At 64.9% G+C, this 55,840-nt stretch carries 46 protein-coding genes and 3 riboswitches; of the genes, 16 read left to right on the top strand and 30 right to left on the bottom strand.

Annotated elements, in window-relative coordinates; translation table 11 throughout:
- Window positions 1-138: 138 nt before the first annotated feature.
- Genes selD through AC1D34_RS03615 form a run of 3 tightly spaced genes read right to left on the bottom strand, consistent with a single transcriptional unit; the run spans window position 139 to window position 2,966 of the window.
- Window positions 139-1,206: a selenide, water dikinase SelD gene (selD, locus tag AC1D34_RS03625; protein WP_476823508.1), complete on the bottom strand. Its 1,068-nt coding sequence runs from the start codon at window positions 1,204-1,206 to the stop codon at window positions 139-141.
- Between the two features lie 42 nt (window positions 1,207-1,248).
- A complete protein-coding gene (locus AC1D34_RS03620) occupies window positions 1,249-2,349 on the bottom strand; it encodes a transglutaminase-like domain-containing protein (protein ID WP_476823507.1) in 1,101 nt (366 codons plus the stop codon).
- On the bottom strand, window positions 2,346-2,966 hold the full coding sequence (locus AC1D34_RS03615; RefSeq protein WP_441507794.1) for a TlpA family protein disulfide reductase: 621 nt from the start codon (window positions 2,964-2,966) through the stop codon (window positions 2,346-2,348). The genes AC1D34_RS03620 and AC1D34_RS03615 overlap by 4 nt, the downstream gene beginning before the upstream one ends.
- A gap of 304 nt (window positions 2,967-3,270) precedes the next feature.
- Between AC1D34_RS03615 and fdhD the strand changes: the two genes are divergently transcribed.
- On the top strand, window positions 3,271-4,068 hold the full coding sequence (gene fdhD / locus AC1D34_RS03610) for a formate dehydrogenase accessory sulfurtransferase FdhD (RefSeq protein ID WP_476823506.1): 798 nt from the start codon (window positions 3,271-3,273) through the stop codon (window positions 4,066-4,068).
- 164 nt (window positions 4,069-4,232) lie between these two features.
- Here the strand turns inward: fdhD and AC1D34_RS03605 are convergent, their stop codons facing one another.
- From AC1D34_RS03605 to metE, 5 genes are all read right to left on the bottom strand, one after another.
- Entirely contained in the window at window positions 4,233-5,033 is an 801-nt protein-coding gene (locus tag AC1D34_RS03605) for a DJ-1/PfpI family protein (protein WP_476823505.1), read from the bottom strand.
- Window positions 5,030-6,619, bottom strand: a complete 1,590-nt coding sequence (locus tag AC1D34_RS03600; protein ID WP_476823504.1) for a copper resistance CopC/CopD family protein — start codon at window positions 6,617-6,619, stop codon at window positions 5,030-5,032. Before AC1D34_RS03600 ends, AC1D34_RS03605 begins: the two co-directional genes overlap by 4 nt.
- A gap of 45 nt (window positions 6,620-6,664) precedes the next feature.
- Complete coding sequence (locus tag AC1D34_RS03595) at window positions 6,665-7,183, bottom strand: YcnI family copper-binding membrane protein (protein ID WP_441479111.1); 519 nt, start codon at window positions 7,181-7,183, stop codon at window positions 6,665-6,667.
- Between the two features lie 351 nt (window positions 7,184-7,534).
- Window positions 7,535-7,927 (bottom strand): hypothetical protein, encoded by a 393-nt coding sequence (locus tag AC1D34_RS03590; protein ID WP_476823503.1) that lies wholly within the window; start codon window positions 7,925-7,927, stop codon window positions 7,535-7,537.
- 40 nt (window positions 7,928-7,967) lie between these two features.
- Complete coding sequence (gene metE / locus AC1D34_RS03585) at window positions 7,968-10,316, bottom strand: 5-methyltetrahydropteroyltriglutamate--homocysteine S-methyltransferase (protein ID WP_476823502.1); 2,349 nt, start codon at window positions 10,314-10,316, stop codon at window positions 7,968-7,970.
- Window positions 10,317-10,425: 109 nt separating this feature from the next.
- Window positions 10,426-10,650: riboswitch (cobalamin riboswitch) on the bottom strand.
- Between the two features lie 280 nt (window positions 10,651-10,930).
- On the opposite strand from metE, the gene AC1D34_RS03580 reads away from it, so the two are divergent.
- The 5 genes from AC1D34_RS03580 to AC1D34_RS03560 all read left to right on the top strand — a co-directional run bounded on the left by AC1D34_RS03580 (window position 10,931) and on the right by AC1D34_RS03560 (window position 18,604).
- On the top strand, window positions 10,931-13,201 hold the full coding sequence (locus AC1D34_RS03580) for a TonB-dependent hemoglobin/transferrin/lactoferrin family receptor (protein WP_476823501.1): 2,271 nt from the start codon (window positions 10,931-10,933) through the stop codon (window positions 13,199-13,201).
- Between the two features lie 117 nt (window positions 13,202-13,318).
- Entirely contained in the window at window positions 13,319-14,068 is a 750-nt protein-coding gene (locus tag AC1D34_RS03575) for a hypothetical protein (protein ID WP_441507802.1), read from the top strand.
- The gene (locus tag AC1D34_RS03570) at window positions 14,061-14,954 is read left to right on the top strand and encodes a ChaN family lipoprotein (protein ID WP_476823500.1); all 894 of its coding nucleotides are present in this window, start codon (window positions 14,061-14,063) and stop codon (window positions 14,952-14,954) included. Before AC1D34_RS03575 ends, AC1D34_RS03570 begins: the two co-directional genes overlap by 8 nt.
- On the top strand, window positions 14,951-16,687 hold the full coding sequence (locus tag AC1D34_RS03565; protein ID WP_476823499.1) for an ABC transporter ATP-binding protein/permease: 1,737 nt from the start codon (window positions 14,951-14,953) through the stop codon (window positions 16,685-16,687). The genes AC1D34_RS03570 and AC1D34_RS03565 overlap by 4 nt, the downstream gene beginning before the upstream one ends.
- 66 nt (window positions 16,688-16,753) lie before the next feature.
- On the top strand, window positions 16,754-18,604 hold the full coding sequence (locus AC1D34_RS03560) for an ABC transporter ATP-binding protein (RefSeq protein WP_476823498.1): 1,851 nt from the start codon (window positions 16,754-16,756) through the stop codon (window positions 18,602-18,604).
- Window positions 18,605-18,609: 5 nt separating this feature from the next.
- Here the strand turns inward: AC1D34_RS03560 and AC1D34_RS03555 are convergent, their stop codons facing one another.
- The 4 genes from AC1D34_RS03555 to cobF form a co-directional block, all read right to left on the bottom strand.
- Window positions 18,610-20,565, bottom strand: a complete 1,956-nt coding sequence (locus AC1D34_RS03555) for a MacB family efflux pump subunit (RefSeq protein ID WP_476823497.1) — start codon at window positions 20,563-20,565, stop codon at window positions 18,610-18,612.
- Window positions 20,566-20,569: 4 nt separating this feature from the next.
- Window positions 20,570-21,766 (bottom strand): efflux RND transporter periplasmic adaptor subunit, encoded by a 1,197-nt coding sequence (locus AC1D34_RS03550; RefSeq protein WP_476823496.1) that lies wholly within the window; start codon window positions 21,764-21,766, stop codon window positions 20,570-20,572.
- Entirely contained in the window at window positions 21,763-23,262 is a 1,500-nt protein-coding gene (locus AC1D34_RS03545; RefSeq protein ID WP_476823495.1) for an efflux transporter outer membrane subunit, read from the bottom strand. Before AC1D34_RS03545 ends, AC1D34_RS03550 begins: the two co-directional genes overlap by 4 nt.
- Window positions 23,263-23,691: 429 nt before the next feature.
- Window positions 23,692-24,453, bottom strand: coding sequence for a precorrin-6A synthase (deacetylating) (gene cobF, locus AC1D34_RS03540; RefSeq protein ID WP_476823494.1), 762 nt, complete (start codon window positions 24,451-24,453; stop codon window positions 23,692-23,694).
- 183 nt (window positions 24,454-24,636) lie between these two features.
- A riboswitch (cobalamin riboswitch) is annotated at window positions 24,637-24,838 on the top strand.
- A 118-nt stretch (window positions 24,839-24,956) separates the two neighbouring features.
- Between cobF and AC1D34_RS03535 the strand changes: the two genes are divergently transcribed.
- From AC1D34_RS03535 to AC1D34_RS03510, 6 genes are all read left to right on the top strand, one after another.
- Window positions 24,957-27,863 carry a ribonucleoside-diphosphate reductase subunit alpha gene (locus AC1D34_RS03535; protein WP_476823493.1) on the top strand — a complete coding sequence of 969 codons (2,907 nt, stop codon included), beginning with the start codon at window positions 24,957-24,959 and terminating at the stop codon, window positions 27,861-27,863.
- Window positions 27,864-27,988: 125 nt separating this feature from the next.
- The gene (locus AC1D34_RS03530; protein ID WP_441491619.1) at window positions 27,989-29,116 is read left to right on the top strand and encodes a ribonucleotide-diphosphate reductase subunit beta; all 1,128 of its coding nucleotides are present in this window, start codon (window positions 27,989-27,991) and stop codon (window positions 29,114-29,116) included.
- Between the two features lie 90 nt (window positions 29,117-29,206).
- Window positions 29,207-29,416, top strand: a riboswitch (cobalamin riboswitch).
- Window positions 29,417-29,692: 276 nt separating this feature from the next.
- Window positions 29,693-30,721, top strand: a complete 1,029-nt coding sequence (locus tag AC1D34_RS03525) for an ABC transporter substrate-binding protein (protein ID WP_476823492.1) — start codon at window positions 29,693-29,695, stop codon at window positions 30,719-30,721.
- Window positions 30,722-30,786: 65 nt separating this feature from the next.
- The gene (locus AC1D34_RS03520) at window positions 30,787-31,755 is read left to right on the top strand and encodes a FecCD family ABC transporter permease (RefSeq protein WP_476823511.1); all 969 of its coding nucleotides are present in this window, start codon (window positions 30,787-30,789) and stop codon (window positions 31,753-31,755) included.
- Entirely contained in the window at window positions 31,752-32,519 is a 768-nt protein-coding gene (locus AC1D34_RS03515; protein WP_476823491.1) for an ABC transporter ATP-binding protein, read from the top strand. The genes AC1D34_RS03520 and AC1D34_RS03515 overlap by 4 nt, the downstream gene beginning before the upstream one ends.
- A 12-nt stretch (window positions 32,520-32,531) precedes the next feature.
- Window positions 32,532-33,197 (top strand): class I SAM-dependent methyltransferase, encoded by a 666-nt coding sequence (locus tag AC1D34_RS03510; RefSeq protein WP_476823490.1) that lies wholly within the window; start codon window positions 32,532-32,534, stop codon window positions 33,195-33,197.
- A gap of 11 nt (window positions 33,198-33,208) precedes the next feature.
- On the opposite strand, the gene AC1D34_RS03505 is transcribed toward AC1D34_RS03510, so the two are convergent.
- The 4 genes from AC1D34_RS03505 to AC1D34_RS03490 all read right to left on the bottom strand — a co-directional run bounded on the left by AC1D34_RS03505 (window position 33,209) and on the right by AC1D34_RS03490 (window position 39,022).
- Window positions 33,209-35,014 carry an aminodeoxychorismate synthase component I gene (locus tag AC1D34_RS03505; protein WP_476823489.1) on the bottom strand — a complete coding sequence of 602 codons (1,806 nt, stop codon included), beginning with the start codon at window positions 35,012-35,014 and terminating at the stop codon, window positions 33,209-33,211.
- 179 nt (window positions 35,015-35,193) lie between these two features.
- Window positions 35,194-36,816: an ABC-F family ATP-binding cassette domain-containing protein gene (locus AC1D34_RS03500; protein ID WP_476823488.1), complete on the bottom strand. Its 1,623-nt coding sequence runs from the start codon at window positions 36,814-36,816 to the stop codon at window positions 35,194-35,196.
- Between the two features lie 103 nt (window positions 36,817-36,919).
- Window positions 36,920-38,464: a VOC family protein gene (locus AC1D34_RS03495; protein ID WP_476823487.1), complete on the bottom strand. Its 1,545-nt coding sequence runs from the start codon at window positions 38,462-38,464 to the stop codon at window positions 36,920-36,922.
- Window positions 38,465-38,527: 63 nt separating this feature from the next.
- On the bottom strand, window positions 38,528-39,022 hold the full coding sequence (locus AC1D34_RS03490; RefSeq protein ID WP_476823486.1) for a class I SAM-dependent methyltransferase: 495 nt from the start codon (window positions 39,020-39,022) through the stop codon (window positions 38,528-38,530).
- A 182-nt stretch (window positions 39,023-39,204) separates the two neighbouring features.
- Between AC1D34_RS03490 and AC1D34_RS03485 the strand changes: the two genes are divergently transcribed.
- Entirely contained in the window at window positions 39,205-40,185 is a 981-nt protein-coding gene (locus AC1D34_RS03485; protein WP_476823485.1) for a Bug family tripartite tricarboxylate transporter substrate binding protein, read from the top strand.
- 23 nt (window positions 40,186-40,208) lie between these two features.
- Here AC1D34_RS03485 and AC1D34_RS03480 read toward each other — a convergent pair whose 3' ends face one another.
- The gene (locus AC1D34_RS03480) at window positions 40,209-40,766 is read right to left on the bottom strand and encodes a regulatory protein RecX (RefSeq protein WP_441491626.1); all 558 of its coding nucleotides are present in this window, start codon (window positions 40,764-40,766) and stop codon (window positions 40,209-40,211) included.
- A 1-nt stretch (window position 40,767) separates the two neighbouring features.
- Window positions 40,768-41,187, bottom strand: coding sequence for an alternative ribosome rescue aminoacyl-tRNA hydrolase ArfB (arfB, locus tag AC1D34_RS03475; protein WP_476823484.1), 420 nt, complete (start codon window positions 41,185-41,187; stop codon window positions 40,768-40,770).
- A gap of 37 nt (window positions 41,188-41,224) precedes the next feature.
- Here arfB and mazG point away from each other — a divergent pair, with 37 nt between their 5' ends.
- Window positions 41,225-42,070: a nucleoside triphosphate pyrophosphohydrolase gene (mazG, locus tag AC1D34_RS03470; RefSeq protein WP_476823483.1), complete on the top strand. Its 846-nt coding sequence runs from the start codon at window positions 41,225-41,227 to the stop codon at window positions 42,068-42,070.
- A gap of 97 nt (window positions 42,071-42,167) precedes the next feature.
- On the opposite strand, the gene hflX is transcribed toward mazG, so the two are convergent.
- From hflX to dusB, 7 genes are all read right to left on the bottom strand, one after another.
- Entirely contained in the window at window positions 42,168-43,514 is a 1,347-nt protein-coding gene (gene hflX / locus AC1D34_RS03465) for a GTPase HflX (protein WP_476823510.1), read from the bottom strand.
- A 43-nt stretch (window positions 43,515-43,557) separates the two neighbouring features.
- Window positions 43,558-43,806 carry an RNA chaperone Hfq gene (gene hfq / locus AC1D34_RS03460; RefSeq protein ID WP_069880868.1) on the bottom strand — a complete coding sequence of 83 codons (249 nt, stop codon included), beginning with the start codon at window positions 43,804-43,806 and terminating at the stop codon, window positions 43,558-43,560.
- Window positions 43,807-44,019: 213 nt separating this feature from the next.
- Window positions 44,020-45,387 carry a nitrogen assimilation response regulator NtrX gene (gene ntrX, locus AC1D34_RS03455; protein ID WP_476823482.1) on the bottom strand — a complete coding sequence of 456 codons (1,368 nt, stop codon included), beginning with the start codon at window positions 45,385-45,387 and terminating at the stop codon, window positions 44,020-44,022.
- Window positions 45,384-47,666, bottom strand: a complete 2,283-nt coding sequence (locus AC1D34_RS03450; RefSeq protein WP_441491629.1) for a sensor histidine kinase NtrY-like — start codon at window positions 47,664-47,666, stop codon at window positions 45,384-45,386. The genes ntrX and AC1D34_RS03450 overlap by 4 nt, the downstream gene beginning before the upstream one ends.
- A 130-nt stretch (window positions 47,667-47,796) precedes the next feature.
- The gene (gene ntrC, locus AC1D34_RS03445; protein ID WP_441491630.1) at window positions 47,797-49,248 is read right to left on the bottom strand and encodes a nitrogen regulation protein NR(I); all 1,452 of its coding nucleotides are present in this window, start codon (window positions 49,246-49,248) and stop codon (window positions 47,797-47,799) included.
- Window positions 49,249-49,266: 18 nt separating this feature from the next.
- On the bottom strand, window positions 49,267-50,352 hold the full coding sequence (locus tag AC1D34_RS03440) for a two-component system sensor histidine kinase NtrB (RefSeq protein ID WP_069882745.1): 1,086 nt from the start codon (window positions 50,350-50,352) through the stop codon (window positions 49,267-49,269).
- 73 nt (window positions 50,353-50,425) lie between these two features.
- Window positions 50,426-51,448: a tRNA dihydrouridine synthase DusB gene (gene dusB, locus AC1D34_RS03435; RefSeq protein WP_441491631.1), complete on the bottom strand. Its 1,023-nt coding sequence runs from the start codon at window positions 51,446-51,448 to the stop codon at window positions 50,426-50,428.
- A 163-nt stretch (window positions 51,449-51,611) separates the two neighbouring features.
- Here dusB and AC1D34_RS03430 point away from each other — a divergent pair, with 163 nt between their 5' ends.
- Together AC1D34_RS03430 and AC1D34_RS03425 are read left to right on the top strand one after the other, a co-directional pair.
- A complete protein-coding gene (locus AC1D34_RS03430) occupies window positions 51,612-52,817 on the top strand; it encodes a bifunctional 2-C-methyl-D-erythritol 4-phosphate cytidylyltransferase/2-C-methyl-D-erythritol 2,4-cyclodiphosphate synthase (RefSeq protein WP_476823481.1) in 1,206 nt (401 codons plus the stop codon).
- An 11-nt stretch (window positions 52,818-52,828) separates the two neighbouring features.
- A complete protein-coding gene (locus AC1D34_RS03425) occupies window positions 52,829-53,326 on the top strand; it encodes a CinA family protein (protein ID WP_441491633.1) in 498 nt (165 codons plus the stop codon).
- Here AC1D34_RS03425 and AC1D34_RS03420 read toward each other — a convergent pair.
- The 5 genes from AC1D34_RS03420 to AC1D34_RS03400 all read right to left on the bottom strand — a co-directional run bounded on the left by AC1D34_RS03420 (window position 53,298) and on the right by AC1D34_RS03400 (window position 55,836).
- The gene (locus AC1D34_RS03420) at window positions 53,298-53,786 is read right to left on the bottom strand and encodes a type II toxin-antitoxin system RatA family toxin (RefSeq protein WP_441491634.1); all 489 of its coding nucleotides are present in this window, start codon (window positions 53,784-53,786) and stop codon (window positions 53,298-53,300) included. The two genes, AC1D34_RS03425 and AC1D34_RS03420, sit on opposite strands and share 29 nt — an antisense overlap.
- A 14-nt stretch (window positions 53,787-53,800) precedes the next feature.
- Window positions 53,801-54,805 (bottom strand): lipoyl synthase, encoded by a 1,005-nt coding sequence (gene lipA / locus AC1D34_RS03415; protein WP_441491635.1) that lies wholly within the window; start codon window positions 54,803-54,805, stop codon window positions 53,801-53,803.
- Window positions 54,806-54,896: 91 nt separating this feature from the next.
- On the bottom strand, window positions 54,897-55,181 hold the full coding sequence (locus AC1D34_RS03410) for a GlsB/YeaQ/YmgE family stress response membrane protein (protein WP_069880860.1): 285 nt from the start codon (window positions 55,179-55,181) through the stop codon (window positions 54,897-54,899).
- Between the two features lie 71 nt (window positions 55,182-55,252).
- Window positions 55,253-55,597 (bottom strand): GlsB/YeaQ/YmgE family stress response membrane protein, encoded by a 345-nt coding sequence (locus AC1D34_RS03405; RefSeq protein WP_441491636.1) that lies wholly within the window; start codon window positions 55,595-55,597, stop codon window positions 55,253-55,255.
- 47 nt (window positions 55,598-55,644) lie between these two features.
- On the bottom strand, window positions 55,645-55,836 hold the full coding sequence (locus tag AC1D34_RS03400) for a GlsB/YeaQ/YmgE family stress response membrane protein (protein WP_476823509.1): 192 nt from the start codon (window positions 55,834-55,836) through the stop codon (window positions 55,645-55,647).
- Between the last annotated feature and the right edge of the window lie 4 nt (window positions 55,837-55,840).

The following is a 55,840-nucleotide window of genomic DNA, read 5'->3' as shown; positions in this document are numbered from 1 at the left end:
GCTTGGCTTCGGTCATCGGGAGCTCCTGCTGGGCTGGGTGGCTTCAACACCCAAACCCTCCCAGCAGGAGCCTCCCGTCACAAACCCCGCAGCTTTCCCGCGTCAGCGGGTTCGTTCAATCGTGAATGTCGATCCGCCCTAGCTGACGATCACCCGCGCAGGGCCGGCCTCGACTGTTCCGACGATGCGGGCGGAGGGATATCCAGCCGCCTTCACCATGGACAGAATCTCGTCTGCCCTCCCTGCTGCACAGGAGACCAGGAGGCCGCCCGAGGTCTGCGGATCGGTGAGCAAATGGCGCTGCCAGTCCGGCAGTCCGGCCGGTAGCGCGACGCCCTCGCCATAGCTCGCCCAGTTGCGGTGCGAAGCACCGGTCACGCGCCCGTCGCGTGCCAGTTGCTCGGCCTGCGAGAGGAAGGGCAATTCAGCCAAGCGGAGCCGCAAGGTCGCGCCCGAGCCGCGCGCCATCTCCAGCCCGTGCCCGAGAATGCCGAAGCCGGTGACGTCGGTGATCGCATGGACGTCGCCATCCCCTGCCAGTTCGGCGCCGACGCGGTTGAGCAGGGTGGTCGAGGCGATCATCTCGTCATAGGCGGCCTTTGGCAGCAACTCCTTCTTGAAGGCCGCCGAATAGATCCCCACGCCCAATGCCTTGGTCAGGATCAGCGCATCGCCCGGCCGCGCACCGCTGTTCCTGCGCAGGTTCGGCAGCTTCAACAGGCCGATCACTGCAAGTCCGTAGATCGGCTCGGGTGCATCGATGGAGTGCCCGCCCGCGACCGGAATGCCGGCCTGGGCGCAGATCGAGGCGCCGCCCTTCAGGATCTCGCGCGTCGTCTCGATCGGCAGCTTGTCGAGGGGCATGCCGAGGATTGCCAAGGCCATGATCGGCTTGCCGCCCATGGCATAGACATCCGAGATCGCATTGGTCGCCGCGATCCGGCCGAAATCATGCGGATCGTCGACCATCGGCATGAAGAAATCCGTCGTCGCGACGACGCAGGTCTCATCGTCGATCTGCCAGACCGCCGCATCGTCGCCGGTCTCCGTGCCGACGAGAAGCTGACGGTAAGGCCCTGCCGCAGGGTGGTCCGCAAGCAGTTGCTGCAGGACCGACGGCGCCAGCTTGCAGCCACAGCCGCCGCCATGTGCCAGGCTGGTCAGGCGGGGGGGAGTGGGAGTGTCAAGGTCGATCGTGTCGCTCATGGTCCAGTCTCCAGAAGAGCAGCGCCCCATCCGCCTCGCCGACTAAGCCGTGATCTCGGCCGACTTGATCGTGTACTTGAACGTGTCGGCATCGAGACAGTCGAGCAACGCGCCAGCGATTTCAGCCTGCGGATACATCAGGAATGCCACCTTGTGGCGCGAGCCCGGCAATTCCAGGTCATGAGCCATGTTGTAGCCGAGCCAGTTGCCCTCCCAGGCGCCGAACAGCGTCTTTCGCGCGGCCACCACCTTGGGCGTGTCGATTGCATTGTTCCCTGGCGGCTCCTCCAGGACGACCTTGCGCACATCGGCGGGATCGGTTGCGACCCAACCATAGCCATCGAGCCAGACCTCGGCTCGGCAATGCTGCGCCTTGGTGATGGTCGCGGAACCGGCACCGAGGCTAGCATAGCCGAACTTCGAAGGCGCGACGCGAATACCGTAGATGTCGCGGGCCGGGATGCCCGCGGCACGTACCAGCGCGACATAGAGTGCGTTCAGATCGGCGCATTTGCCGCCAAGATTGCCGGTGCGCAGCATCGAGGCGACGTCGCCGGTACCGCAGCCGCGTGTCTTCGCGTCACGGAACGTGTTCACGACAACCCATTCGTAGATCGCCCGGGCCTTGTCGAGGTCGCTCGCCTTGCCGGCAATCGCCTTCTCGGCAGTCTCCTTGACGATGCCGTCGGTGGGCATCAACTCGGTCGCCTCGAGATAAAGCCTGCGCTCGGCCGCGCTCAGCATTGGCGCCTGGGATCTTGCGCCGAGATCTGCGGCCCGGTCGCGCAGCGAAAAGCTGCTGCGAATCTCGATAATGGGCGCTGCCTCCCCATCCTTGAAGACAACATGCAGCAACTGCGCGCCATATTTGGGATCACTGACGACCTCCGCCGAGGCAGCGTTACTCTGCCAGGCGTTTTTACCCAACCTGATCCATTCGCCCTCCTGCACTGACGGCAGCGGAATCCAGGCCTGTGCCCTGCCCTTCGCCGGCAATTCGAGCCGGGTCAGCACCTCGAAATTGCGCCAGGCACCGGGCGTAGGCGCAAAGACGGCGTCCTGGGCAAGGACGTGGTGCGGAGCCACAAACCCCGCAGCTGCGACCACGGCACCGGTTTTCAGCATGTCACGACGCGTAATCATCGGATCTCCTCCCTGCTCTGGCTTCCATCGATCGTCTGTTCCGCCGGCGTCCCGTTCTTGCGCTGCGACAGTCGCGTCAGCACGGGGATGACGGCCGGGCCCGTCCAATCGAGCGGCTCTTCGGCCTTGAAGGCCGGGCTCAGGTCGCGATCGAGCACGAAGCTCGTCGGCAATCCCTCAACATGCCAAGCCTTCATCGCGCTGCGGTCGCGGTCCAGCAGGATGGGGAATGAAACCGGGCGCTCGCGGAAGAAGGTCCTGACCCGGGCGTCGACCTCGCCGACATCGACGGCGAGGATCGTGAGCTGGACCGGCTGCTGAGCCGCGAGTGCGTTCAGCGAGGCCATCTCCTCGATGCAGGGGGCGCACCATGTCGCGAAGAAATGGACGATCACGGGACCGCCGGGCAGCTCCGCCAGATCGATACGAGCGCCGTCGAGGCGGTCGAGAACGAGTGTTGGGGTGGTTTCGGCAAACCAAGGCTTGAGCTCTTCGGCCAAGCTCGACGTGCTGGCGAGCACCAGCGACGAGGCGATCAACAGCACCCGCCAGGAGCGCCCTTGTCCGGCATTCAGTCGATGAGCGCCCCGAAACTCGGGAGCCGTGACCGTAACCACGCCTCATCTTGTCCCAGATGCTCCAGCAAGGTCAATTTCGACCTTCGCCGCGGCACATGATGAGTGCGCACCCAGGGTCTGTCCGGATTGGAAGGCGCCCGTGCCACGAGAGCTCCGGCTTCGCTGTCACATACAGACCAGCGCTCGCTGCGCTTCATTGGGGCGCCGAGCCCACCCGCGCTTCTCCGTCTTGTTCGGACGAAGCGCGCCATGCCTCCTCAGCGGCGCTCGCAACGGCAGTGGGTCTGTGCCATTTTTCGCAGGCGACGGTCCGATCTCCGGTCGGCGCAGCAGGACGATCGATATGGAGAGCCACCTCCGGGTAGAATCGACGGTCTGGCGAAATGGCGGCCTTGCTCCGAGCAGCCGCGCCGTGCCGGAAGAATCTGCGATCGCGATCACCTATAACGGATCATCTTACGCCGTGATGATGGCGAGTCCCGATGATCTCGAGGATTTCGCGATCGGGTTCAGCCTGACCGAAGGTATCATCACCTCGCTGGATGAAATCCACTCGCTTGCGATCATCGAGCAGGAGATCGGCATCGAGTTGCAAATCTGGCTCGCTGATGCGCCTGCGGAGAAGCTCCAGCATCGCCGTCGCTATCTGGCAGGACCGACCGGCTGCGGCTTGTGCGGCATCGAGCAGCTCTCCGAGGCGATACGGCCTCTGGATTCGGTTCCGCTCGGCCTGAATTTCTCTCCTGAGGAGATCATGATGGCGGTTCAATCGATCTCGGGCCAGCAAACGCTGAATCGTCAGACGCACGCAGTGCATGCTGCCGCTCTCTGGGAGCGCCACCAAGGCCTTGCTGTCCTGCGCGAAGACGTGGGCAGGCACAATGCCCTCGACAAGCTGGTCGGGGCACTCGCCCGCCAGAAGCGCGAGGCCGAGACCGGCATCGGTGTCCTCACCAGCCGCATCTCGGTCGAGATGGTTCAGAAAGCTGCCATCGCTCGACTACCAATTCTCGCTGCCGTCTCCGCTCCCTCGGCGCTGGCCATACGGACGGCAGCCGATGCCGGAATGACGCTGATCGGGATCGCACGCGGCGACGGCTTCGAGATATTCACCCATCCCGCTCGCATATCGCGGACCTAAAGCATGGGCCCGAAATGTAGATTGCGGCTTTCGGGAAAGGCGATGCAAACACAAGGTTAGATCATCGGACCAGACACGATGTCCGGTCCGATGATGTGGTGCGCTTGTTGCCGGGGACGTTACGCAAGCGGTTCGTCCTCGATCATGGAATTCGCGCCGGTGCTTCAGAGCGCGAGGCGTGACCTCGCCTGTTCGGCCTGTGCCTTCGCCATTGCAATCAGCGGTGACCGGCGCGCGAGGACATCTTGGATATTCGTCTTGTCCGCACGCTCAGGCGCGCCTGAATCGAAGGGCGGTTGCGGGTCGTATTCAAGGACGAGCTGGATGCGGCGTGCGGTTTCCTCACCCACGAGCGCAGCAGCGAGCGTCAATCCGAAATCCAGTCCGGCCGTCACACCTCCGCCAGTCATCCGGTTGCGATCAATCACGACGCGATCAGTCTGGAGCTTTGCGCCCATCACAGGCAGCAGATCCCGGACATACCAGTGCGAGGTCGCCCGATAGCCCTTCAACAGTCCCGCGGCTCCGAGCAGCAGAGAGCCGGTGCAGACGCTTGTGACATAACGAGCTTGCGCGCCGCGTTCGGCGAGGAAGCCCAGCACCTCGCTATCCCCCATCAAGGCGACACTGCCCTTCAACCCGCCGGGGACGAACAGGACGTCGAGATCGCGGGGGCATTCGGAGAATGTCGCCGTTGGCGCAACCGGCAGTTTCACATCGCTGGTGACGGCTGCCCTGCCCTTCCAGACCAGATGAGTTTCAGCCTGCAGAAGCGAGAACACCGTCAGCGGACCGACGAGATCGAGCAGAACCATATCCGGGTGGACAAGCATCGCGACGCGCATCGGCGCGGCACCCGTTGCCGCAGGTTGTGCCTCGGCCGCGCGCACATGTCCGAACAAGCCCGAGAGCGCCCCTGTCGCGGCCAGTGCTGTCAGGTCCCGGCGCGTCAAGTCATTCGTCATGGCTTGATCTCCACGGTCTCACCGAGGCGGATCATCTCGAAATCGGAGACCAGGATTTCGAGTTCGATGGTCCACCGACCACCGATGGGAATGACGAGGCTGTCGACATGCCAGGCGCCGTCGCTCGACCGGACGGCCTGACGCTCGATCGGTTCGASCCCGGCCGACGGGTTCGACATCACGCAGCGAACCTCCTTGACCGTGAGCGGTCCAAACTCTCCGTCGAGCAGTGAAATCGAAATGGAGGCCGGCCCCGCACGTCCAGGCGAGATGCGGATGTCCGCCATCGCCTTGGCCGTGTGAATGTGGATCGATGCAGGCGGCGCTCCCGCATCGAGAAGTGCCCGCGGCGGCGGCGTGAAGCGCCAGGTCGCAACGGTGCCAAGGACAAGGAACACCAGCAAGGTTTCGGCCGCGATCATGCGCCGCATCGTCTTGGCGGCGATGCCCGTTCGAGACAGGACATGGGGCGTGAGGCGGTAGCGGTTGATGGCGGCCAGGCCCAGCAGGATTGCAACCCAGGCGAGCTTGATCAGCAGAACCCAGCCATAGCCGGTCGAGATCAGTGTGCCTGGCTGTTCGAGCTGAACCACCGCCAGGATGCCACCGCTGAGCAGGGTCAAGCCAACAACGACAGGTATCCAACGCGAGAACTGGCGCAGCACGGCAATTGCGTCGGGCTCCCGCAGAGCGAAGAACAGAGGCACCAAGGCTCCTGCCCAGGCGGAGACGCTGACGGCGTGAACAAAGACTGCACTCCGCATCAACCACTGCGGGCTGGCCGCGCTGGCATGGCCACTCGCGGCGAGCGCCACCCCTACAGTCAGGAGGGCTGCTCCAGCGAAGACCGGCCCCATGCGGCCGCGTACCGCCAGGGAGGCCATTCCGAGCAGAAATGCGACGGCTGCAGCCAGCGCGGTGCGGCCAAAGCTGCTGGCGGCCGCGGCGCTCCAGACGTCCGCTTCGCCCAGGCTGCCGAGCGAGCGATCCAGGATATCGAGCCCTTGCGCGGCGAGTGCCAGCGGCAAGGCGGCAGATCCGAGCAGGATGAACAATCCGAGCGGTCGCCGGGCATCGCGAGGCAAGGGACCAACCCAGGTCGCAAAGGCTGCCCCGCCGAGCCCCATGAGCAAGCCCAGATAGAGCCCTACCTTTCCCAGCCATAGGGTAGCCCGCACAGCAGGATCAGTCCGTGTCTCAGGAGTTGGCGACTGGCCGCTGGGCGCACCGACTGAGAAGACCACCGCCCCACCAACCGGGTGCCCATCCTCGGAAATGACGCGCCAGCTCAGAACATGCGTTCCGGCTGACAGTTCGGCGGGCGCTTCGATCATCAGCGTCCTGTCCTTCAGCACGAACCGATCGAGTGTGCGGGACGCGCTGTCTGGTCCGATCAGCTTAAGGATGAGCGGCGACACCGGTTCACTGAAGCTCAGTGTCAACACCGCAGGGGCGTTGGTCACGACCGCGCCGTCCGCCGGCGAGGCGGCGATCAGCGCGGCATGAGCGAAGGCGCGTCCGGTTATTGCCGTGGCGACAGCCAAGGCGCAGGTCAGGACGAAGGCGAGGCGAAGGGGCCAGCGCATGGCAACTCCCAGCAGCCGGGCGCGAAGCCCGGCCACTTGCGCGGTTTACTTTTTCGGGGTGAGCTTCAGACCGGGAGCCGGATACTTGTAGTCGTCCGCGCTCTTGCCCTCAGTCGGGATCTCGATCCAGCGTTCGACTGTGCCGCCCTCGCACTCCTGGACGACCGGTACGTAGAGGACGGTGTCGGCCTTGAGGTCGGAGGTCAGATAACCGCGCAGCACGAACTCGTCATAGTGCTCGTCAAGCAGCCTGCCGCCGCTCCAGACCACTTCCTTCACGCCTTCCGAAGTCGGTGTGCCGTAGTAGTCGAAAGCCTTGCCATAGGGGCCCTTCACCGTTTCCAGTGTCCAGCCGGGCTTGGGCATCGGCTTGACCGCGATCACGCCCTCGGGAATCCGGACGCGGACCTTCGTTGTTGCCGCGCCCTTGCAACCATGGGGCACGCGCAACACGGCCTTGTAGGTCGAGCCGACCGGAGCCTGCTGCGTTTCGAGGGTAATATGAGCGAGCGCACCGGTTGTTCCCAGAGTGACGAACATCGCTGCAAGGAGATGGGTCTTCATGGCGTAATCCTTGGTCTGTGAGGGCGGTTCTGCGACGGGCTCGTGAGAGCCCATGACGCTCGATGCCGTTGAGTGTGGTCATCGGACGGTGAGTGCCGGCCGGTGATGGCGATCCCGACATGCGGCCCCGGTCAGATTGCGATCGGCAAAGGAACCGTTGGCATGGTGAGCCGAGGCATCGCAGGCGCGAGCCCCCGCGCTTCGTTTGCGTGCCGGGCAGACATCGCGCCGAATGCTCGGATCAGAATCTGGTGCGCATCTGCTGGGGATGGCGGGCAAATCGGCCTTGAAGCCGAGGTCGCGCAACAGAGCGGCCCTACATGCGCGAACGCATGGCGGCTTGCTCAGGTCTCAGACCGGCGGTGCGCGGGGATTGGCGGGCGATCGGCCGGCGACAAAGCCGTGACGCGCGTCGAGATGCCGGATGAAGGCGTTCAGGTCGACGGTCCGGTAGACAACTGGCAGATAGTCGATTGCTGACGGCACATCCGCGTGGGCGGGATGAGAGCAACCGAGCGCGCAGCCGCTCATCAGATCATGCTGCGCCGTGCCGCGGTCGGTCGTGTCACCCGGCGAAGAAGCCCCCGGCGAGCAAAACGTTATGGCCAGAGTGCGATCGAGAGCGATGCTCGCAGCATTGGCACCCGACGCGAGCCCTGTCAGGACCATCTGGAGCACGAGCAGATAGGCCACGGCGACCGCGACCCAACGGCTCGATTCTGCTCTCTGGCGCCACGCGGACAAGGGCTGCCCTCCTGACGTTTGGATAACGAGCCTCAGGCGCTCAGCGAGCGGCTGCCCGGACGTGCCGCGCGGCTTCAACCATATTGACGAGAGCAGGCCTGACCTCCTCCCATTTGCGGGTCTTCAGGCCGCAATCGGGGTTGATCCAGAGCTGTTCGTCTGCGAGCTGGAGGCGAGCGAGCTTCATCAGGCTCGTCATCTCGCCCACCTCGGGCACCCGCGGCGAGTGGATGTCATAGACGCCGGGACCGATCTCGTTGGGGTAGCGATAGGTCTTGAAGGCGTCGAGCAATTCCATCTTCGACCGCGAGGTCTCGATCGAGATCACATCGGCGTCCATCGCGGCGATCGCGTCGATGATGTCGTTGAACTCCGAGTAGCACATATGGGTGTGCACCTGGGTTGCGTCGGTGACGCCCGAGGCACAGAGCCTGAAGCTGCCCACCGCCCAGTCCAGATAGCCCTTCCACTCGCTCTTGCGCAGCGGCAGCCCCTCGCGCAGCGCCGCCTCGTCGATCTGGATCATCGCGGCACCTGCCTTCTCCACATCGATGACCTCGTCGCGGATCGCCAGCGCGATCTGGCGGCAGGAGGCACTGCGCGGGATGTCGTCGCGGACGAAAGACCAGTTCAGGATCGTCACGGGCCCGGTCAGCATGCCCTTCATCGGCCTCGTGGTCAGCGACTGCGAATAGGTCCACCAGCCGACCGTCATCGGCTGCGGCCGCGAGACGTCGCCGAACAGGATCGGCGGCCGCACACAGCGCGAGCCGTAGCTCTGGACCCAGCCATGTTTGGTGAAGGCGAAGCCGGCGAGCTGCTCGCCAAAATACTGCACCATGTCGTTGCGCTCGAACTCGCCATGGACGAGCACGTCGAGGCCAATCTCCTCCTGCCAGCGCACCGTGCGCTCCGTCTCCTCACGCAGGAATTGCTCATAGTCGGCATCGCTGATCAGGCCCTTGGCATGAGCCGACCGGGCCTTGCGGACCTCGGCGGTCTGCGGGAAGGAGCCGATCGTCGTCGTTGGGAAAGCCGGCAGGTTGAAGCGCTCGCGCTGCAATTTCGCACGGGCTGCGAAGGGGCTCTTGCGGTCAGTCATGCTGGGCGTCACCGCCGCGACACGCGCAGCCACTGCGGCATCGTGGACTTTCGGCGAGGCCTTTCGGGCCGCCGCTGCGGCCGCCGAAGCGTCCAGGGCATCCCCGACGCTGTCGCGGCCACCCGCCAGGGCTTTGCCCAGCACCGAGAGTTCGCCCATCTTCTGCACGGAGAAGGCGAGCCAGCTCTTCAGGTCGGAATCGAGATCGGTTTCGAGATCGAGATCGATCGGCGTGTGCAGCAGCGAGCAGGAGGGCGCGATCTGGACATGGTCGGTGCCGCGCCTGGCGACAACCGGCTCGAGCCGGTCGAGCAGCGCCGGCAGGTTGGCCCGCCAGATGTTGCGGCCATCGATCATGCCGAGCGACAGCACGAGCCCGCGCGGCGCCTTGGTCAGCACCTCCTCGAGCTGCGCGGGAGCGCGCACGAGGTCGAGATGAAGGCCTGCGACAGGCAGCGTGACCGCCGTGTCGAGATTGTCGCCGAGACCACCGAAATAGGTCGTCAGCATGATCTTCAGCTGCGGCAGGGCATGGGCGATGGTGGCATAGGTCCGGCGCAGGGCGTCGCGGGCGGCCTTGTCGAGATCGAGCACCAGACAAGGCTCGTCGATCTGGACCCATTCGGCACCATTGGCGGAAAGGCGGCGCAGCACATCGATATAGACCGGCAGCAACTCGCCGAGCAGCGAGAGCGGATCGAGGCTGGCGTCCCTGCTCTTGCCGAGCTTCAGATAGGTGACCGGCCCAAGCAGAACGGGGCGGGTGTCGTAGCCGAGTGACTTGGCCTCACGATACTCGTCGACCGCCTTGAGCGAGGACAGTGCGAAGCGCTGTCCGGTCGCGAATTCCGGCACCATGTAGTGGTAGTTGGTGTCGAACCACTTGGTCATTTCCTGCGCCGGGGCGCCGTGGGAATGCTCGTGGTCGTGGTGGGCATGGCCGCAGGAGGTGTGCGGCTTGGTCTCGCTTTGCGCACCTCGCGCCATGGCGAAATAGGTCGCCAGCCCGAGCGGACCGCCCTTCCAGCCATAGATCTCGGGAATCGCGCCGACCATCACGCTGGTGTCCAGCACCTGATCGTAGAACGAAAAGTCGTTCGACGGGATGACGGTGACACCGCGTGCCTTCTGGCGGGCCCAGTTGGCGGCGCGCAATGCGGCGGCGGTGTCGAGCAGGTCCCTTTCGGTCGACTTGCCCGACCAATAGCTTTCGAGAGCGAGTTTGAGTTCGCGGCGGGGACCAATGCGCGGCGTCCCAAGGGTCGCGACAGGAAGTGAAGATGACATAGGCTTACCCCAGAAGTTGGGAGCAAAGGCCAAAGCGGACGCGTCCAGGATTCCGCCGGCGAAGAGCCTGCGCAATCGCAAAGCGCTCCACCGGGACACCCCGCCCGAGGACGTTCAGTTCGTCGAGGCAGGTCTCCTGGCTCACGGGTCATCGCTGCTGTCCGGCCTTCCCGAGACCTTGCCGGCCTCAGTGACACATCTTGGACAGCGGCTCACCGCTTACAGTTGCGGGGGCAGCGCCGGCCTTGCCCAGGTCAATAGCGACCTCGACGCACCGGCTTCCCTCTTAGCTCCGGGCAAACAGACCCGGAGAACCACGACACCCCAACCTAGGTCCAAATGCTCGCCGCAGTCAATGGGAATATAAAGACATCTTTATGTCTCCATGTCGCTATCTGCGCCGACTGACGCTGCCCCCGACGGCGGGATGTTCCGTGGTCGCGCGCAGGCGATGCGGGGCAAGCAGTTCCCGCGCAATTGCTAAAGTAGAATAATTAGAATCTATATCTATTATAGATTGCACATGTACTTCACGCCACAAAAGTACATCAGAAAACACTGTGTCAAATTTACAATTGCGAATCCTAGTACCAGCGGACTACATCCACCCGCAAATGGACTGGGGTCTTCCAATGAAGAACAAATCAAAACTATATTTTTCAGCCGCTTTCCTTTTTACAATCCTTCAAAGCACGATTTGTTACTCTCAAGCGATCGCAGATGGCGGCAGTGCGTCACCGGCGTTCACGCTCGACCAGATTACGGTCACGGCGACACGCGGTGAAAAGCAGGTTCTCGATGTTCCCGGCGTCGTGAACGTTATCTCACGGCAGGAACTCGACGAGCGCATGACGCGCGACATGCAGGACCTCGTCCGCTACCAGCCGGGCGTCAGCGTCAACCGCCTCACCAGCGGCACCGACCCGTTCGGCAACCTCGATGGCTTCACGATCCGCGGGGTCGGCGGCAACCGCGTCCAGATGCAGGTCGATGGATCGCGGGTGATCGAGCGCATCACCGACGGCAATCGCAACTTCGTCGAGATGCCCTTCCTGAAGAGCGTCGAGATCGTGCGTGGGCCAGGCTCGGTGCTCTGGGGCGCCGATGCTCTGGGCGGCATCGTCGCCTATCGGACGCTCGATCCCCAGGACCTGCTGAAAGGCAAGGACAAGCCCTACGCCGTGCGTCTCGATGCCGGGTATGACAGTTTCGACCGCTCCTTCACCAAGACCGGCATCGCAGCCTTCAGGCTCACCCCTGCCCTGGAGGCCATTGTCGGCCTGAGCCAGAAGACGGCGGAGGAGGCCAAACTCAGCCGGGCCCGCGCCGATGGCGGCCGCTGGGGCTGCCCCGTGCCGAGCCTGCGCTATCTCGGCTGCGACACACTGAACCCGCTCGACAGCACGGTTTGGAACGCCTTCGGCAAGATCGTCTTCTCGCCGACGACAGACCATACGTTCAAGCTGACCGGCGAGTATTTCGATAATAGCTCAAAGATCAATCAGCTCTGGGACTATAATGTCCTGGCGTCCGGCCTCCGCAACGGACCCTATATCCGAGATGAAGTGAAATCACGCCAGCGCATCGCCTTCGAGCATCAATGGGATGTCGGCACGAGCTTCCTCGACTCGATCCGCTGGCAGGCATCGTTCTCGCCACAGAAGCGTGAAGTCACCAATAATCGCTATCAGACGCAGACCAACAACCAGCAGCGTTTCACCCGCGGCTTCCTCGACTATTCCGAACAATTCTCCCAGCTCGATATCCAGGCAAAGTCGAGCTTCGCGCTCGGCTCGAGCTTCCACCGGCTGACCTACGGGTTCCAGGGCGACGTCACCAAGACCGATTATGAGCGTCGCGACGACGTCCGGAACATGTCGACCGGCGTCACCACCACGACGATTGCAGGCGGCTTCAACTTCGCCAACGCGACGACGACGCGCTACGATTTCTATCTGCAGGACGAAATCGAATTGCTGAACGGTCGCTGGACGATCACGCCGGGCGTCCGTTACGCCAATTACAAGATCGACCCGAGCATTGGGCCAGGCTACGTCATCGTGCCGGGCAAGGCTCCGCGCGAGATCGACTCGCATAAGCTGATCCCGCAGGTCGGCACGATCTTCAAGCTTGACGAGACCTATTCGCTCTATGCCCGCTACGCCCAGGGCTTCAAGATGCCGACCGCGCAGCAGCTCTATACGTCGCTGCCGATGGGCACCCAGAACCTGATCCCGAACCCGGATCTCAAGCCCGAGAGCGTCACGTCCTACGAGGCCGGCATCCGCGGCCGCTTCGACAATGGCTGGTTCTCGGTCGGCGTCTTCCATGCCGATTACAAGGACTTCATTCAGAACTTCGCGCCGATCCTCGGTTCGACCGATCTGACCTATCGCAACCTCTCGAGCGTCAAGATTTCCGGTATAGAGGCATCGGCCGAGTGGAAATTCCACGAGCGCTGGCTCGCCAATGTCGCGCTGAGCTACCAGTACGGCACGCAAAAAGCCGATTCTGGCGCATTGACCACGCCGTATAACTCGATCACCCCGTTTACCGCTGTCGCCGGGCTGAAATACCTGATGCCCGAATATGGGCTGGAGGCCGAGGTCATCGGAACCTTCGGGGCGGGCGTCACCCGCGCCAGCGCGCCGACCATCTTCAAGCCGGCGGGCTACACCGTGTTCGATGCCTTCCTGAACTGGAAGCCGACCTCGTACATCACGGTCCGCGGCGGCGTGCAGAACATCTTCGACCGCCGCTATTTCTCGAACGTCTATAATTTCGACAAGGTTCCGGCTTCGGCCGCAGTCGCCGCGACCAACCCGCTCGAACTGCAGACCGCGGCTGGCCGTACCTTCAAGCTCGCAGCCTCGGTTGAGTTCTGAGACGCAGCGGACCTAGCGCCACCCGATTGACGGGCCGCGGCTGTGACAAGCGCGGTTGGTCACGCGACGCTCCGAGCGAGACCCCGGAGCGTCGCATCCTTTCCTTGGAGCCCCCTTATGACAAGCACCACACATCCCCGCGAACTGCTGAAGCAACCCTCGGCCGAAATCCTGGCAAGCCTGCCCGCCATGGGCCGCGTCATGCTGAGCGCACGCTCCGGCGGCGCGACGCATGAGCGCATGGGCGTGGTCGGCACCGTCTCGATCGACGGGACCAGGGCGCGCCTCGCAGGCGAGTTCCACGACAGCACGCTCGATCTTGCGGTCGTGACCCGGCTGGTCGCGGACCGCACCAGCAAGATGCGCGACCGGGTGCTGCCCAGGCTCGAGTGCCAGGACGCCGCCGGCGAGGTGTTGTTCAGCCTGATCGGGCTCGACGGGTTGGAGCTCTTCGACAAGGCGCTTGCCCCATTCGGCGCCGGTGAGGCCCTGGAGCCGGTCGAGCGCGAGAGCGCTGCCGGCGGCGGATCGCCTGATGTGCCCGAGGATGATCTCGGTGCCGCGACCTTCGCCGCGATCCTGCGCAATGGCGTGCCGATCTCGATCGATTTCACGAAACCGGGCCTGGCCCAGCATTGGGGAGGTGCGCTGCCAGAGCCGAAGCCGGCCATGGGCTTCGTCAACATCATGCAGGGCGACTTCCACCTTCACTTGCGCGCTGGTGCGGTCGCAAGCTGGCTGCGGCAGGTCGCCGGCTCGGAGGTCGAGCTTGCAGCGCATGATTCCGACGGCCAGCCGTTCGGCCTCGTGCTGCGCGGCCCGGCCGCGGCCTTCGACGGCGTTCCGCTCGGCAATCCCCATGGCTGAGCCCTCCCTCACCGCCGGATCCGTGTCCCTGGCTCATCGGCGCGCGACCTGGCTCTTGCCCGAGACCGGCGAGGCCATTGCCCAGTACGATCTGATGCGGACGATGGCGCAGAAGCGCGTCGTGCTGCTCGGCGAGAGTCATGACATCGCTGAGATCCATCGCTGGCAGCTCCATGTCACGGCGTTCCTGCATACGCTGCGGCCGCAGATGGCGGTCGGTTTCGAGATGTTCCCACGTCGGCTCCAGCCGGTGCTCGACGCCTGGGTCGAGGGCGAGATGGACACCGCGACCTTCCTGGAGCGGTCGGAATGGGCACAGGTCTGGGGTTTCGATCCCGAGCTCTACCTGCCGCTCTTCCATTTCTGCCGACAGCAGCGCGTGCCGATACTCGCGCTCAACTGCCATCGGCCGCTGGTCACGCGTGTCGGCCAGGTCGGTTGGGATGCGATTCCCATCGAAGAGCGCGATGGCGTGACGCCGGCTGCCCCCGCGACGGAGGGGTACCGGCGCTATCTCGCCGGAATCATGAGCGGTTTCGCCGGGCCAGATCGCCCACGCGCCATGGAGCCGGACCGCTTCGATCGCTTCATTCGAGCCCAGCAGACCTGGGATCGCGCCTTCGCCTGCGGCATCGCCGATCATCTGGCAAAGGCACAAGACAACCCGTTCGTCATCGGTATCATCGGGCGCGGCCATCTCGAATACGGCCATGGCACGCCCTATCAGCTCCGCGATCTCGGCATCRATGATCTGGCTGTGCTGCTGCCGACCGACCGTGCCAGCCATGACCAGGAAAGCCTGAAAGGCATTGGCGACGCGATCTTCAGGCTCGACACGCTGGAACCGCCCTCGCCGCGACGCAGTTCGCCCAGGGCCTCTTCGTGACCAGGATCATCTCGCAGATCACGCTGTTGACCCGGCTCTGCATCAGCGGGCCGGGCGGGCGGGCCGGATTGGTCTATTTCGCGCTCGTGCTCGGGCTCGGCTTGGCCGGGGTCCAGGTTTCTGTCCGCCTGATCGCCTGGACGGCGGATTTCTACAACGCGCTGCAGAAGCTCGATGTCGATGCGACACTGCGCCAGATCGCGGTGTTCTTCGGGCTGATCGCCATCAGCGTGAGCCTGTTCCTGAGTGGCAGCTACCTGCGCAAGATGCTGCAGATCCGCTGGCGCCGCTCGCTGACCGAAGCCGCGCTCGACCGCTGGCTCTCCAACAAGGCCTATTGGCATCTGCGCGACCGCACCGATAACGGCCTCGACAACCCGGACCAGCGCATCGCCGAAGACTGCCGCATCTTTGTCGACAAGCTCACCGGCGAGGCGATCGAGCTCATCACCAACATCGTCGCGCTGGTCTCCTTCTTCGCGATCCTGTGGTCGCTCTCGACCTTTGCCCTCGCCTTCACGGTTGGAGGCATCGCCGTCGAGATCCCGCGCTACATGGTCTGGGCTGCGCCGCTCTACGTCGCGATCTCGAGCGGCCTGACGCATTGGCTCGGCAAGCCGTTGAAATCCCTCGCCTTCGAGCAGCAGCGCCGCGAGGCCGATTTCCGCTTCGCACTGACGCGGCTGCGCGAGCATGTCGAGGCCGTCGCTCTGGCGAATGGCGAGGCGGCTGAACGGCGCCTGCTCGCGGACCGCTTCGGCGCGATCATCCAGAACGGGCGCGGCCTCGCCAATCGCGAGTTGATCCTCGGCTGCTTCACCAGGCCCTATATGCAGACGGTCCTGCGCATCCCGCTCTTCCTGGCGTTGCCGGCCTTCCTGGCCGGGCGCGTCACCTTCGGCGGTTTGATGCAGATCGGCTCGGCCTTCCAGAACGTCGTGACCACGCTTTCCTGGTTCATCTTTTCCTATCGCGATCTTGCCGAACTCGCGGCATCGGCCAGCCGCCTGAGTCATTTCCTTGGGGCTGCCGAGGACAATGTGGACGCGCCGCGGCCAGCGCTCGTCACGGGACAGAAGAACCGGATCCTGCTGCAGGATGTCGCCCTTCGCGTCCCCGACGGCCGCGCCCTCGAGCCCCTCCCCGAGATCAGGCTTGAAGCAGGCGGGACGTATTGGATTTCAGCGCCCTCCGGGCATGGCAAGAGTGCCCTGGTGAAGGCCCTTGCCGGGTTGTGGCGGCATGGCGCGGGGCAAATTGAACGGCCGGATGCCAAAATGGTCTTCCTGCCGCAGCAGCCCTACCTGCCCCTCGGCGGGCTGCGGGGAGCATTGGCCTATCCCGCCTCCCCTGAGACCCATCGGGCCGAGGACTATGAGCGAGCCCTGAGGGCCGTCGGCATGGCCCAGTTGTTGGAAATCGACGAGCCGGCCTGGAACGACGCGCGCCGCGGCCTGTCCGGCGGCGAGCGCCAGCGGCTGGCGCTCGCCCGTATCCATCTCCAGAAGCCGGACTGGATCGTGCTCGACGAGGCGACCAGTGCGCTCGACCCGGCAGCTGAACGCGATCTGCTCGCGACCTTGCGCCAGGACTTGCCGCTGGCGACGTTCATCCTGATCGCGCACCGGCCGCCCTTGGGCCTGGACGACTATCGCGCAATCCACCTGTCGAGACGCGTCGGCTCTTGTGCGGGAGCCTCTGACGAGCGCCGCGGCAAACTTGCAGAGGCTTAGCATGTCCCCAAGCTGCCATCCTTGCTGCTGCGGTCCGATCGTTGCAGCTCCATCAGAGATCGCCAGATGACCGCCGCCTCGTTCTCGCCAGCGCTGCGCCAGCGTTTCCGAACCCTGGCCCTGCTGCCTCGGCTGCTGCACTCGTTCTGGCAGACGAGCCCCACGCTGTCGGCCACGATCATCGTCTTACGCCTGCTGCGCGCGGCTCAACCGCCGCTCGTGCTCTTCATCGGCAAGCTGATCGTCGACGAGATCATGCTCCAGACCGCCTCGCCAGCTCCTGGACCCACGCTGGCGGACTGGGTGGACAGCGGGCGCCTGAGCGCGGTCGCCGGCTGGCTTGTGCTCGAATTCCTGCTCGTCGCCACCGCAAACGCGCTCGCGCGCATCGGAGCCTTCGTGGAGAGGGTCCTGACCGAGCGGCATGATAATGCGCTCGGCGTGGCGCTCATCAAGCAGGTTGCGAGCCTGGATCTGCGCGACATCGAGACCAGCTCTGCGCAGGACAGGCTGCAACGGGCCCGCACCCAGCGCTTCACGAGTAACCAGCTGCTGACCTCCCTGCTGAGCCAGGCTCAGGATTTCGTCACGCTCATCCTGTTTGTGGTCAGCCTGTTCGCCTATGCACCCCTGCTGATCATTCTGCTGTTGTTCGCGCTCCTGCCAACGCTCGCTGGTGAAGCGCATTTCAATGCGAAGGGGTATGGACTGAGCGTTTCGGTCACGCCCGAGCGTCGGCAGATGGATTATATCCAGATCGTCGGCTCCGTGGCCGAATCCGCCAAGGAGATGAAGCTGTTCGGGCTCGGCGCCTACCTGGCGGGCCGCTTTGCCGAACTCGCCGACAAGGTCCATCGTGGCAATCGCGATCTCGCGGCTCGGCGCACGCTCTGGGGCAGTCTGTTTGGGGCAATCGCCTCGTTGGCTTATTACGCTGCCTATGCCGTCATCGCCTGGCGCGCCCTGAAGGGTGAACTCGGCATCGGCGATCTCACCTTTCTCGCCGGCTCGTTGCTGCGGCTGAACGGCCTGTTYGAGCGGCTGATCCTCGGCCTGACCCAGATCACGTCGCAGACCCAGTATCTCGACGATTTCTTCTCGTTCATGGACCTCCGCTCGACGATGGTCGCCCCGTCGAGCCCACGACCATTTCCGGTGCCGATGCGGCAGGGTATCGTCTTCGACAAGGTCGGATTCCGTTATCCCGGCAAGGATGCCTGGGCGCTGCGCGATCTCAGCTTCACGTTTCCCGTCGGCGAGACACTCGCCCTCGTTGGTGAAAACGGCGCCGGCAAAACCACGATCGTCAAGCTGCTGACCAGGCTCTACGAGCCGGACGAGGGCCGCATCCTCGTCGACGGCATCGACATCCGCGATATCGACATCGCCGACCTGCAGCACCAGGTCGGCGCCATTTTCCAGGATTTCGTGCGCTATCACATGACCGCGGCTGAGAATATCGGCATTGGGCGGGTCGCCTGCCTCAGTGATCGGCCGCGGGTCATCGACGCCGCGCAGAAGAGCCTCGCCCATCCGCTGATCGAGACGCTGCCGGAGGGCTACGAGCAGATGCTGGGCCGCGTCTTTGCGCGTGGGCTTGATCTCTCGGGGGGCGAATGGCAGAAGATCGCGATTGCCAGAGCCTATTTCCGCGACGCAGCCATCCTGGTTCTGGACGAGCCGACCGCAGCTCTGGATGCCCGCGCTGAAGCGGAGATCTTCGAACGCTTCCGCAATCTGAGCGAGGCGAAGACCGCATTGCTGATTTCGCATCGCTTCGCGACCGTCCGGATGGCCGACCGCATCCTGGTGCTGGAGAATGGCGCCATCCTCGAAAGCGGCAGCCATGAGGAGCTCATCGCGCTGCACGGGCGCTACGCCGAGCTGTTCGCATTGCAGGCCGCAGGCTTCCAGTAAAAGCCTCAGGCGCCTCGGGCCAGGGCCTCGACGGGGTCCAGGCCCGCTGCATTGCGCGCTGGCAGGAATCCGAAGCCGACACCGATCAGCGCCGAGCAGGCAATCGCTGCCGCGAAGGCCTCAGCCGAGTAGATGAAGCGAACCGGCGAGCCGGAGAGCGCGAATCCCCAGCCGATGGAGAGCGCCAGAGCGATACCGAGCACGCCCCCGATGAAGCAGACCAGAGAGGCCTCGATCAGGAACTGCTGGAGGATGTCGCCGCGGCGCGCGCCCACGGCCATGCGCAGGCCGATCTCGCCGGTGCGCTCGATCACCGAGACCAGCATGATATTCATCACGCCGATGCCGCCGACGAGCAGGGAGATCACGGCGATCGAGGCGATCAGCAGCGCGAAGGTCGCGTTGTTGTTGGTGATCGCCTGACGGATTGCGTCATTGTTCCGGATAAAGAAATCCTCGGCGCGGTGGCGATGCGTCAACAACTCGGTGACGGCGCTCTGCGCCGACTCCATCGGTGTGTCGTCATTGACGCGCAGGATGATGCTGCGCAGCGAGAGATCCCCGAGGAAACGGCCCTGGACGGTGGTGTAAGGCAGGTAGACCTGAGGGTTCAGGCTGGCGCCGAAGCCGCTCTGCTGGGGCCRCATCACTCCGATCACGCGGGCAGGGACCGAGCCGATCAGGATGACGCTGCCGATCGGGTCCTGGCCGGTCCGCGCGAACAGGGCACTGACCGTGTTCTCGTCGATGACCACATCCTGCGAGAGCCGCCGGACGTCGTCCGCGTCGAAGAGCCGGCCCTGGGCCAAGACGCCGCCCGTGACCGCGAAATACTGCTCGCCGACGCCCATGACCAATCCCGATGCCTCGGCGGAGCCGAAACGCAGCGTGGCATTCGTCGACACGGTTGGTGTGACGCCTTCGGCATAGGGCTGGCTCGCGAGGATATGGGCATCGGCGACCGTCAGGGTCTTGATCTGGCCCGAGCGGCGGTCGCCGATCGTGGCTCCGGGATAGATCTCGAGAGTGTTGGTGCCGAGCCCGGCGATATTGGCGAGAACCTGCTGGCGCGAGCCCTCCCCCAGCGCCACCACGCTGACGACAGAGGCGATGCCGATGACGATGCCGAGCATGGTCAGCGCGGAGCGCAGCTTATGGGCGCGCATCGACAGGAGGGCCATGCCGAAGGCCTCGCGCAGCCGGCCGAACGCGGCCCGCCACGAGCCACCCCGCGGCACGTCCAGCACCGGGTTCGCCTTGGAAACGAGCGCCGGGCGGGTCCTCCGATCGGAGATGATCCGGCCGTCGCTAAGCTCGATGATGCGGTCGGCTCGGGCCGCGACGTTCATGTCATGAGTGACAAGAATGATCGTGTGGCCCTCGCGGCCGAGTTCCTCGAGCAGGGTCAGCATCTCCTCGCCGCTCTTGCGGTCGAGTGCGCCGGTCGGCTCGTCGGCAAGGATGACGCGGGCCCCGTTCATCAGGGCCCGCGCGATCGAAACCCGCTGCTGCTGGCCGCCCGACATCTCGGCCGGGCGATGGGTCTTGCGGGTACCGAGGCCGAGCCGGTCGAGCAAGGCGGCTGCCCGATTGCGCCGCGGCTCGGCGGCAACCCCTGCGTAGATCGCCGGCACCTCGACATTGGCGAGTGCGGTCAGTTCCGACAGCAGATGATAGCGCTGGAAGACGAAGCCGAAATACTCGCGCCGCAGCCGTGCCAATTCGTCCGGCCCGAGATCGCGCGTCGGGCGGCCGTCGATCTCGTAGACACCGCCGGTCGGCCGGTCGAGGCAGCCGATGATGTTCATCAGGGTGGATTTGCCCGAGCCCGACGGTCCGACGATCGCAACCATCTCGCCGGCCTCGATGGTCAACTCGGCCCCGTCGAGCGCCGCAATCGCCGCTTCGCCTGCGCCGAAATCGCGCCGGACCCCGCTCAGCCTGATCAGCGGCACGCCCATGCGGTCAGAACCCGAGCGGGCCACGCATGCGGCGGGCCGCTGCGGGGGAGCCCGTGTGTGCGATGACGACACGCTCGCCCGCTTTCAGCCCGGAAGAGATTTCCGCGACGATCTTGTTGTCGAGCCCAACCCTGACTTTGCGCGGCGCGGGCTTGCCATCGTCACCGACGACATCGAGCCAGGGCTCTCCGCCCCGGCGCCTGATCGCCGTGGACGGCACGGTGACGACGCCCTGCACCCGCCCGACGACCACCGTTACCTGGACCGTCATCGAGGTCAGCAGCCTTCCGTCGGAGTTGGGCACCTCGAACAGCGCGTTGTAGTAGATCGCCGAGGAGGTCGAGGAGGCGTTCGTGCCCGAAGAGGCCGAGGCGCTGCTCGTATTCTGCGTCTTCAGCGTATCAGGCGCCGGTTCGACAAAGGCGATCCTGCCAGGGAAGCGCCGATCGGGCGCGCCGAGAACGCTGAACAGGGCCTCTTGGCCGGCCTTGACCCTGAGCACGTCTGCTTCCGAGATCTTGGCCTTGACCGTCATGGTCGACACGTCGCCAAGCACGATGATGGTCGGCGCGGATTGCGCCGCGTTCACCGTCTGGCCTTCCTGCGTCACGATGGCCAGTACGGTGCCCGCCGCCGGAGCTGTGATGCGGGTATAGCCGAGCTTGGCGCGGGCGGTCTCGACCTTGACGCCGCCGGAAATGATCTGGGCGTCGAGCGCCGCAATCTGGGCGCGGATCGTGCGCACCGTCATCTCGGCCGATTCGTAATTGTCGCGGGAGACCGCGTTCTGGCCGAGCATCTGCTTCTGACGGGCAAGCACGGATTCGGCATAGGCGAGGCTGGCGAGGCGCTCCTCGCGCTGCGCCTGCAGCACGGCGAGCTCGGCCTCGGCCGAGCGCAGTTCATTCTGCTGGGTGACGCCATCGATCTCGGCGATCAGGTCGCCCTCGCTCACGTTCTGGCCCAGGGCCACCTTGAGCGAGATCAGCCGGCCGGAGACCTGCGCGCCGACGCTCACCTGCCGGATCGGCTCCAGCGCGCCGCTGGCCAGCACGACCTCTTCGACATCGCCCATCGTGGCGGCGACCGTCGGCAGTTGAATCGCGGCCGGCTGCGGCGCCTGCTGCGAGCGCAGGGCATAGCCACCCGCCCCCAGCATGCCCAGGACAAGCAGCAGCATGAAGGCACGGCGCGACGTCATGGGCTTGGGACCTCCAGGGAGACAGCACGCAGGCGGGGCCCCTGCGGCGGATCCTCGACGCGCGGGCGGGAGACCTCGACCGGCCGGAGCCAGCCACCGCCAAGCGCCTTGTTGAGGGCGATGAACCGGGTCGCCAGCGCGATCTGGCTCTGAATCCGCGAATCCTCGGAGCTATACTGCGAGCGCTGCGCATCGAGCACGTCGAGGAAGCTGGCGCCGCCCGACTGGTAGAGCGCCTGGGACAGCTGCGCCGCCTGACCGGAAGCCGCAGCCGCCGTCGACAGGCTGGCCAGCCGCAGTCGCTCCTGCCGCAATCCAACCAGTGCGTCCTCGACATCCTGCAGGGCGCTCAGCACAGCGAGCCGAAGCGCCGCATCCGACTGGTCGCGCCGGGCGCGCGCCACATCGACCGCGGCAGCGAGTTCGCCCCCATTGAAGATCGGCACGCTCAGCGATGGGCCGATCGACCAGCCGATCGCGCTGTTCTTCGCGAGGTCGCCGAGCTTCAGCGCCGAGGTCGAGATATTGCCGGTCAGGCTCACGGAAGGGTAGCGAACCGCCTCGGCCTGGCCGATCCGTGCCGTTGCCTGGGCGAGACTGCGCTCCGCCCGCCGGACATCCGGCCGGTTGCGCAGCACGTCCGCCGGGACGCCGGCTCGCGGTGGCGCGGGCGTCGCCGGCACCTTCGCAGCGCCGGTCAAGCGCGAGCCCATGGCGGATGGCGGGCGGCCAACCAGCACCGCGATACGGTGCTGGGTCTGGGACAGCGCGGTTTCAAGGGCCGGAATCTGCGCCTCGGTGCTCGCGACCTGCGCCACCGCCCTCGCCGTATCGACCGCCGAGACATCGCCGGCCTGGAAGCGGACCCGCGTCAGTGCCTCGGTCACCCGCTGGGTTTCGACCGTCCGCTTGGCAAGCACAATGCGCGCCTGGTAGCCGCGCGCCTCGATGACAGCCGAAGCGACATCCCCAATGAGCGTCAGCAGTACTCCGTCGAGATCATCGTCGGCGGCATCGACGCCATAGGTCGCGGCTTCGACGGCGCGGTCGCGCCCGCCGAAGATGTCGAGCTCCCAGGAGGTGTCGAAGCCCGCGCGGAAGCTGTTGCTCATGCCGTTGCCGCCCCCTGAATCGGAGCTTGTGGCGTAACGCGAACGCGTTGCCGATGCTGAACCATTGACCTGAGGAAACAGCGGCGCGATCGCCTGGACCCGGCTCGCTCGCGCTTCGCGAATCCGCGCCTTCGCCTGGGCGACATCGAGATTGCCTGCAACCGCTTCGGTCACGAGCCCATCCAGCACAGGATCCTTGAATTGCCGCCACCACTCCGACCGAGCGGGAGGCCGCGCAGCCGAAGCGGCGCCATTCCATTGGGTGGGCAGATCCTGCGTCGGCGCGACGTAGTCGGGGCCGACCGAGCAGGCGCCAAGGCAGAGCAGAACAGGCAGCGCGAGCAGCCTCGTCCAATCCGATATCAGCCTGTCGCGAGAGTGCATCCCGTCCATGTCCGCCGCATTGGCGACCTTTCCATTCCAGGCGGAAAGAGCGCAGATCGGCGGTCATAGGCGCCGTATTTCAGAATGATTCCAAAGACGAAGACCCCGCGGAGTGCCGATCTCTGGCGATCGTGAACGCCTACAAAGCGGCCTCGCGAATTGCAAGGCGCCAGCCCCGCGAAAGCGGTTCGTCGACGTCTGAGCCAGGACCAACTCGGGCTGATCCGGCAGCCAGCGCGGCCGCGATACCATCCGCCGCGCTCTCGACGGCTGAGATCGGCCATCGGGTGGTCCGGCGCAATGGCTCTCCTTCTTCGCTCCGGGCAAACAACCCGGCGAACCGCGACAGTGACACGATGGAGCAATCCACCCGACGGGGCCAATCGAAGACATAAGGACCCTTTTGTCGTCATGCGCGCATTGCGCCGTTCAGTCCTCGTCGCGTCTCCGAAGCAGATAGGTATCCATGATCCAGCCCTTTTCCTCTCGCGCTTCGCGCCGGATGCGCTCGATATCGCCCATCACCTCCGAGAGCTTTCCGGCGATCAGAATCTCGTCCTTGGTGCCGAGATAGGCGCCCCAATAGATATCGAGATCTTCACCCGCGACACTCTTGAAGGCCTGGTCCCCGTCGAGCATGACGACCACACTATCGAGGTTATTGGGAAAGCCTTCCGCGAGTTTGCGTCCCGTGGTGATCAGCACGGGCTCGCCAATCCGGTTGAGGGCGACCCGGTGTCGCGCCGCAAGGGCCTGCACGCTGCTGATGCCCGGGATCACATCGTATTCGAGAGCGAAGCCCCTGGCGCGAATATGCTCGACGATCCGCAGCGTGCTGTCATAGAGCGTCGGATCACCCCAGACGAGGAAGGCTCCGCATTCACCGTCCCCGAGTTCTTCCGTGAACAGGCCCTCGTAGTCATGGGCAATACGCGCATGCCACTCGTCGACGCTGCCACGGTAATTCGTTCCGGCGGGGGCACGCTCCGGGATCGGCACCGGAACCAGGCGATAATCCGATCCTTCGATGAAGCGCTCGCAGATGTCCTTCCGCAGCCGTCCGAGCTYGGCCTTGTCTGTCCCCTTGTCGGGAATGAAGAAGACGTCGGCCTGGTTGAGGGCGTTGATCGCCTGGACCGTGACATAGTCGGGATTGCCGGCACCAATTCCGATGATCAGGATCTTGCGCATTCGGCCTCCATGTCGGGGCTCAGATGGCCCACCGTTCGGCAGCCATAGCACGTGGGGCGACAGCGCGAGCAGCTGCGCCATGACGCCCTCGAGGCCGATCGCCGCATAGTTCGACCACTCCYCGCTCTTCACAGGCCAACGAATAGGCCGTGGCAAGCTGTTGACAGAATTGTCGCGATATCCACTAGATATGGTGGTCACGGTCTCTCGAGTCGCAAGATCGAGAGCTAAGAGGGAAGCCGGTGCGAAACCGGCGCTGCCCCCGCAACTGTCAGCGGCGAGTACTTGTCCAGACTATCAGTCACTGAGGCCGCCAGGCCTTGGGAAGACGGGACAAGAGCGATGACCCGCGAGCCAGGAGACCTGCCGCGACAGCAGAATCGTCCTCGGGCGGGGTGTCCCGGTGGATCGCTTGGTCATGTCTGCGGGCGCTCGTCGCTGCGACATTCTCCGTTGCGACTCCGCCTGGCCTTTGCCCCCTACAGATTGGGGTTTGAAAGCCGATGTCCCTCGCGACCGATACCATCCGCCCTGAGACGTTCAGCCCGATCGCATCGCAAGGCAGCGATGCGCGATCGACCGCGGAACCGGGCTACCAGGTGATCCGCCGCAACGGCAGCGTCACCCCGTTCGACGCCTCCAAGATCAGCGTCGCTCTGACCAAGGCCTTTCTGGCGGTCGAGGGCAGCAGCGCCGCTGCCTCGCGCCGAATCCACGACATCGTCGCGGAGTTGACCCAGCAGATCGTCGCCGGGCTGACGCGGCGCGCCGATGCCGGCCGTACCTTCCATATCGAGGATGTGCAGGATCAGGTCGAACTCGCGCTGATGCGCAGCGAACACCACAAGGTCGCCCGCGCCTATGTGCTCTACCGCGAGGAACGAGCCCAGGAACGGGCCCGCGCCAAGGCGGAAGCGAAGCCTGTGGTCGCCTCCGCGCCGGTGCTGCGCATGAAGGCAGCCGACGGCGCGCTCGTGCCGCTCGATGGGGCTCGCCTCGCCACGGTCATTCGCGAAGCCTGCGCCGGGCTCGACGGCGTCTCGGCTGAAGCCGTGCTGAGCGAAGCGCAGCGCAACCTCTATGACGGCATCAGTCAGGATGAGCTGGCGCAGGCGCCGATCCTGGCTGCGCGCACCCTGGTCGAGACCGAGCCGAACTATTCCAAGGTCTCGGCTCGCCTCCTGCTCGACAAGCTCCGCCGCGAGGCGCTGAGCTTCGTCTCCGGTCGTCCGGAACAGGCGACTCAGGCAGAAATGTCAGTACGTTACGGCGACTATCTCCACGCCTATGTGAAGACCGGCATCGCCAACGAGCTGCTCGATCCCGAGCTTGGACGCTTCGATCTCGCCCGCCTTGCGGCTGCGCTCAAGCCGGAGCGCGACCTCCAGTTCGATTATCTCGGCTTCCAGACGCTCTATGACCGCTATTTCCTGCATGTCCGAGGCAATCGCTTCGAGCTGCCGCAGGCCTTCTTCATGCGTGTCGCGATGGGTTTGGCGATCCGCGAGATCGACCGCGAGGCCCGGGCGATCGCCTTCTACGACCTGCTCTCCTCCTTCGACTTCATGGCCTCGACGCCGACCCTGTTCAACGCAGGAACCCTCAGGCCGCAGCTCTCCTCCTGCTTCCTGACCACGGTGCCGGACGATCTCGACGGCATCTTCAAAGCGGTGAAGGACAACGCCCTGCTGGCCAAATATTCCGGCGGGCTGGGCAATGACTGGACGCCTGTGCGTGGCCTTGGCGCTCATATCAAGGGCACCAATGGCGAGAGCCAGGGCATCGTGCCGTTCCTCAAGGTCGCCAACGACACCGCGATCGCCGTCAACCAGGGTGGCAAGCGCAAGGGCGCGGTCTGCGCCTATCTCGAAACCTGGCATGTCGACATCGAGGAGTTCCTCGATCTGCGCAAGAACACCGGCGACGACCGCCGCCGTACCCATGACATGAACACGGCGAACTGGATCCCCGACCTGTTCATGCAGCGCGTCGCCGCCGGAGGCCAGTGGACGCTGTTCTCGCCCGACGAGACGCCCGACCTTCACGATCTCTACGGCAAGCCGTTCAAGGCGGCCTATGAGGCCTATGAAGCCAAGGCCGAGCGCGGCGAGATCAAGGTGTTCAAGCGCCTCAACGCGCTCGATCTCTGGCGCAAGATGCTGACCATGCTGTTCGAAACCGGCCATCCCTGGATGACCTTCAAGGATGCCTGCAACCTGCGCTCGCCGCAGCAGCATGCCGGCGTGGTGCATTCCTCGAACCTGTGCACCGAGATCACGCTGAACACCTCGGCCGACGAGGTCGCCGTCTGCAATCTGGGCTCGATCAACCTGGCAGCCCATGTGACGGCGGGCGGGCTCGACCGGGCCRGGCTCGGCAAGACGGTCGCGACCGCGATGCGGATGCTCGACAACGTCATCGACATCAATTTCTACACGATCCCCGAGGCACGCCGCTCGAACCTGCGCCACCGCCCGGTCGGCCTCGGCATCATGGGCTTCCAGGATGCGCTGCAGACCTTGCGCCTGCCCGCGGCGTCCGAGGGTGCCGTAGCCTTCGCCGACACCTCGATGGAGGCGATCAGCTGGTTTGCGATCTCGGCCTCGGTCGATCTTGCCGCCGAGCGCGGTCGCTACCCGAGCTTCGAAGGCTCGCTCTGGTCGAAGGGCATCCTGCCGATCGACTCGCTCGACATCCTCTCGGAGGCCCGCGACGGCGATGTCGAGCTCGATCGTTCGACGACGCTGGACTGGGACAGCCTGCGCGAGCGGGTGAAGACCACCGGCATGCGCAACTCGAACTGCATGGCGATCGCCCCTACCGCAACGATCTCCAACATCGTCGGTGTCTCGCAGTCGATCGAGCCGTCCTATAGCCAGCTCTACGTCAAGGCGAACATGTCGGGCGACTTCACGGTCGTGAATGCCGACCTCGTCCGCGATCTCAAGGCGCGCGATCTCTGGGACGAGGTCATGGTCTCGGACCTGAAATACTACGACGGAAAGGTCAGTCAGATCGACCGCGTCCCCGACGATCTCAAGGCGCTCTACGCAACCTCCTTCGAGATCGAGACAAGCTGGCTGATCCGCGCCGCCGCACGCCGTCAGAAATGGATCGACCAGGGCCAGTCGCTCAATCTCTACATGGCGCAGCCTTCCGGCAGGAAGCTCGACGAGGCCTATCGCCTCGCCTGGCGGCTCGGCCTGAAGACGACCTATTACCTGCGCGCGCTCTCGGCGACCCATGTCGAGAAGTCGACGCTGAAGGGCACTGACGGCAAGCTCAACGCGGTGTCGGCAACGGTCCCCGTCGCGTCCAAGCCGATCCTCGTCGACATCCCGCTCGACAATGGCATGGCCGTGCCGAACGCCTGCTCGATCGACGATCCGACCTGCGAAGCCTGCCAGTGAGGCAGCGGCGGCATCCACGCTCGCCTTCGCGGCGCGCATGGATGCCCGGCCCTGCCCGATAGCGAACGATACGGACGGCCGGGGCAGACCCGGCCATGACATTCAGACCCGATTGGATATTCATCATGCTCGACTGGTCAGACAGCAAGCCTGCCACCGCCCTCGATCTCAATCCGGCCGCGCCCGGCGGAACCTCTGCCGATGCCACCGGCCTCGGCGAGATCGATCGCTCCGGCGGCCGCGTCAGCGTCGACGAGAAGCGGATGATCAACTGCCGCGCCGATGTGAACCAGCTCCTGCCGCTCAAGTACAAATGGGCCTGGGAGAAATACCTCGCCGGCTGCAACAATCACTGGATGCCGACAGAGGTCTCGATGCAGGCCGATATCGCTCTGTGGAAGTCGAAGGACGGGCTGACCGAGGACGAGCGCCGCACGATCAAGCGCAATCTCGGCTTCTTCGCGGCCTCGGAAAGCCTCGTCGCCAACAACATCGTGCTCGCGATCTACCGTCATCTCACCAATCCGGAATGCCGGCAGTACCTGCTGCGCCAGGCTTTCGAGGAGGCGGTGCACACCCACACCTTCCAGTACATCGTCGAGAGTCTCGGCCTCGACGAGGGCGAACTCTTCAACATGTATCGCGAGGTGCCCTCGATCACCGACAAAGCGGCCTGGGCCCTGAAGCACACCCAGCATCTCGACGATCCCGATTTCGAGACCGGCACGCCCGAGGCCGATCAGGCCTTCCTGCGCGACCTCGTCGCCTTCTACGTGATCTTCGAGGGCATGTGGTTCTATACCGGCTTCGCCCAGATCCTGTCGCTCGGCCGACGCAACAAGATGGTCGGCATCGCCGAGCAGTACCAGTACATCCTGCGCGACGAGAGCATTCACCTGAATTTCGGCATCGACGTGATCAACCAGATCAAGATCGAGAACCCGCATCTCTGGACCAAGGCCTTCCAGGACGAGCTGCGCGGCATGATCCGCGACGCTGCCGAACTCGAGGCCGCCTATGGCCGGGACACCATGCCGCGCGGCTTCCTCGGCCTGAATGCTGCGCTCTGCGAGCAGTACATGCATTTCATCGCCAACCGCCGTTGCGCGCAGCTCGGCCTCGCGCCGGTCTTCGCGGAAACGGAAAACCCGTTCCCCTGGATGAGCGAGGCGATGGACCTGAAGAAGGAGAAGAACTTCTTCGAGACCCGCGTCATCGAATACCAGAACGGCGGCGCCCTGAGCTGGGAGTGAGCCGAGAAGGATGGAGCCGTCTCGCTGCAGGGCTCCATCAGCAGGCGGTGTGGTCGGTGCCTGCGGCTTGACGCCGCCTTGGGCCCCTCTATGGTCGGCCGCGATCAAGGTTCCTCGGGTCCAGGCCCGAAGCTAAGAGGGAATTCGGTGAGGCGCCCTGCGCCGAATCCGAGGCTGCCCCCGCAACTGTAAGCGGCGAGCTCTTCTCCCAACGTCCACTGGCGCTCTCACGCCGGGAAGGCCGGGCGAAGCCAGCGCTGACCCGCGAGCCAGGAGACCTGCCCTGATCGCAGAAGCGTCTTTCGGGCGGGGTGTCCGGGGGGATTTGCGTCGGCGGCAGGTCGTAGACCCGCACCCCCGAACCGATCCGCTCAAGCTCCCGGCTCGTCATCTCGGGGAGCGATGAATTCCATGTCCATGATGCCGAACCACGCGGTCGCAGCCGCGGCAGAGCGCTTGACGCAGACTCGTCGAGCAGTCTATCAAAATTGTAATATTGTTGCATTACAGGATCGGCCGTGCGAGGCCCCCGAGCCTCGCGACGCATGCCGCCGCTCGACGCTATCGGAGACTTCAATGCGCAGCGCCGCACGCCTTTCTTGCCTTTCGTTCGTCGCAGCCATCGGCATGTCGATGTCCGGAGCGGCCTTGGCCGCGCCGACGCAGTATCCGCTGACGCTAGAGAATTGCCGGGAGACGATAACGTTCAACCAGGCGCCAAAGCGCGTCGTGGCGGTCGGACAGACGCAGACCGAGATCCTCTACGCGCTCGGGCTCGGCGACAAGGTCGTGGGCACAGCCGTGTGGTTCAGCCCTGTCGCGAAGCCCTATGAGGCGGTCAACGCCAAGGTGAAGCGGCTTGCCGACAACGATCCGAGTTTCGAGGCCGTCGTCGCCCAGGAACCCGACCTCGTGACTGCGATGTTCGAATGGCATATCGGCCCCAACGGCATCGTCGGCAAGCGCGACCAGTTTGCGAAGCTGAAGGTGCCGACCTATGTCTCGCCCACCGACTGCGTCGGAAAGGACAATTCCGGGCCGGGCGACGGCGTCCGCACGCAGATGTTCACGATGGATCTCGTCTACCGCAATGTTCGCGAGTTCGGGCAGATCTTCGACGTCTCCGATCGCGCCGAGGCGCTGGTCGCCGAATTGAAGGCCCGCGAGGACAAGGCGGTCGCTTCTGTGGCCGGTATCAAGCCGCAGGATGTCCCCGTCGTGGTCTGGTTCTCCAGCAAGGACATCAAGGGCGACGCCTTCCTGGCCGGCAAGAATGGCGTGCCTGCCTATATCCTGTCGAAACTCGGCGCCCGGAACGTCATCACCACCAACGAGGAATGGCCGCTGGTTGGTTGGGAGACCGTCGCTTCCGCCAACCCTGCCGTCATCGTCGTGGTCAAGATGGATCGCCGGCGTTTCCCAGCAGATGACATCAATCTCAAGCTCGACTTCCTCAAGACCGACGCGGTTGCGAGCAAGCTCGACGCCAGCCGGCAGCAGCGGATCGTGATCATGGATGTCGGCGCGACCAGGGCCGGGCTTGATACGATCGACGGCATCGAGGCGCTGGCCAACGGCATCAAGAGCTTCGGCCTCACCAAGTGAGCCATGGAGTGGTTCGGCCCAACTGGTTGGCGAGGGGCTCAGTAGCGATCCTCGCCTTCGTCCTGATGATACTCGCGATCGCGCTCGCCGTGACAATCGGCGAAATGTCGATCCCGCTTGCCACGGTCTTCAGGGCCCTGGGCAACGGGTTGTTCGATCTCGACTACCCCGTGAGCGCGATCCAGCAGGGCGTCATCTTCGACTACCGGTTGAGCCGGGCTGTGGTGGCGGCCCTCTGCGGAGGAGCGCTCGCGCTTTCGGGCGCAATCCTGCAGGCGCTGCTGCGCAATCCGCTCGCAGAGCCCTATATCCTCGGTATCTCGGCCGGAGCCTCGACGGGTGCGGTCGCGGTGATGATCCTGGGCTTCGGCGGTGCTGCGCTCAGCATATCTGGCGGTGCCTTCCTCGGCGCCATTGCTGCGCTCGTCATCGTTGCCTTGCTCGCCGCAGGGGCCGGTGGCGCGACCGACCGCGTGATCCTCGCAGGCGTCGCCGGATCGCAGCTGTTCAATGCGGCGACCGCGACGATCGTCACCACGCTGGCCAGTGCCGAACAGGCCCGCGGCGTGATGTTCTGGCTTCTCGGTAATTTCGGGGGGGTGCGCTGGCCCGATGTCTGGCTCGCTACGCCAGTGGCCTTCGCGGGCTTCGCTGTCTGCATCTTTCATACGAAGGCGCTCGATGCGTTCGCCTTCGGCGCGGATGCCGCGGCCGCGTTGGGCGTGGCGGTGACCCGCGTGCGCATCGTGCTGTTCGTGACGACGGCTGTGATGACAGCGACCATGGTCAGTATCGTCGGCACGATCGGGTTCGTCGGTCTCGTCATACCCCACGCCGCGCGCTTCCTGACGGGCCCAGCCCATGCCCGGCTGCTCCCGGCATGCCTGATCATCGGTGCAGTCTTCATGATTCTTGCCGACATCCTGTCGCGGACGCTGGTGCCGCAGCAGATTCTGCCGATCGGCGTCGTGACGGCGCTGTTCGGCGCCCCGGCTTTCGCCTTCATACTCTATCGCGCGAGGCGACCGGCATGACGCTGGCCGCGCGCGACGTCCGTTGGAGCGCCGGAGGGCGCGTGATCGTGGACGGCGTGACGCTGCACGCCGAACCGGGAAAGATCCTCGGTCTCATCGGCCCCAACGGTTCGGGAAAGTCGAGCCTGTTGAGGCTGCTGTGCCGCCTGCGCAAGGTCGCAAGCGGCGTGGTGACGCTGGACGACCGCGAGATCGGCACCTTGTCGCGGCACGACCTCGCCCGGCGCCTGGCCTTTGTCGAGCAGCAGGCGACGACTGAAATCCAGCTCTCTGTGTGCGACGTCGTCAGACTCGGACGGACCCCGCATCGCGGCGCACTCACGTCCTGGACAGCGGCCGACGAAGACGCGGTCGAGGCCGCGCTGGCACGCGTCGATATGGCCGATCGACATGACCAGTTCTGGCATACGCTATCGGGCGGAGAGCGCCAGCGCGTCCACATCGCGCGCGCACTCGCGCAAATGCCGAGTGAACTTATCCTCGACGAGCCGACCAACCATCTCGATATCCAGCACCAACTCTCGATCCTGACCCTGATCAGGCGCCTGGGTATCACCTGCATCATGGCCTTGCATGATCTCAACCTGGCATCGCTTTTCTGCGACGAGATCGCCGTGCTGCATGAGGGCAAGCTGGTCGATGCCGGGACGCCGGAAACCGTGATGACCGAAGCGCTGATCCAGCATGTCTTCGGTGTCGCGGTCTCCATCCGCCGCGCCGCATCGGGCCGAAGGCATATCGAGTATCTGATCGAACCCTTTTGAGGCGGGAAAGCCATGACGATGCAGCGAAGCGTTGGGGCCGGCGTCACCGACTACTGGAACGCCCGTGCCCCCAAATTTGATGGTGCTGCCTCCCATGTCGCCCAGAGCGAGCTCTGGCGGGCCGTGCTTGAGGCCGCCTTCCAGGCGGATGGCCCCAAGGACGTTGTCGATCTCGGGACCGGGACGGGCGCTTGCGCCCTCCTCGCCGCGTCGCTGGGGCATCGCGTCCGCGCCTGCGACGGGTCTGCGAACATGCTGGCGGTCGCCCGTGCGGCGGCTCGGCAAGCCGGCCTCGGCATTGCGTTTCAGGACGCCACGATCGAAGCGGCCGAGATTACCGATGCGTCGGCCGATATCGTCACGCTCCGCAATGTCCTCTGGACGCTCGAGCGCCCCAGTGAAGGGTTGCTGCAGGCCCACCGCATTCTGCGGCCGGGCGGTCTCGTGCTCGTGTCCGACGGGTTGTGGTCGGTGGCTCCTGAATATCGTTCCACCTATCCAGAGGAGCTTGCCGCACGCCTACCCCTGCATGATGGCTTGACGGAAGCCGCAGCACAGGACCTGCTCGCGCAAGCTGGGTTCTCCGGGGTCAGATGCTGGCAGCACCTGTTCCCCGCTTCTCCCTACCCGGGAAATGTCCCCGTCTTCGTCCTGACTGCCCGCTCACTCGCTGGCTAGCCGCGCAGGCTTCAGCTCATCAATCGAGCGGGCCTCAAGCCGCGCAGGCTATTGCCCAGGAACCAGTGCCCGGCCCGAGCGAGATCTCCCGGGCGCAGTTGCCGCTCAACGGCCCGTCCGCTCTCGATCAGGGTCTGGCGCAGCACGCCCGGCAAGAGACCATCGGACAGGGGCGGTGTGAGCAGGATTCCGTCCCGCTCGACGAAGATGTTGCTGCGCGTTGCTTCGGTGACAAAGCCTGCGCGGTTCTGGAAGACGGCTTCATCGGCCCCGCAATCGACGGCTGCCGCAAATGCGGTCTCGTAGATACGACGGCGCGTTGTCTTGTACCGCAGGAATGGGTCGCCTGCGTCGGCCCTTGCGGCGGCGAGGACGACCTCGAGAGGCCGGTCCGGCTCGGCAGCGAGCACTGGTGCGGCGATATCGAGCACGCCGTTGCGATGGAGTTCGAGGCGGATACGGCGCAGCCCTTGCGGCGCAAAGGTCTCGACCAGCGCAGCAAGACGCGTTTCCGCCTCGTCGCGGTCGAAGCGGAAGCCGAGCGCCTTTGCCGAACGGTCGAGGCGGTCGAGATGCAGGGGCAGCCGTGCAAAACCGGTTTCGTGCAACCAGCCCAGCGTTTCGATCAGTCCGTATTCCTCGGCCAGGTCGGTCAGGACACGGGCCTTGAGCAGGCATTCGGAATACTCGTCCGCAGCACGCGAATCCGTGACGATGCCGCCGCCAACGCCATAGCGGCCGGCACCGCCCGGAAAGATCGTTGCCGTGCGGATTGCGACATTGAAGCGAAGATCGCCATCGGGCGAGATTTGCCCGATCGAACCGGTATAGAGATCGCGCGCGCCGTCCTCGAGTTCGCGGATGATCTCCATCGCACGCAGCTTCGGCGCGCCTGTGATCGAGCCGCAGGGGAAGACAGCCCGCAGCAGGTCTTCGAGCGAGAGGCCGGGGCGCAACCTGGATGTCACCGTCGACGTCAGCGTGTGAAATGTCGGATAGGTCTCGACCTGGAAGAGGCTTGGCACTTCGACCGACCCCATGGCGCTGATCCGTCCGAGATCGTTGCGCAGCAGGTCGACGATCATCAGGTTCTCGGCGCGTTGCTTGGGGTCGGCCTGCAACTCTTCCATAGCGGCGCGCTCCGCTGCCGGTCCGTCGCGTCGCGGTGCTGTTCCCTTCATCGGGCGCGTCGTCGCACGCCCCGATTCGACCTCAAGAAAGAGCTCCGGCGAAACCGACAGGATGCTCGCATCGTCGATGGTAACGATACCGCCATGCGCCACGGGCTGGCTCGACCGCAAGGCGGCATAGAGCGCGAGCGGATCGCCGTCGTAGCGAAAGTCGATCGGAAAGGTCAGGTTGATCTGGTAGGCGTCGCCGGCGTGAAGATAGTCCAGGACACGCTGGATCTTGGCCGCGTGCGCTGGTGCATCGAGCTGCGGACGAACAGTGCCGAGCGGCGGCGGAGGTCCCAGTGCTCCAAAGGCCTGGTCCAGCTGCGCGGCAGGGAGCTGCAGCGGCGCCCGAAACAGCCCGAACCACAGCAGGGGAAGCGCCCTCGCCTGCGGCATCGACGCGACGAGGCGAGGCTCGAAGGCGTATCCCAGCTCATAGCTCAGGAAGCCGGCGGCATGCAGCCCCCGGGACAGGCCGTCTTCGATTCTACCGAGCGCAGACGAGATCTCCTCGGTATGGTCGCATCGAACGACCTCGACCGGCTCACAGTAGAGCTGGGCCGACGCGGCTGCCGCGAGCCGGTCCTCCAGCAGTACGAACGGGCGCCGCGTCGTGAGCATGGTGTCGATGGTAGGCGGCATCGGCGGCGTGGTTTCTGATTGGAGTATAGAGGCTGCGCTCGAAGCGGCTTCGTGGATCGTGGCGATGCCTCGCTCCGATGGCAGCCTGGAATTGTAGGCCCGATCGCGCCCCGCCGTGAGCCCGACGAGAGCCGAGCCGAATGCTCGGCGAGCGATGGCCAGGGAGCTCCGCTGCCAGCTCAGCTCCGCAGGCCGGGAGCCTCCTGGCCCGTGCTCGCGACGTATTCCGTATAGCCGCCACCATAGGTGTGAACGCCCTCGGGGGTCAGTTCGAGAACCCGGTTGGACAGTGCGGCGAGGAAATGGCGGTCGTGCGAGACGAACAGCATGGTCCCCTCGTATTGCGCCAAGGCCGTGATGAGCATCTCCTTCGTCGCGATATCCAGGTGGTTGGTGGGCTCGTCCAGCACCAGGAAGTTCGGCGGATCGTAGAGCATCTTCGCCATCACCAGCCGGGCCTTCTCGCCACCGGACAACACCCTGCACCGCTTCTCGACATCGTCGCCGGAAAAGCCGAAACAGCCGGCCAGTGCTCGCAGCGAGCCCTGCCCCGCCTGGGGAAACGAGTCTTCGAGCGACTGGAACACGGTGGCGTCACCGTTCAGCACCTCCATGGCGTGCTGGGCGAAGTAACCCAGCTTGATGGTGCCGCCCAGCGCGACCGTGCCGTCGTCCGGCTCGGTGGCCCCTGTCACCAGCTTCAACAGCGTCGATTTGCCGGCGCCGTTGATGCCCATCACGCACCAGCGCTCCTTGCGGCGAACCTGGAAATCGAGCCCGTCATAGATGCTGCGGCTGCCGTAGCGCTTGTGCACGTTCTTCAGGGTGACCACATCCTCGCCGGAGCGCGGTGCTGGCAGGAATTCGAACTGGACTGTCTGGCGGCGCTTGGGGGGCTCGACCCTGTCGATCTTCTCCAGTTTCTTCACGCGGCTTTGCACCTGCGCGGCATGCGAGGCGCGTGCCTTGAAGCGCTCGATGAAGTTGATCTCCTTGGCGAGCATCGCCTGCTGGCGCTCGAACTGGGCCTGCTGCTGCTTCTCGCTGAGCGCGCGCTGGTGCTGGTAGAACTCGTAATCGCCCGAATAGGTCGTCAGCGCCCCGCCATCGATCTCGACGATCTTGTCGACGATCCGGTTCATGAACTCGCGGTCATGCGAAGTCATGAGCAGTGCGCCATCATAGCCCTTCAGGAAGGCCTCGAGCCAGATCAGGCTCTCCAGGTCGAGATGGTTGCTCGGCTCGTCGAGCAGCATGGCGTCAGGGCGCATGAGCAGGATCCTGGCCAGCGCGACGCGCATCTTCCAGCCTCCGGAGAGAGCGCCGACATCGCCGTCCATCATCTCCTGGCTGAATCCGAGGCCGGCGAGTACCTCGCGCGCCCGCCCATCCATGGCGTAGCCGTCGAGCTCCTCGAACCGCCCCTGGACCTCGCCATAGCGCGTGATGATCTCGTCCATCTCGTCCGCGCGGGCGGGATCGGCCATGGCGGTCTCGAGCTCCTTCAGCTCGGTCGCAACGGCGCTGACCGGGCCCGCCCCGTCCATGACCTCGGAGACGGCGCTGCGGCCGGACATGTCGCCGACGTCCTGGCTGAAATAGCCGATGGTCACGCCGCGATCGACGGCCACGAGGCCCTCGTCGGGCGCCTCCTGCCCCGTGATCATGCGGAAGAGCGTTGTCTTGCCGGCGCCGTTGGGGCCGACAAGGCCAACCTTCTCGCCCTTCTGGAGCGCTGCGGATGCCTCGATGAAGACAATCTGCTTGCCGTTCTGCTTGCCGATGTTCTCGAGACGAATCATGCTTCTACAGGACCAAATTTCAGGGAGGTCCCGCGCCTTTAAGCCATGGGCCGCGCCCACGGAAGGGTTTGCCTGCAATTCATTCAGCTCTTGCCGAGGATCTTCAGCGTGCCGCCAGCCAGACCTTGGCGGCGGCCGCATCGGCCTCCGATAGCTCATGTCCAGCTGGGATCACTTGCGCCTCGACCTGGGCGCCGGCTTGCCTCAGCCGCGCTTCCAGCTCCGCTGCATGCACACCAAAGGGATCGGAAGCCCCGGCCAGGATCAGGATATCCGCCCCCGCAAGATCGGTCTCCTGCGGCAGTTCGAGCACGTTCATCGCGCGCAGCAGGATGGCCCGGCGGATCAGGCCGGGATGGATCTGCAACATCGCGGCAAGGAAGTTCGCGCCGTTGGAATAGCCGAGATAAATCGTGCGTGCCGGATCCAGCCCGTAACCCTTTGTCGCACTCTCGACGAAGGCCGCGAAGGCGGCGGCCTCGGCACGAATATCGGCCTGGTCGAATTCGGTCGGCGACGATCGGCGAAACCAGCGTGCTGTGCCCTCCTCCGTGCTGCGTCCACGCACGCCGAGCAAGGTCCCTTCCGGCGCGATCCGGTGCGCCAGCGGCATCAGATCCGCCTCGTTGCCGCCGGTGCCATGGAGCAGCACGAGAGTGCTGCCGTCCGTCGTTGCGGGCACATGGAAACGGTGCACGAAGGGCAGATCGCGATAGGTCATGCGCGGTTCTCCCGGCAGGGAGAATTGCGGCAGCACGACACGGATCTCGGAAGCCCGGCTGCCATCGGATGGAGGAACCATCAGGCTGGTTCCAAGCCTGTCCTCGGGCTCGTCGACCGTAAATCCCGGGCCGTCGCTCGCCAGTTCGATCAGGGTGCCGCCGGGTTCGCGGACATAGAGAGAGGTGAAGTATTTTCTGTCGTGAAGCGTGGTGACCGAGGAATTGAGGCGTGCCAGAGAACTTTCGATGGCCTTCACTGCGGCCTCGTCCCTCGCCCGGAAGGCGACATGGTCCGCGATGCCCGTGCCTGGAGCTCCGGGCCAGAACCCGCCGGCATCGCGGATATCGATGACGTCGCCACTATCGGACACCATGCGCTGAACAGCGGTCGTGGCCGCGGCCGGCCGGTAGCCGAAGCGTGCGACGAAGGCGGCCGTTTCCTCCCGCGTTTCAGACAGAATGGTTGCGCCGCGGACCCGGCGGATCGCATCCTCGGGGGCGATCCCGGGCGCCTGCCATGGCGCCGCAGCCGCCATATCCGTACCCACGAGCTTCACGATCACCCCGTCGGCGTCGCGCAAACGCAAGACGGGCTCGCCGAATTCCTGCTTCGGTCCCTCAGTGGGCACACGCTGCGTCAGTGCCCGCGTCAGCCAGAAGCCGATGCTCGCCGGTGGCACGGCCAGCGCGATCTCGCTCACCTGCCCATGTCCGACCCGACCTGGCGAGCCGTCCTGCCAGACGAGAAAGGTGACCAGCGAGCCAGGCGAACCCAGGCGGTCGCCGTAGAACATGTGGAGTTGCTCCGCATCCTCGTAGCCGCCGGTCTGCTTGACGAGGCGCAGGCCGAGGAAGCCGACATAGAAATCGACATTGGCCTGCGCATCGCGGGTGATCAGCGTGAGGTGGTGGATGCCTCCGGTCATGTCGTCTCCTCAGACAGGTCCCGCCTCGGCCATAAGATAAGCTCAGGCTTGCAAGCGCGCGCTTTATGGAGCCGCGCGGCGATAGGCGAAGTAGCGCCCTTCCGGGATCCCATCGGGGAGCRAAACGGCAACCAGTGCAGGATGCTCAAGATCGGAGCCGCTGATGATGAGTGCATCGTCCTGCGCGAGTGCGGCAACATGCTCCGGCAACCAGGCCAGATGGACACGGTCGCGTTCCGACACACCTGTTGTGGCGTCGACATGGATCAGGGCGGCACTGCGGCCATGGCGCTCCACGAAGTCCGGTAGCGTCTTTGCCATGTCGCCGAGCACCAGCGCGCTCTCCGGAGGCATCGAACGCGGATTGGCCATGGCCTCACGGTCGAAGGCATAGATCTCCCGCTTCGGCAGGATTTCGCGCAGATGATCGTATGTCCGGCCATTGCCGAGGCCAAGCTCGAGCACGAGCCCATTGCGGTTGGTGACGGACTCTGCCGCCCAGTCGAGGATGCGGCGCTGGGCTTCGAGGCGGCGGATAAAACTGTCGAGGCGGCTCATGAAAAGCGTCTGTCTCCGGCATCGGCGCAATCGCAATTGCGGGCTTCGCATCGGCCAAATGGCTTGCTTGTCATTTGCTGCGGCCGATGCCCTAATCCATTTAGATGCATACAGAATGCCGCAATGGCATCGCGTCAATGGCCATCAAGAGCCTGGTTTCGTTTCAGGGAGGACGAGCATTCATGATCAAGTCTAGCTGGCTCATCGCGCTTGCGGTATCCGCGGGTTTCGGCGTGGCGGCCACTGCTCCGGCGCAGGCCCAGGCCTGGCCGCAGAAACCCATCACCTTCATCGTGCCATTSCCGGCCGGCGGCGGCACCGATGCCTTTGCCAGGCCGATCGCCGCCCAGCTCGAGCAGCAGCTCGGGCAGCGCATCATCATCGACAATCGTGGTGGCGCCGGCGGCACGGTGGGCGCTTCGGCAGCGGCGCGGATGGCTCCGGACGGCTACACCTTCTTTGTCGGAGCCGCGCATCATGCGATTGCGCCTGCGCTCTATCCGAAGCTCGACTACAATATCCAGACCGATTTTGTTCCGGTCGGCGTCATCGCCCAGCCGCCCCAGGTCGTCGTCGTCCATCCGGGCAAGGTCCAGGCCAAGACGCTGGCCGAGCTGATCGACTACGCCAGGAAAAATCCCGACAAACTCAACTACGCATCAGCCGGAAACGGCACGACGCACCATCTTGCAGGTGAGCTCTTCAAGCTCGTCACCAAGACCAACCTGACCCATGTTCCCTACCGCGGCGCCGGACCGGCAATGCAGGATCTGGTCGCTGGCCAGGTCGATGTGATGTTCGACGGGCTTGGCTCCTCGGCCGCACAGGTGCAAAGCGGTGCGCTGCGTGCCCTGGCGGTCGCCGCCCCGGCGCGCTCGGATGCCATTCCCGACGTTCCGACCGCCAAGGAGGCCGGCCTTGACGGTTACGAGGTCGCGACCTGGTACGCCATCTGGGCGCCGAAGAACACGCCGGACGACATCGTGACGCGCATGCGCGGCGAGATCGAGAAGGCGCTGAAGGCTCCGATGATCACCGAGGCCTGGAAGAAGAACGGCTCCACGATTCCTGCGATCTACGGGGCCGATTTCGGCAAGTTCGTCACAGCTGAAGTGGCGCGCTGGGGCAAGGTCGTCGACGACGCCAAGATCAAGCTCGACTGAGGCGGCCTTCCCGGAAATGGCGTTCAGCCTTCGTCGCCCGCGCCGTCGATCACGGCGCGGGCGATTGTCATCGTAAAGCCAGCCCGGGCGAGCGCCGCGAGATCCTTCTGGCGGTTCTCGGCACGGTCCCTGCGGCTCCAGGGCCCAAGCCGCTTGCGTCGGGCGGCGATCCGCGCCGCAGCCAGTTCCTCATCCTCGGTGGCGCGGCTCACCTCCGCGACCAGCTCGCGTCCGACGCCTTTGGCCGCAAGTCGCGCGGCAACGGCGCGAGCGGACTGTCCCTTTCGGCGCAAGGTTGCCGCCCGTCCTTCCGCAAAGCGCTTGTCATCGACCAGCCCTGCCGCAACGCAGCGCGCTACCGTTTCATCGATGAGTGCGGCGAAGGATCGGGGTTCGTCGCCGTGGTGGCGGCAGCTCATCATCACCTTGCGCTGGAGGACCCGGTGCAACTGCCCGGCTGGGGCCGAGTAGCGTTCGAGGTAATGCATCGCCGCACGCTGCAGATAATCGGCACTGATCCGCCGTGGCGGTTTGCGCGGACTGGCGCTGCGCGGGGCGCCGGCCCCATTGGCACCGCTCATTCTAGTCCAGACCAGGTTTCGATCGTGCCGACTTGATCGATGAACGCCGGTCCTTGCTTTGCAGGCGGCGCTCCTTCGATGCCTTTGTCGGCTTGGTCGGCCGGCGTGTCTCGGGGCGGACCGCGGCCTCGCGGATCATGTCCAGCAGGCGCTCCAACGCCTCCTCACGATTGCGCTTCTGGCTCCTCTGCGCCTGGGCGACGATGACGATGACTCCGTCCTGCGTCAGCCTGCTGCCCGCGATCTTCATCAGCCGGATCGCCACATCATYCGGCAGGGACGGAGATCGGCGCGCATCGAATTTCAACTGGACCGCGCTCGATACCTTGTTGACATGCTGCCCTCCTGGCCCGGAGGAGCGCACGAAACTTTCCTCGAGCTCGCTCTCGTCGAGGGTAATGGACGGGGTGACTTGAATCATGGGAGGACGGTAGCTCAACCTCCGGAGAATTGCAGCGTTGAAGCCCTCTCGCGATATTGCCCGGCTGATCGAGATCATGGTGGCGCTAAGGGCGCCCGGCACCGGCTGCCCCTGGGATCTGGAGCAGGACTTTGCTTCGATCGCCCCTTACACGGTCGAGGAGGCCTATGAGGTCGCCGACGCGATCGCGCGCGGTGACAAGATCGATCTCAAGGACGAACTCGGGGATCTGCTGCTGCAGGTGGTCTTCCATTCGCGCATGGCCGAGGAAGAGGGCTCCTTCTCCTTTCCCGATGTGGTCGAGGCGATCACCAGCAAGCTGATCCGCCGCCACCCGCATGTCTTCGGCGATGCGCGAGACCTCTCGCCGGCCGAGGTCAAGGCGCTCTGGCACCGCATCAAGGCGCAGGAGAAGGCCGACAAGGCCGCAGCCCACCGCGCTGCCGGGCTGCCCGAGGCCAGCGAGGACAGGGGCGTTCTCGCCGGCGTTCCCCATACATTGCCCGCTCTCACCCGCGCCTGGAAGCTCCAGGCCAAGGCCTCGACCGTCGGATTCGACTGGAACGATGCCAGGCTCGTTCTGGACAAGATCCGCGAGGAAACGGCGGAGATCGAGGAGGCCCTTGCCGGCGGCAGCAAGGAGGCCATCCGGGAGGAGATCGGAGACCTGCTCTTCGTCGTCGCCAATCTGGCGCGTCATGTCGATGCCGACCCCGAAGGGTGCCTCAACGCGGCCAACACCAAGTTCGAACGCCGGTTCCGGGGGATCGAAAACGCCCTTGCCACCGAGGGCCGGGACGTGAAGGATGCGACGCTCGACGAACTGGAAGCGCTCTGGCAGGCGGTAAAGCGCATGGAAAAGGCGAAGGCCGGCGCTGGCTAGAGCGTCGGCCCGAGAGGTAGATTGCGGTTTTCGGGAAAGCCGATGCAAACACGGAAGGTCAGGTCACCGGACCCGATGTGATATCCGGTCCGGTAGTCTAACCTTGGCGTTCTGCCTGGGGAAAACGCGCCCCAAACGCCCCTTCCCGCTCGGGCGGGAGCCGCACGGTCAAGGCGAGGGCGCCGTCCTCCGCATCCTCGCGGCTGAGGACCTCGCCATTGGTGTGCAGCCAGGCAAGCGACTTGCCGTCGCCGGGCTCGAGCGTGAGCCGGTAGACCGGCCGGCTGCGCGCGATGCGGGTTTCGATCGCGTCGGTCAGGCGGTCAACGCCTTCGCCCGTCAAAGCTGAAACCAGGACGGGACGTGACGCAACCGGCCTGAGCTCTGCCAGCGCAAGCTGCCGGTCGTGCTCGTCTCCGACAAGCAGGTCGGCCTTGTTCCAGACCTCGACGACCCGCTGTCCATCATCGGGATCGATCCCGAGGTCCCTCAGGATGGCCTGCACATCGGCAGCCTGGGCCTGCGTATCGTCATGAGCGAGGTCACGCACATGCAGCAGCACATTGGCTTCGATCGCATCCTCAAGCGTGGCCCGGAAGGCCGCGATGAGCTGGGTCGGCAGGTCCGAGATGAACCCGACGGTGTCTGAGAGCATGATGCGGGCACCATGCGGCAGCTTGATTGCGCGCGCGGTCGGGTCGAGCGTCGCAAACGGCATGTCCTGGGCCAGGACGTCGGCCGAGGTCAGTCGATTGAACAGCGTCGACTTTCCAGCGTTGGTGTAGCCAACCAGCGCAACAACCGGGTAAGGCACGCGTTTCCGGCTGGCACGATGCAGTGAGCGAGTACGTTTCACTGTATCGAGATCGCGCTCGATCTTGGTCATCCGCTCCTGGATGACGCGCCGGTCGGCCTCGATCTGCGTCTCGCCGGGACCGCCAAGGAAGCCGAAGCCGCCACGCTGGCGTTCCAGGTGGGTCCAGGACCGCACCAGGCGGCTCTTCTGGTAATTGAGGTGGGCGAGTTCGACCTGCAGCGCGCCCTCCTTGGTGCGGGCGCGCCGTCCGAAGATCTCAAGGATCAGGCCGGTTCGGTCGATGACCTTGCAGCCCCAGGCCTTTTCAAGATTGCGCTGTTGCACCGGCGACAGCGCGCAATCCATCACGACGAGGCCGATCTCCTCGTTGGTGATGCGCTCGGCGATCTCTTCGACCTTGCCCTTGCCGAGATAGGTCGCCGGTCTCAGCGCCGTCAGCAGCGCAGAGATGGGCTCCACTACGAAAAGATCGATCGCAGCCGCAAGTCCCACCGCCTCGTCCAGCCGCGCGGCGAAGGAGCGTTGATTCGCATCCGCCGCCGCGCCGCGGCGCTGCAGGTAAGGGCCGATGACGAAGGCACGGGTATTGGCCGCGATGTCGCGCTCGATCTCGTCGAGCGGCTTCATCCCGGCCGGTACGTCGTCCGTGCCCGAGCGCCCTGCCACGGCCTCAGGCCTTGTCCGTTTCCTCAGGCTCGAAGAGCTGAACCGGATGGCCGGGCATAATGGTCGAGATGGCATGCTTGTAGACGAGCTGCGAATGTCCGTCGCGACGGAGCAGCACGCAGAAATTGTCGAACCAGGTGACGACGCCCTGCAGCTTCACGCCGTTGACGAGGAAAATCGTCAGCGGAATTTTCTGCTTGCGGACGTGGTTGAGGAAGGTGTCCTGAAGGTTTTGAGCCCGCTCTGCGGCCATGTTCAGCCCCTGTTGTTGGGATCGCGCTTCGGGTTGCGTTGGCGATCCAATTCGTTCCGTTCAGCGTCCGGCCGAGCGCCGGGGCATTTCGGAACACCGATAAGGTCATTAGACCGCGTGCATATGCTGCAATGCAAGTGGTTCGACAGGCATGCGCAGCAGATAGTCCTGCGTTCGACGCAGGCGCACATGCAGATCGCGCCTGCCTCTCCGTCAGCCGACCCCGAGMGACTTCAGCTTGCGGTGCAGGGCTGAGCGCTCCATGCCGATAAATTCGGCCGTGCGTGAGATATTTCCGGAGAAGCGAGCGATCTGTGCGATCAGATACTCGCGCTCGAAAATCTCGCGCGCATCGCGCAGTGGCAGGCTCATCAAGCGTTCGCCGCCAGACCCCGACGGCGTCGTCGGGACCATGGCGCCCACCTCGGCGGGCAGCATCTCGATGGTGATGTCGGCGCTCGGATCCCCCTTGGTCAGAATCATCAGCCGTTCGACATTGTTGCGCAGTTCGCGGACGTTACCAGGCCATTCATGCGACTGCAGAACCGCCATCGCGTCGCCGCCGATTCTGCGCTTCGGCAGGCCGGTCGCGACCGAGATCTGGTCCATGAAGAACTCGATCAGTTCTGGCACGTCCTCGCGCCGCTCGGAGAGTGACGGCACGCGCACCGGCACCACGCTCAGCCGATGATAGAGATCCTCGCGGAAGCGCCCGTCGGCGATCAACTGGGCGAGATCGCGGCTGGTCGATGAAATGATGCGGACATCGACATGGACGCGCGTCGCGCCGCCGACGCGCTGAAAATTCTGATCGACGAGAACGCGCAGGATACGGTTCTGCGTCTCTCGCGGCATGTCGCCGATTTCGTCGATATAGAGCGAACCGCCGTGAGCTTCCTCGAGCGCCCCGACCCGGCGGGAACGGCCCTCCCCGCCCTCGACGCCAAAGAGCTCCTCCTCCATCGTTTCCGGCGTGATCGTCGCTGCGTTGATGACGATGAAGGGGCCGGTCGACCGGCTGGAGGCCTCGTGCAGGGTCCGGGCGGCCAGCTCCTTGCCGCATCCGGGCTCGCMGGTGATCAACACGCGCGCATTGGTGGGCGCGACGCGGTCGATGGTCTGGCGCAACTGGTTGACGACGGTCGACTTGCCGACGATCCGGCTTGCCTGCACCGAGCGCGTCTTCAGTTCGCGCACTTCGCGCCGCAGTCGCGACGCTTCGAGCGCGCGCTCGGCGACCAGGATCAGCCGGTCGGCCTTGAACGGCTTCTCGATGAAGTCATAGGCACCGCTCTTGATGGCGGACACCGCGGTCTCGATGTTGCCGTGACCGGAGATCATCACCACCGCAAGGTCCGGATGACTCTCCTTGATCAGGTCGAGCACCTGCAAGCCGTCGAGCCGGCTGCCCTGCAGCCAGATGTCGAGAAAGACCAGGTTCGGCCGGCGGGCCGCGATCGCCGCCAGAGCCTCGTCCGCCGATCCCGCCTTGCGCGTGCGGTAGCCCTCGTCCTCGAGCAGGCCGGAAACCAGTTCCCGGATGTCGACTTCGTCGTCTACGACCAGAATGTCAGCGCTCATTCCTGAGTTCCGTTCTGCTTGTTCATGGCGATATCGGCGGGCTTGCCACCGGCTTCGGCATCATCGGGTTGCTGCTCCGGCCCGGCTTGGGGGAACCAGAGCCTGACGCGCGCGCCGCGTCCGCCTTCATGGACGTCCGGTCGGTCGAGCAGTTCGATGCCCCCGCCATGGTCCTCGAGGATCTTGCCGACGATCGCGAGACCGAGCCCGGTGCCGCCCTCGCGTGTCGTCATATAGGGTTCTAGCAGCTTCTGGCGCTGATCGATGGGCAGGCCTTTGCCGTTATCGATGACGTCGATGATGATCAAGCCATCGTCGCGACGCTGGAAAGAGACATCGATCCTGCCGGGGCCGCGTTGGTCCATCGGCAAGGCTTCGATCGCTTCGGTGGCGTTCTTGATGACATTCGTGAGCGCCTGGGACATCAGCCGGCGGTCGAACTGCGCCAGAACAGGCTCCGCCGGCAGATCCTCCGACAGCGTCAGCTCCGGATTGCCGACACGCATCAGGAAGACGATCTGGCGCACCGTCTCGACGATGTCCTCACGCTCCAACGAGGGCTTCGGCATGCGCGCAAAGGAGGAGAACTCGTCGACCATGCGCCGGATATCCTCGACTTGGCGCACGATCGTCGCCGTGCATTGCTCGAAGATCTCTTTGTCGTCGACGATCACGCGCCCGAACTTGCGCCGGATGCGCTCGGCCGAGAGCTGGATTGGTGTCAGCGGATTCTTGATTTCATGGGCAATGCGCCGTGCGACGTCGGCCCAAGCCGCGGTGCGCTGCGCCGAGACCAGATCGGTTATGTCATCCAGCGTCACGACAAGACCTGCGCCAGCTCCCTCGCCTTCACGCACGGCGCGGACATTGACCATGCGGTCATGGCCGGCACGCGTGATCGCAATCTGACCGGAGCTTTGTCTCTGCCGATTATGCAGCGCTTCGGCAACGAATCCTGCGATTTCGGGGGCGACCTGACCGATCGGCTCGCCCAGCAAACGGCCGCCGGCGCCAAGCAGGATCTCCGCAGAGCGGTTCATGATGGTGATGTGGCCGTCGGCATCGAGGCCGAGCACGCCGGAGGATACACCCGACAGGACCGTTTCGGTGAAGCGCCGTCGTCGATCGATAACTTCGCTGGCCGTGACCAGCCCGTCGCGCTGCCGGCGCAGCTCCGCCGTCATCTTGTTGAAGGTTTCACCGAGATGGGCAAGGTCGCCCTCCGATCGTCGTATCGGGACCTGGACATAGAAATTGCCGCTGGAGACCTGGTCGGTCGCGTGGATCATGCGTCGGATCGGCGCCACGAGCCCGTTGGCGAAACTGAGTCCGATCCAGATCGCCGAAAGCAGCAGGATGACGGCGATCAGGGCATACATCGAGGCAAAGGCGATCTGCACGCCCTTCCGGCGTGCATCGATCGAGAGATACTCGACGGCGGCGCCACGGGCGACGGCCGGAAACTCGACGGCGAGCGGGTTCACCTCACGGGCGACATAGAGGAAAGCGTTGTCGTAGGTCGGCAGCTTGACCAGCGCGCCGAAGATGCGCCCGGTCGAGGGCAGCACACAGATCGGCTCGGGCGAGGATTGCGCATCCTCGAACGCGGCTTCATCGGGTTTTGGCGCATCGCGCAGCACATCGATATTCGCCCTGACAAGCACCGTCGCCGGCGGGCGCATGATCGTGGCGACCGGCACGCCGAGCGCCGTGGCACGGGCTGTCAGGAAGTTCTCGAACCATTTGCGGTCGGCATCGAAGGCAGGTTTCGCCCGCGTCAGATCGTCCGCCAGCACACGGATTTCGCGGCCGAGCGACTGGCACTGGCCCGCCGCATAGGCGTCGGCGACCTCTACCGATTTGAAGATGGCATCGCGCATCCGATCCGAGAACCAGGGCTCGAGGCCGCGTTCGATGGTAACGGTCGCGATCACCGCCACGAGCACCGCCGGCAAGGCGGCAATGATGCTGAACAGGCCGACGATGCGGACATGCAACCCGGCGGCCGCAGCCCCGGCACGCCTTGCCCGGATCAGCACCGCCGTCTCGAATGCGACGATGATCAGCAGCAGCAGGATCAGGAAGCCGTTGAGCACGAAGACGCCGATGACGACCTCGTGCACCGGCACGATGGGAGTCGCGCCGGACAGGACGAGGAACGTCACCAGTGCCGAGACGAGCGCGAACACGACGACGAGGGCCCCGAGCCAGCCCGAGACGCGTCGCGGCGTATCCTCGCCACGCGGCGTGATCCTGATATCGCTGATGGAGGCGGTCACTCTGTCTCAACAACTCCGCGAAAGCCGGACGCAAGGGTGCCCGGCTCGGCGCACTGATGCGCCGCCGCAACGGTGTTGTCAAAATATGACATATGAAAGGCAGGAAACCGCTGCCCCGCCTTACAAAGGCTCAGCGGGGCGAGCGGACCACCTGCATGTCGAGTTCCCGAATCTTCTTGCGCAGGGTGTTGCGATTGAGCCCGAGCAGCTCGGCTGCGCGGATCTGGTTGCCGCGGGTTGCGGCAAGCGCAGCGGCGATCAATGGCGGTTCGACCTCGCGCAAGATACGGTGATAGAGGCCGGGTGGCGGGATATTGTCGCCGAACCCTCCGAAATACTGACCGAGATGACGCTCGACCGAACCGGACAAGGTCTCCGCCCGCTCCGGCCCCGAGCTATGGGCGAAGCTCGAGGTTGCGGAGGCCGGCTGCAGTTCGGCCTCTACGATCGGTGCGGTGATCGTCTCCTGTGGATAGAGGGCAGCGAGGCGCCGGACGAGATTTTCCAGTTCGCGGACATTGCCCGGCCAGCGATAGCGCCGCATCACGTCCATCGCTTCCGAATCGATCTGCTTGCGCGGCAACCCTTCCTTCTCGACCAGCGAGAAGAAGTGCCGAACGAGATCCGGAATGTCTTCGACCCGCTCGCGCAGCGGCGGCAGCCTGATCGGCACGACGTTGAGCCGGAAGAACAGATCCTCGCGGAACAGTCCCTGCGCGATCGAGATACGCAAATCCTTGTTGGTCGCCGCCACGATCCGGACATTCGTCCTGATCGGCGTGCGTCCACCGACCGTCGTGTATTCGCCCTGCTGCAGCACTCGCAGGAGCCGCGTCTGGGCCTCCATCGGCATGTCACCGATTTCGTCGAGGAAGAGCGTGCCGCCCTCGGCTTGCTCGAAGCGGCCGGAAGAGCGGGTGAGTGCGCCGGTGAAGGCGCCCTTCTCATGGCCGAACAGTTCGGATTCGATCAGGTCCTTCGGAATGGCGGCCATGTTGATGGCGACGAAGGGACCGTTGCGGCGCTTGCCGTAATCGTGGAGCGCGCGGGCAACCAACTCCTTGCCTGTGCCGGACTCGCCGTTGATCATCACGGTGAGATCGATCGGCATCAGCCTCGCGAGCGCCCGGTAGACGTCCTGCATGGCGGGCGAACGGCCGATCAGCGGAATGTCATCGGGTTCGGCCGCGGCATTGGCACGTCCGCCATCGCCGCGCGGCCGCGAGAGGGCTCTCCCGACGATCGCGACGAGTTCCTTCAGATCGAAGGGCTTCGGCAGATATTCATAAGCGCCGCGCTCGGACGCCTTGATCGCGGTCATGAAGGTGTTCTGCGCGCTCATCACGATGATCGGCAGGTCGGGTCTCACCCGCTTGATGCGCGGCAGCAGATCGAAGGCGTTCCCGTCGGGCATCACCACGTCGGTGATGATGAGATCGCCCAGCCCTTGCGCTGCCCAGGTCCAGAGTGTCGCCGCCTGTCCTGTCGTCCGGACCTCGTACCCGGCCCGCGCGAGGGCCTGGTTGAGCACCGTGCGGATCGCGGCGTCGTCGTCGGCGATAAGAATGTTACCGGTGGGCATTCAATTATCCTGTGAACCTCAAGCGCTCCGTGTGGGACGCGCTTCATGCAGGGGCAGAAGAATCCGGAATGTCGTGCGCCGCGGCACAGACTCGCATTCGACGATTCCGCCGTGGTCGCCGATCACCTTCGCTACGAGTGCAAGTCCAAGGCCACTGCCCTGAGCCTTGGTGGTGACGAAGGGATCGAACAGATGCGGCAGCAGGTCGTGAGGCACGCCGGGGCCGTTGTCGCGGATGCCGATCTCCAGCGGTAGTGCGATCCGGCTTGCCGAGCCGGCATGCTGCATGCGGATGCCGGGGCGATAGGCCGTGGTCAGTGTGATCTCGCCATCAATCGCATGTTCACCAATGGCTTCCGCCGCATTCTTCATCAGGTTCAGCAGAACCTGGACCAGCTGATCTCGGTTGCCGGCGACCGGCGGCAGTGAAGGGTCGTAAACCTCGTTGAAGCGGATGTGCCTGGCAAAGCCCGATTGGGCCAGCCGTTTCACATGGTCCAGCACGTCATGGACATTGACCGGCCCGCGCTCACTCGGGCGTTCATCGCCAAACAGCTCGACACGCTCGACAAGCTTCACGATCCGGTCGGCCTCGTCGCAGATCAGCTGGGTCAGCATCCGATCGCTGTCAGGCACCGAGGCTTCAAGAAGCTGCGCCGCACCACGAATGCCGGAGAGCGGGTTCTTGATCTCGTGTGCGAGCATCGCGCCGAGCGCGGTGATGGAGCGGGCTGCTCCTCGATGCGTCAGCTGTCTGTCCATTTTTTCGGCAATTGTTCGTTCTTGCAGCATCAGCACGACGGCTTCGCTCTGATTGGGCAAGGGCGAGGCAAAAACATCGACGATGCGCTCGATGCCGATCCGGGGCGAGCCCAGATCCAGCCGGTACTCGGTGACGCTGGCGCCGCGCCGCTGCACATCCTCCACCAGGGACAGCACGGGGGAGCCAAAGGCGATCACATCGTCGAGACGCTGGCGCTTGAGCACGACCACGCTCGACTGGAAGAAGTCTTCAGCCGCCGTGTTGGCGTAAAGAATGCCGTGCCCTTCGCCGATGACGAGCACCGGCATGGGCAGGACATTCAGCGCCTGCATTTCCACCATATCGAGCAAGGTCAGATCCCGCTCATCGCCAACCTCGTCGGCAAACGCCATCGCCATACGCAATCGTCCTCGCTCAGGCTGCCTCGCGGCTGCATTCAGTGGAAAACAAGGCAGCCAGCGCGCGCAGGGCCTGATGAGGATCATCCGTGGTCAAGAGCGCGCGACGTTGTTCGGGGTCGGGGGCGCAGCCGGTTGCGACCGCCTCATCGGCATAGGCGGCCAGATGCTTACGGGCATGACGCACGCCCTGCTCGCGGCCGAGCAGGGCCAGCAGGCCCTCGTAGTGTTCCTGCGCGACCGCATGCTTCTGTGCTGCGCTCAACTCCGTCACCTGGCGTCCGGCGAGTGCGTCGCCCACCGCGCCGACAAGCCAGGGCCGCCCCAGAGCCGCGCGTCCGACCATGACGAAATTCGCGCCCGAGCGCTCAAGGCATGCCTCGGCATCGGCGACGCCATGAATGTCGCCATTGGCAACGAGCGGGAAATCACCGGTTTCGCGCACGGCCTGAATCGCGCGCCAGTCGGCGACACCCTTGTAGAATTGCTGCCGCGTGCGGCCATGGACCGTGATCATCGCGGCGCCGGCGGATATGGCGCGGTGCGCCAGCTCGGGCGCGTTGCGGGACGCGTCATCCCAGCCGAGCCGCATTTTCACCGTCACCGGAATGTTCACGGAACTGACCGCCGCCTCGACAAGCGAAAGCGCATGGTCGAGATCGCGCATCAGCGCCGAACCGGCCCAGCCGCCCGTCACGCGCTTGGCGGGGCAGCCCATATTGATGTCGACGATCTGCGCCCCGGTTGCTTCGGCCAGCCGGGCAGCCTCTCCGAGCCAGTGCGGATCGCAGCCGGCAAGCTGGACGACATGCGGGAAGACCCCTGCCCCCTCGGCGCGCAACCGGGCCTCTTCGCTGCCGCGCACGAATTCGTCGGATGCGACCATTTCTGAGACGACGAGCCCCGCACCGAATCGCGCAGCGATGCGACGCATCACGACGTCGGTGACGCCCGACATCGGCGCCAGAAAGGCTCGGGAGGCGATCGCAACCCCGGCAATGCCGGAGAGTTCGTCGCCCGATTTTGAGGCAATATCCATTGTGGCTATTTATTGGACATTGCTGCATCAGCGCAAGGGATTTCGAACCAATGCTGCAATGCAATATCGACGCAGCCCGGAACGGATGGTCGCAGCGCTTCGCGCCGCACTTGGCGATTGCATAACCGGCGACTATCAACCGGGCTCTAGCTGGAGCCTTGCCGTGTCGTCCGAAACAGTGACAAGTCTTCCGTCGGTGGCGGCCCTCGTCGTTGCGGCGGGGCGCGGCCTGCGTGCCGGCGGAGACTTGCCAAAGCAATATCGCCTTCTCGCCGGCCTGCCAGTCCTGCGGCGAACCCTGCTTCCATTGCTGGCTGAGCGGGCAATATCCCATGTCGTGGTCGTCATCGGGACCGGTGATGAGGCCTGCTATGCCGATGCTGTCGCAGGCTTCTCGTCCGGCAAGCTGCTCGGCCCGGTCACGGGGGGCGCGACCCGGCAGGACTCGGTGCGACTTGGCCTGCGGGCATTGGCAGCATCAGGATTCGAGGGAACCGTGCTGGTCCATGATGCAGCCAGACCGTTCGCGTCCCGAAACTTGATCGAGCGCGCAATCGAAGCCGCGCAGAGCGGTTCGGCTTCTATCCCTGCCCTGCCGGTCACCGACACGATCAAGCGTGTGGACGGCAAGGGACAGATCATCGAGACACCGCCGCGCGACCAGCTCGTCAGCGTGCAGACGCCCCAGGCCTTTGCCTTCCGCTCGTTGCTGGCAGCCCATGAGGCGGCAGCTGCCGCAGCTGTCACCGGTCTCACCGACGATGCCGCCCTGATCGAATGGGCGGGCCATGCGGTCACGACCTTCCCTGGAGAGGCCATGAACGTGAAGCTGACGCATCCCGAGGATTTTGTGCTGGCGGAAGAGAGGCTCCGCAGGCAGCTGACCACCCGGGTCGGTACCGGCTATGATGTCCACGCCTTCACCGATGGCGATCATGTCTGGCTCGGTGGTGTCCGCATTCCGCACTCGCGCGGTGTGCGAGCCCATTCCGACGGCGACGTTGCGTTGCACGCCTTGACCGATGCCATTCTCGGGGCGCTGGCGGATGGCGATATCGGCACGCATTTCCCGCCGAGCGATCCGCAATGGCGCGGGGCCTCATCCGACCGCTTTCTCGCATTTGCCGCCGAGCGCGTCAGCGGGCGCGGCGGCGTGATCGACCATCTCGATCTCAGCATCGTTTGCGAGGCACCGAAGGTCGGCCCCTATCGCGAGCAGATTCGGGCGCGGATCGCCGAAGTCACGGGTGTGCGGCTTGACCAGGTTGGGCTCAAGGCGACGACATCGGAACGCATGGGCTTTACCGGTCGCGGCGAAGGGCTGGCGGCCTTGGCAACAGCCACGCTGCGCCTGCCCAACGACGAGTAGGGGCAACCACCATGTTCGATTCCGAGATCACCGCACTGGCCATCGACGTTCTGACGATCTGCCGTGATCGTGGACTGAGCGTCGCGACGGTCGAGTCCTGCACAGGTGGGCTCGTCTCGGGCGCACTGACCGCAATCCCGGGCTCGTCGGACGTCGTCAATGGCGGGCTGGTGACCTATTCGAACGCCGCCAAGACTGCATTGGCAGGCGTGAGTGCGACGCTGATCGACAGCTACGGTGCGGTCAGCGAGCCGGTTGCCCGCGCCATGGCGGAGGGCGGCCGCGCGGTGCTCAAGGCCGATCTCTCCGTCGCGGTCACCGGCGTTGCCGGGCCGGGCGGAGGCAGCGCCGCCAAACCCGTCGGGCTCGTCCATTTCGGCTGCGCGTCAACCGCGTTGACCACGCATCGGGAAAAGCGCTTCGGCGATCAGGGGAGAGACGAAATCCGCCGCCTCTCGGTCATCGAGGCGCTCGAGATGCTCAAGCAGGCGGCGCTGAGCCATCGGTGACCGTGGTCCGGGCACGGCCATAGACCAGGTCGGCCCGCCTCTCGAAAGCCTCGGCGAACTTGCGAAAGGCCTTGTCGAACATCGTACCCATCAGCAGGCCGAGCATGCGGCTGGCGAACTCATAGGAGATGAAGAAGGCGATCTCGCAGCCTCCGTCCATCGCCTTGAAGCTCCAGCGGTTCTCGAGATGTCGGAACGGGCCGTCGACATACTCGACAAGGATCTTCAGGTTGGCAGGATCAAGCGTGACACGACTGGTGAAGGTCTCGCGGATCGCCTTGTAGCCGACCGTCATGTCGGCCATCAGCACCTCGCCGCCGCCTTCGCGCGGCGTCCGGCGTCGTACCACCAAGCCTTCGCAAAGCGGCAGGAACTGGGGGTATTTCTCGACATCCGCCACGAGCGCGAACATCCGCTCCGGCGAGTGCTTCACCCGGCGGGTGCTGTTGAACATCGGCATGAGATGCTACGCGCTCAACCGCCGAGCTTGGCTGCGCGGGCGTCCCTCAACCGCGCGAAATCCTCACCCGCGTGATGCGAGGACCGCGTCAGCGGCGTCGAGGACACCATCAGGAAGCCCTTCACATAGGCGATCGCCTCGAAACCCTTGAATTCGTCGGGCGTGACGAAGCGGATCACCGCGTGATGTTTGCGCGAGGGCGCGAGGTATTGGCCGATGGTCATGAAATCGACGTCGGCCGAGCGCAGGTCGTCCATCAGCTGAAGGATCTCGTTCCGCTCCTCGCCGAGACCGACCATGATGCCGGACTTGGTGAAGATGGTGGGGTCGAGTTCCTTCACACGCTGCAGCAGGCGCAGCGAATGGAAGTAGCGCGCGCCGGGGCGCACCTTCAGGTACTTGCCGGGCACCGTTTCGAGATTGTGGTTGAACACGTCCGGCTTGGCCGCGACCACCACTTCGAGCGCGCCGGGCTTGCGCAGGAAATCCGGCGTCAGGATTTCGATCGTCGTGCCGGGCGAAGCCTCGCGGATCGCGCGGATCACGCGGGCGAAATGCTCCGCACCACCGTCATCGAGATCATCGCGGTCGACCGAGGTGATGACGACATGCTCGAGGCCGAGCTTGGCCACGGCTTCGGCGACCTTGCGCGGCTCCTCCTGGTCGAGCGGCTGGGGCACGCCTGTCTTGACGTTGCAGAAGGCGCAGGCCCGCGTGCAGGTGTCACCCATGATCATGAAGGTGGCGTGCTTCTTTTCCCAGCACTCGCCGATATTCGGGCAGCCCGCTTCTTCGCAGACCGTGACGAGCTTGTTCTCCTTCACGATCTTCTGCGTTTCTGCCCATTTCGGTGAGCCGGGCGCCTTCACCCTGATCCAGTCCGGCTTGCGAAGGACGGGATTCTCCGGGCGCTTCTGCTTCTCGGGATGGCGCAACTCGGCCGCAGGTTTGGCATCCGCCTTGGGATTGCCGACATTGGGCCGCGGGTCGCGGTTCAGAAGATCGAGAACGAGAGCCATGTCGTTTCCAGTCACCCGGCGCCTGCAAGAGGCGCCAATTTGCTCTAGCTAATCTGCATCAGGCCCGGCGGCAACCTGACCGGAGGTCGCGTCAGGCTGCAGGTTTCCGCAACGCGTTCCAGATCACGATCACCACGCAGGCGCCCGCGATGGCCGCGACCAGGGTGCGAGGGAAGCCGTGGATCGGGATGTCGAGCAGCTCGGCCAGGCGGCTGCCGACGAAGGAGCCTGCCACGCCCACCAGCATGTTGGTGAAGAGGCCGTGATCGGACGACGTGATGCGCTCCGCGATCCAGCCGGCGAGCAGGCCGATCAGCAGTGTCGCGAAGAAGCCGTAGCCGGGCGTGCCGAGTGCGGCGTAGATGGGGCTATCCATGATCCGTCGTCCCTTTCGTCAGCCTGCAGGATGAATCCGTCGGACAGGCCGGGGACGGCCTGCACCGGTCGTCATGCGATGAACCTGGCCAGCAGCACCACGAGGATCGCGCCGAGCACCGCCATTGCCGCCTCGTCGAGAAAGGCGTGTCCGGTCCGCACCCGCCAGCCGGTGATCCGCACCAGCCCCTGCCCGACCAGCATGCCGAGCACTCCGACAACGGCGTGACGGATCAGCCCGCCACCGCCCACCACGAGGCTGGCGACGAAGCCCGTCACGGTCCCGAGCAGGATCGTCGGCGCGAGCGCCCGCCAATCCAATGGCAGGCCGCGACCAGGAGGCAGGACTTCGACCTTGTCATCGGGGATGACGCGGTCGTGACCACGGGATTTGCGCGTGCGCGGGCGTGTCGTCATCGCTGGGATATGCCCTCGCACAGCGCGAGTTTCCAGACCGGGAAATGTCAGGCGATCAGACGCGCCAGCAGCACCACGACGATGGCGCCGATCGTCGCCGTGATGATCTGCGAGACCAGCGGGTTGCCGATGCCGAGATTCACGCCAATCGCCGAGAGCAGAAAGCTTCCGACGAAGGCGCCGATCAGGCCGGTGATGATGTAGCGGACAAGCCCGGCCGGTGATGATGTAGCGGACAAGCCC

The sequence above is a fragment of the Allobosea sp. P1_A7 genome (assembly GCF_056406775.1).
Note: the sequence above shows the minus strand (reverse complement) of the source record. Positions and strands in the feature narration are given on the sequence as shown.

Bases quoted from the DNA above. Each gene is read 5' to 3' on its own strand.
- AC1D34_RS03500 (WP_476823488.1), bottom strand. From the start codon at position 36,816: ATGATTCGTCTCGAGAACATCGGCAAGCAGAACGGCAAGCAGATTGTC.
- AC1D34_RS03545 (WP_476823495.1), bottom strand. From the start codon at position 23,262: ATGCACTCTCGCGACAGGCTGATATCGGATTGGACGAGGCTGCTCGCG.
- lipA (WP_441491635.1), bottom strand. From the start codon at position 54,805: ATGGCTCTCGTTCTCGATCTTCTGAACCGCGACCCGCGGCCCAATGTC.
- AC1D34_RS03425 (WP_441491633.1), top strand. From the start codon at position 52,829: ATGTTCGATTCCGAGATCACCGCACTGGCCATCGACGTTCTGACGATC.
- hflX (WP_476823510.1), bottom strand. From the start codon at position 43,514: ATGAAGCCGCTCGACGAGATCGAGCGCGACATCGCGGCCAATACCCGT.
- AC1D34_RS03480 (WP_441491626.1), bottom strand. From the start codon at position 40,766: ATGAGCGGTGCCAATGGGGCCGGCGCCCCGCGCAGCGCCAGTCCGCGC.
- AC1D34_RS03515 (WP_476823491.1), top strand. From the start codon at position 31,752: ATGACGCTGGCCGCGCGCGACGTCCGTTGGAGCGCCGGAGGGCGCGTG.
- metE (WP_476823502.1), bottom strand. From the start codon at position 10,316: ATGTCATCTTCACTTCCTGTCGCGACCCTTGGGACGCCGCGCATTGGT.
- AC1D34_RS03525 (WP_476823492.1), top strand. From the start codon at position 29,693: ATGCGCAGCGCCGCACGCCTTTCTTGCCTTTCGTTCGTCGCAGCCATC.
- AC1D34_RS03575 (WP_441507802.1), top strand. From the start codon at position 13,319: ATGACAAGCACCACACATCCCCGCGAACTGCTGAAGCAACCCTCGGCC.
- AC1D34_RS03440 (WP_069882745.1), bottom strand. From the start codon at position 50,352: ATGGTGGAAATGCAGGCGCTGAATGTCCTGCCCATGCCGGTGCTCGTC.
- AC1D34_RS03530 (WP_441491619.1), top strand. From the start codon at position 27,989: ATGCTCGACTGGTCAGACAGCAAGCCTGCCACCGCCCTCGATCTCAAT.
- dusB (WP_441491631.1), bottom strand. From the start codon at position 51,448: ATGGATATTGCCTCAAAATCGGGCGACGAACTCTCCGGCATTGCCGGG.
- AC1D34_RS03505 (WP_476823489.1), bottom strand. From the start codon at position 35,014: ATGCCGCCTACCATCGACACCATGCTCACGACGCGGCGCCCGTTCGTA.
- AC1D34_RS03550 (WP_476823496.1), bottom strand. From the start codon at position 21,766: ATGACGTCGCGCCGTGCCTTCATGCTGCTGCTTGTCCTGGGCATGCTG.
- AC1D34_RS03405 (WP_441491636.1), bottom strand. From the start codon at position 55,597: ATGACGACACGCCCGCGCACGCGCAAATCCCGTGGTCACGACCGCGTC.
- AC1D34_RS03420 (WP_441491634.1), bottom strand. From the start codon at position 53,786: ATGCCGATGTTCAACAGCACCCGCCGGGTGAAGCACTCGCCGGAGCGG.
- AC1D34_RS03510 (WP_476823490.1), top strand. From the start codon at position 32,532: ATGACGATGCAGCGAAGCGTTGGGGCCGGCGTCACCGACTACTGGAAC.
- hfq (WP_069880868.1), bottom strand. From the start codon at position 43,806: ATGGCCGCAGAGCGGGCTCAAAACCTTCAGGACACCTTCCTCAACCAC.
- selD (WP_476823508.1), bottom strand. From the start codon at position 1,206: ATGAGCGACACGATCGACCTTGACACTCCCACTCCCCCCCGCCTGACC.
- ntrC (WP_441491630.1), bottom strand. From the start codon at position 49,248: ATGCCCACCGGTAACATTCTTATCGCCGACGACGACGCCGCGATCCGC.
- AC1D34_RS03605 (WP_476823505.1), bottom strand. From the start codon at position 5,033: ATGACGAATGACTTGACGCGCCGGGACCTGACAGCACTGGCCGCGACA.
- fdhD (WP_476823506.1), top strand. From the start codon at position 3,271: ATGGAGAGCCACCTCCGGGTAGAATCGACGGTCTGGCGAAATGGCGGC.
- AC1D34_RS03595 (WP_441479111.1), bottom strand. From the start codon at position 7,183: ATGAAGACCCATCTCCTTGCAGCGATGTTCGTCACTCTGGGAACAACC.
- AC1D34_RS03520 (WP_476823511.1), top strand. From the start codon at position 30,787: ATGATACTCGCGATCGCGCTCGCCGTGACAATCGGCGAAATGTCGATC.
- AC1D34_RS03620 (WP_476823507.1), bottom strand. From the start codon at position 2,349: ATGATTACGCGTCGTGACATGCTGAAAACCGGTGCCGTGGTCGCAGCT.
- AC1D34_RS03580 (WP_476823501.1), top strand. From the start codon at position 10,931: ATGGACTGGGGTCTTCCAATGAAGAACAAATCAAAACTATATTTTTCA.
- AC1D34_RS03495 (WP_476823487.1), bottom strand. From the start codon at position 38,464: ATGACCGGAGGCATCCACCACCTCACGCTGATCACCCGCGATGCGCAG.
- AC1D34_RS03410 (WP_069880860.1), bottom strand. From the start codon at position 55,181: ATGGATAGCCCCATCTACGCCGCACTCGGCACGCCCGGCTACGGCTTC.